General features: G+C 35.6%; 54 protein-coding genes (1 of these 54 running past the window's edge). 11 read left to right on the top strand and 43 right to left on the bottom strand.

Annotated features, from left to right (window positions below; genetic code table 11):
* The 6 genes in view from EZV73_RS02185 to EZV73_RS02160 are tightly spaced (at most 40 nt apart) and all read right to left on the bottom strand, a layout consistent with a single transcriptional unit that may run on beyond the window.
* On the bottom strand, positions 1 to 151 hold the beginning of the coding sequence (locus EZV73_RS02185; protein ID WP_240837879.1) for an amidohydrolase family protein. 980 nt of this gene lie to the left of the window's left edge; 151 of the gene's 1,131 nt are visible here — the first part of the coding sequence; it begins with the start codon at positions 149 to 151; its stop codon lies off the left edge, out of view.
* Positions 152 to 191: 40 nt separating this feature from the next.
* Positions 192 to 1,913 carry a peptide ABC transporter substrate-binding protein gene (locus tag EZV73_RS02180; RefSeq protein ID WP_240837877.1) on the bottom strand — a complete coding sequence of 574 codons (1,722 nt, stop codon included), beginning with the start codon at positions 1,911 to 1,913 and terminating at the stop codon, positions 192 to 194.
* Positions 1,914 to 1,944: 31 nt separating this feature from the next.
* Positions 1,945 to 2,895: an ABC transporter ATP-binding protein gene (locus EZV73_RS02175; RefSeq protein WP_240837875.1), complete on the bottom strand. Its 951-nt coding sequence runs from the start codon at positions 2,893 to 2,895 to the stop codon at positions 1,945 to 1,947.
* Positions 2,888 to 3,913: an ABC transporter ATP-binding protein gene (locus EZV73_RS02170; RefSeq protein WP_240837873.1), complete on the bottom strand. Its 1,026-nt coding sequence runs from the start codon at positions 3,911 to 3,913 to the stop codon at positions 2,888 to 2,890. Before EZV73_RS02170 ends, EZV73_RS02175 begins: the two co-directional genes overlap by 8 nt.
* 9 nt (positions 3,914 to 3,922) lie before the next feature.
* Positions 3,923 to 4,846 carry an ABC transporter permease gene (locus tag EZV73_RS02165; protein ID WP_240837871.1) on the bottom strand — a complete coding sequence of 308 codons (924 nt, stop codon included), beginning with the start codon at positions 4,844 to 4,846 and terminating at the stop codon, positions 3,923 to 3,925.
* A gap of 7 nt (positions 4,847 to 4,853) precedes the next feature.
* Complete coding sequence (locus EZV73_RS02160; protein WP_240837869.1) at positions 4,854 to 5,774, bottom strand: ABC transporter permease; 921 nt, start codon at positions 5,772 to 5,774, stop codon at positions 4,854 to 4,856.
* 115 nt (positions 5,775 to 5,889) lie between these two features.
* Between EZV73_RS02160 and EZV73_RS02155 the strand changes: the two genes are divergently transcribed.
* Positions 5,890 to 6,978, top strand: coding sequence for a phosphotransferase family protein (locus EZV73_RS02155; protein WP_240837867.1), 1,089 nt, complete (start codon positions 5,890 to 5,892; stop codon positions 6,976 to 6,978).
* On the opposite strand, the gene EZV73_RS02150 is transcribed toward EZV73_RS02155, so the two are convergent.
* A complete protein-coding gene (locus EZV73_RS02150; RefSeq protein ID WP_240837865.1) occupies positions 6,965 to 7,681 on the bottom strand; it encodes a ribulose-phosphate 3-epimerase in 717 nt (238 codons plus the stop codon). The two genes, EZV73_RS02155 and EZV73_RS02150, sit on opposite strands and share 14 nt — an antisense overlap.
* Positions 7,682 to 7,856: 175 nt before the next feature.
* On the opposite strand from EZV73_RS02150, the gene EZV73_RS02145 reads away from it, so the two are divergent.
* On the top strand, positions 7,857 to 9,383 hold the full coding sequence (locus EZV73_RS02145) for a helix-turn-helix domain-containing protein (protein WP_240837863.1): 1,527 nt from the start codon (positions 7,857 to 7,859) through the stop codon (positions 9,381 to 9,383).
* Here EZV73_RS02145 and EZV73_RS02140 read toward each other — a convergent pair.
* The 11 genes from EZV73_RS02140 to EZV73_RS02090 form a co-directional block, all read right to left on the bottom strand.
* Positions 9,380 to 13,096 (bottom strand): aminopeptidase, encoded by a 3,717-nt coding sequence (locus EZV73_RS02140; protein WP_240837861.1) that lies wholly within the window; start codon positions 13,094 to 13,096, stop codon positions 9,380 to 9,382. The genes EZV73_RS02145 and EZV73_RS02140 overlap by 4 nt on opposite strands.
* A 169-nt stretch (positions 13,097 to 13,265) precedes the next feature.
* Positions 13,266 to 14,711, bottom strand: coding sequence for a transposase (locus EZV73_RS02135; RefSeq protein ID WP_240837859.1), 1,446 nt, complete (start codon positions 14,709 to 14,711; stop codon positions 13,266 to 13,268).
* Positions 14,712 to 14,880: 169 nt separating this feature from the next.
* The gene (locus tag EZV73_RS02130; RefSeq protein ID WP_240837857.1) at positions 14,881 to 15,141 is read right to left on the bottom strand and encodes a type II toxin-antitoxin system Phd/YefM family antitoxin; all 261 of its coding nucleotides are present in this window, start codon (positions 15,139 to 15,141) and stop codon (positions 14,881 to 14,883) included.
* A 111-nt stretch (positions 15,142 to 15,252) separates the two neighbouring features.
* On the bottom strand, positions 15,253 to 15,903 hold the full coding sequence (locus EZV73_RS02125) for a hypothetical protein (protein WP_240837855.1): 651 nt from the start codon (positions 15,901 to 15,903) through the stop codon (positions 15,253 to 15,255).
* A gap of 125 nt (positions 15,904 to 16,028) precedes the next feature.
* Positions 16,029 to 17,177 carry an amidohydrolase gene (locus EZV73_RS02120; RefSeq protein WP_240837853.1) on the bottom strand — a complete coding sequence of 383 codons (1,149 nt, stop codon included), beginning with the start codon at positions 17,175 to 17,177 and terminating at the stop codon, positions 16,029 to 16,031.
* A complete protein-coding gene (locus EZV73_RS02115) occupies positions 17,170 to 18,180 on the bottom strand; it encodes an ABC transporter ATP-binding protein (protein ID WP_240837850.1) in 1,011 nt (336 codons plus the stop codon). The genes EZV73_RS02120 and EZV73_RS02115 overlap by 8 nt, the downstream gene beginning before the upstream one ends.
* Complete coding sequence (locus tag EZV73_RS02110; RefSeq protein WP_240837848.1) at positions 18,165 to 19,154, bottom strand: ABC transporter ATP-binding protein; 990 nt, start codon at positions 19,152 to 19,154, stop codon at positions 18,165 to 18,167. Before EZV73_RS02110 ends, EZV73_RS02115 begins: the two co-directional genes overlap by 16 nt.
* Positions 19,155 to 19,162: 8 nt before the next feature.
* On the bottom strand, positions 19,163 to 20,065 hold the full coding sequence (locus EZV73_RS02105; protein WP_240837846.1) for an ABC transporter permease: 903 nt from the start codon (positions 20,063 to 20,065) through the stop codon (positions 19,163 to 19,165).
* A 9-nt stretch (positions 20,066 to 20,074) separates the two neighbouring features.
* Positions 20,075 to 21,040 carry an ABC transporter permease gene (locus EZV73_RS02100; protein WP_240837844.1) on the bottom strand — a complete coding sequence of 322 codons (966 nt, stop codon included), beginning with the start codon at positions 21,038 to 21,040 and terminating at the stop codon, positions 20,075 to 20,077.
* A gap of 48 nt (positions 21,041 to 21,088) precedes the next feature.
* Positions 21,089 to 22,792 carry an ABC transporter substrate-binding protein gene (locus EZV73_RS02095; RefSeq protein WP_240837842.1) on the bottom strand — a complete coding sequence of 568 codons (1,704 nt, stop codon included), beginning with the start codon at positions 22,790 to 22,792 and terminating at the stop codon, positions 21,089 to 21,091.
* A gap of 154 nt (positions 22,793 to 22,946) precedes the next feature.
* Positions 22,947 to 24,950, bottom strand: coding sequence for a sigma-54-dependent Fis family transcriptional regulator (locus EZV73_RS02090; protein WP_240837841.1), 2,004 nt, complete (start codon positions 24,948 to 24,950; stop codon positions 22,947 to 22,949).
* 84 nt (positions 24,951 to 25,034) lie between these two features.
* On the opposite strand from EZV73_RS02090, the gene iadA reads away from it, so the two are divergent.
* The 3 genes from iadA (at position 25,035) to EZV73_RS02075 (ending at position 27,821) form a co-directional block, all read left to right on the top strand.
* The gene (gene iadA / locus EZV73_RS02085; RefSeq protein ID WP_240837840.1) at positions 25,035 to 26,174 is read left to right on the top strand and encodes a beta-aspartyl-peptidase; all 1,140 of its coding nucleotides are present in this window, start codon (positions 25,035 to 25,037) and stop codon (positions 26,172 to 26,174) included.
* On the top strand, positions 26,167 to 27,231 hold the full coding sequence (locus EZV73_RS02080; RefSeq protein WP_240837839.1) for a M42 family metallopeptidase: 1,065 nt from the start codon (positions 26,167 to 26,169) through the stop codon (positions 27,229 to 27,231). Before iadA ends, EZV73_RS02080 begins: the two co-directional genes overlap by 8 nt.
* A gap of 251 nt (positions 27,232 to 27,482) precedes the next feature.
* Positions 27,483 to 27,821, top strand: a complete 339-nt coding sequence (locus EZV73_RS02075) for a helix-turn-helix domain-containing protein (RefSeq protein ID WP_240837838.1) — start codon at positions 27,483 to 27,485, stop codon at positions 27,819 to 27,821.
* Positions 27,822 to 27,896: 75 nt separating this feature from the next.
* On the opposite strand, the gene EZV73_RS02070 is transcribed toward EZV73_RS02075, so the two are convergent.
* From EZV73_RS02070 to EZV73_RS02055, 4 genes are all read right to left on the bottom strand, one after another.
* Positions 27,897 to 28,814, bottom strand: coding sequence for a sensor domain-containing diguanylate cyclase (locus EZV73_RS02070; protein WP_240837837.1), 918 nt, complete (start codon positions 28,812 to 28,814; stop codon positions 27,897 to 27,899).
* A 107-nt stretch (positions 28,815 to 28,921) separates the two neighbouring features.
* Positions 28,922 to 29,653: a sugar isomerase domain-containing protein gene (locus EZV73_RS02065; protein WP_240837835.1), complete on the bottom strand. Its 732-nt coding sequence runs from the start codon at positions 29,651 to 29,653 to the stop codon at positions 28,922 to 28,924.
* 83 nt (positions 29,654 to 29,736) lie between these two features.
* Entirely contained in the window at positions 29,737 to 30,297 is a 561-nt protein-coding gene (locus EZV73_RS02060; protein ID WP_240837833.1) for a hypothetical protein, read from the bottom strand.
* 7 nt (positions 30,298 to 30,304) lie between these two features.
* Positions 30,305 to 30,664 carry a PadR family transcriptional regulator gene (locus tag EZV73_RS02055; RefSeq protein ID WP_240837831.1) on the bottom strand — a complete coding sequence of 120 codons (360 nt, stop codon included), beginning with the start codon at positions 30,662 to 30,664 and terminating at the stop codon, positions 30,305 to 30,307.
* A gap of 259 nt (positions 30,665 to 30,923) precedes the next feature.
* On the opposite strand from EZV73_RS02055, the gene EZV73_RS02050 reads away from it, so the two are divergent.
* Positions 30,924 to 31,247, top strand: a complete 324-nt coding sequence (locus tag EZV73_RS02050; RefSeq protein WP_240837829.1) for a nucleoside triphosphate pyrophosphohydrolase — start codon at positions 30,924 to 30,926, stop codon at positions 31,245 to 31,247.
* Positions 31,237 to 31,506, top strand: a complete 270-nt coding sequence (locus EZV73_RS02045; RefSeq protein WP_240837827.1) for a DUF3795 domain-containing protein — start codon at positions 31,237 to 31,239, stop codon at positions 31,504 to 31,506. Before EZV73_RS02050 ends, EZV73_RS02045 begins: the two co-directional genes overlap by 11 nt.
* A gap of 22 nt (positions 31,507 to 31,528) precedes the next feature.
* Here the strand turns inward: EZV73_RS02045 and EZV73_RS02040 are convergent, their stop codons facing one another.
* Positions 31,529 to 33,562 (bottom strand): hypothetical protein, encoded by a 2,034-nt coding sequence (locus EZV73_RS02040; RefSeq protein WP_240837825.1) that lies wholly within the window; start codon positions 33,560 to 33,562, stop codon positions 31,529 to 31,531.
* A 158-nt stretch (positions 33,563 to 33,720) separates the two neighbouring features.
* Between EZV73_RS02040 and EZV73_RS02035 the strand changes: the two genes are divergently transcribed.
* The 3 genes from EZV73_RS02035 (at position 33,721) to EZV73_RS02025 (ending at position 36,129) form a co-directional block, all read left to right on the top strand.
* Entirely contained in the window at positions 33,721 to 34,008 is a 288-nt protein-coding gene (locus EZV73_RS02035) for a hypothetical protein (protein WP_240837823.1), read from the top strand.
* A gap of 122 nt (positions 34,009 to 34,130) precedes the next feature.
* Positions 34,131 to 34,982: an amidohydrolase family protein gene (locus tag EZV73_RS02030; protein ID WP_240837821.1), complete on the top strand. Its 852-nt coding sequence runs from the start codon at positions 34,131 to 34,133 to the stop codon at positions 34,980 to 34,982.
* 10 nt (positions 34,983 to 34,992) lie between these two features.
* On the top strand, positions 34,993 to 36,129 hold the full coding sequence (locus tag EZV73_RS02025) for an aminopeptidase (protein WP_240837819.1): 1,137 nt from the start codon (positions 34,993 to 34,995) through the stop codon (positions 36,127 to 36,129).
* A gap of 43 nt (positions 36,130 to 36,172) precedes the next feature.
* Here EZV73_RS02025 and EZV73_RS02020 read toward each other — a convergent pair whose 3' ends face one another.
* From EZV73_RS02020 to EZV73_RS01925, 20 genes are all read right to left on the bottom strand, one after another.
* The gene (locus EZV73_RS02020) at positions 36,173 to 36,826 is read right to left on the bottom strand and encodes a GntR family transcriptional regulator (RefSeq protein WP_240837817.1); all 654 of its coding nucleotides are present in this window, start codon (positions 36,824 to 36,826) and stop codon (positions 36,173 to 36,175) included.
* An 80-nt stretch (positions 36,827 to 36,906) separates the two neighbouring features.
* The gene (locus EZV73_RS02015; protein ID WP_240837816.1) at positions 36,907 to 37,857 is read right to left on the bottom strand and encodes an ABC transporter ATP-binding protein; all 951 of its coding nucleotides are present in this window, start codon (positions 37,855 to 37,857) and stop codon (positions 36,907 to 36,909) included.
* Positions 37,858 to 37,866: 9 nt separating this feature from the next.
* The gene (locus tag EZV73_RS02010) at positions 37,867 to 38,829 is read right to left on the bottom strand and encodes an ABC transporter ATP-binding protein (RefSeq protein ID WP_240837814.1); all 963 of its coding nucleotides are present in this window, start codon (positions 38,827 to 38,829) and stop codon (positions 37,867 to 37,869) included.
* Positions 38,830 to 38,841: 12 nt separating this feature from the next.
* A complete protein-coding gene (locus tag EZV73_RS02005) occupies positions 38,842 to 39,708 on the bottom strand; it encodes an ABC transporter permease (RefSeq protein WP_240837812.1) in 867 nt (288 codons plus the stop codon).
* Between the two features lie 11 nt (positions 39,709 to 39,719).
* The gene (locus tag EZV73_RS02000) at positions 39,720 to 40,649 is read right to left on the bottom strand and encodes an ABC transporter permease (RefSeq protein WP_240837810.1); all 930 of its coding nucleotides are present in this window, start codon (positions 40,647 to 40,649) and stop codon (positions 39,720 to 39,722) included.
* Positions 40,650 to 40,704: 55 nt separating this feature from the next.
* A complete protein-coding gene (locus EZV73_RS01995; RefSeq protein WP_240837808.1) occupies positions 40,705 to 42,213 on the bottom strand; it encodes an ABC transporter substrate-binding protein in 1,509 nt (502 codons plus the stop codon).
* Positions 42,214 to 42,252: 39 nt separating this feature from the next.
* The gene (locus EZV73_RS01990) at positions 42,253 to 42,528 is read right to left on the bottom strand and encodes a ferredoxin family protein (protein WP_240837806.1); all 276 of its coding nucleotides are present in this window, start codon (positions 42,526 to 42,528) and stop codon (positions 42,253 to 42,255) included.
* On the bottom strand, positions 42,518 to 44,446 hold the full coding sequence (locus tag EZV73_RS01985) for an FAD-dependent oxidoreductase (protein ID WP_240837804.1): 1,929 nt from the start codon (positions 44,444 to 44,446) through the stop codon (positions 42,518 to 42,520). Before EZV73_RS01985 ends, EZV73_RS01990 begins: the two co-directional genes overlap by 11 nt.
* Before the next feature lie 144 nt (positions 44,447 to 44,590).
* Positions 44,591 to 45,214 (bottom strand): vWA domain-containing protein, encoded by a 624-nt coding sequence (locus EZV73_RS01980; protein WP_240837802.1) that lies wholly within the window; start codon positions 45,212 to 45,214, stop codon positions 44,591 to 44,593.
* Positions 45,215 to 45,292: 78 nt separating this feature from the next.
* A complete protein-coding gene (locus tag EZV73_RS28820) occupies positions 45,293 to 45,871 on the bottom strand; it encodes a hypothetical protein (protein ID WP_330636927.1) in 579 nt (192 codons plus the stop codon).
* A 234-nt stretch (positions 45,872 to 46,105) separates the two neighbouring features.
* Positions 46,106 to 46,864, bottom strand: a complete 759-nt coding sequence (locus tag EZV73_RS01970) for a hypothetical protein (protein WP_240837800.1) — start codon at positions 46,862 to 46,864, stop codon at positions 46,106 to 46,108.
* A 109-nt stretch (positions 46,865 to 46,973) separates the two neighbouring features.
* Entirely contained in the window at positions 46,974 to 48,110 is a 1,137-nt protein-coding gene (locus tag EZV73_RS01965) for a MerR family transcriptional regulator (protein ID WP_240837798.1), read from the bottom strand.
* A gap of 109 nt (positions 48,111 to 48,219) precedes the next feature.
* Entirely contained in the window at positions 48,220 to 49,326 is a 1,107-nt protein-coding gene (locus EZV73_RS01960) for a CaiB/BaiF CoA-transferase family protein (RefSeq protein WP_240837796.1), read from the bottom strand.
* Between the two features lie 8 nt (positions 49,327 to 49,334).
* Positions 49,335 to 50,762: a YfcC family protein gene (locus EZV73_RS01955; protein WP_240837794.1), complete on the bottom strand. Its 1,428-nt coding sequence runs from the start codon at positions 50,760 to 50,762 to the stop codon at positions 49,335 to 49,337.
* Positions 50,763 to 52,115 (bottom strand): M20/M25/M40 family metallo-hydrolase, encoded by a 1,353-nt coding sequence (locus EZV73_RS01950; RefSeq protein ID WP_240837793.1) that lies wholly within the window; start codon positions 52,113 to 52,115, stop codon positions 50,763 to 50,765.
* 72 nt (positions 52,116 to 52,187) lie between these two features.
* A complete protein-coding gene (locus EZV73_RS01945; protein WP_240837792.1) occupies positions 52,188 to 52,589 on the bottom strand; it encodes a HutP family protein in 402 nt (133 codons plus the stop codon).
* Positions 52,590 to 52,596: 7 nt separating this feature from the next.
* The gene (locus tag EZV73_RS01940; RefSeq protein WP_240837791.1) at positions 52,597 to 53,331 is read right to left on the bottom strand and encodes an IclR family transcriptional regulator; all 735 of its coding nucleotides are present in this window, start codon (positions 53,329 to 53,331) and stop codon (positions 52,597 to 52,599) included.
* A 198-nt stretch (positions 53,332 to 53,529) separates the two neighbouring features.
* Complete coding sequence (locus EZV73_RS01935; protein WP_240837790.1) at positions 53,530 to 54,789, bottom strand: M20 family metallopeptidase; 1,260 nt, start codon at positions 54,787 to 54,789, stop codon at positions 53,530 to 53,532.
* Between the two features lie 2 nt (positions 54,790 to 54,791).
* A complete protein-coding gene (locus tag EZV73_RS01930; RefSeq protein WP_240837789.1) occupies positions 54,792 to 55,730 on the bottom strand; it encodes a DUF1177 domain-containing protein in 939 nt (312 codons plus the stop codon).
* Between the two features lie 170 nt (positions 55,731 to 55,900).
* On the bottom strand, positions 55,901 to 56,998 hold the full coding sequence (locus EZV73_RS01925) for a PucR family transcriptional regulator (protein WP_240837788.1): 1,098 nt from the start codon (positions 56,996 to 56,998) through the stop codon (positions 55,901 to 55,903).
* 233 nt (positions 56,999 to 57,231) lie between these two features.
* Between EZV73_RS01925 and EZV73_RS01920 the strand changes: the two genes are divergently transcribed.
* Positions 57,232 to 57,480: an AbrB/MazE/SpoVT family DNA-binding domain-containing protein gene (locus EZV73_RS01920; protein WP_240838312.1), complete on the top strand. Its 249-nt coding sequence runs from the start codon at positions 57,232 to 57,234 to the stop codon at positions 57,478 to 57,480.
* The last annotated feature ends 191 nt before the right edge of the window (positions 57,481 to 57,671 follow it).

Here is a 57,671-nt window from a genome sequence, read left to right as displayed (position 1 = left end):
CGTCTATAAGTCCAGGAATAACATAAATATCATCTATATCTCTTTCATGACACTCATCTAGATATGTAATGATGCCATCTTCTATATGCATTTCAAAATTTTTAATAACTTTTTTGCCAGTATATAGCCACTTGCCTTTAATAATTTTCATCTCAAATCCTTTTAGAAGGACCAGATAACTGGTCCTTAGCTTAATTCTTTATTTGTACATACTTAAAGTCATATTGTAATGTTAATGGGAATGTCTTAAATCCTGCAACATCAGATTTGATTACAGAACTCGCCATACCAAACTGTTGAGGAATAAATACAAACTTCTCTAAAACATACTTTTCAATGTCCATAAGTGTTTGTATTCTTTCATCTCCAACCTGTACAAAGGCATTTTCCATCATCTCAGTATAGGTAGGATCATCCCACTTACCTTCATAATAGATAAAGTCAACCATATAAGCCGGATCTGGTGTTTGAGCAGTACGACCACCACCAACTACACAGTGGAAAGTACCATCCATTAACATAGGAATTAACATCTTAACTTGCATTGGAGTTACAGTAAGATTAAGGTCTAAATTCTTTAACCACATCTGTTGGATGGCTTGAGCATTTTTCTTAGCACCTGGGCTATCCACACATAATACTTCTAAGAACTCTTCCATTTCTTCTTTGGTTTTTCCTAACTCTGCTAAACCTTCATCTAATAAGGTTTTTGCTCTTTCAATGGCTTCTGGATCATTCCCCATATCCATGACGATATCACCAGCTTGTTCTCTAAAGTCTCCACCACTTAAACCTGTCATACCTGGAGGCATCAAACCATAAGCTGGCATATCACCAGATTGAAGCACATTTTCGACATAAGCGATTCTGTCAAATGTAAGTGATAAAGCTTCACGGATTTTGATGTTATTTAAAAACTCAATGTTAGGATTAAATTCGATAAAGCTCACTCTAACTTGACTTCTAACTCTAAATCCAGGATCTTCTTTGTACTTAGGAATATAGTCAGGACCAACTTCCATGTAATCTAGATCATCCACTTCAAACATAGATGCAATGGTATTACCATCCAAAATAATTGTTACATAAACTTCGTCTAAAGTTACATTTTCAGCATCCCAGTAATGGTCATTTTTCTTAAGTGTAATAGATGAATCATGTTCCCAAGATTCTATTGTAAACGGACCAGACGATACAATCTTATCTGGATTTGTACCATAGATATCTTTAAATGCCTGACCTGCTTCTTCTTGAATCGGTGCAAAACCTGGCATAACCATGTAATGAATAAAATAATCCATTGGTTGTTCTAATGTAAACTCAACAGTGTAATCATCTAACTTTTTAACACCAAGTTCATCCACACCGAGTTCACCAGAAACAACCTTTTCAGCATTTTTTATAACGTAATAATCAAATGCCTTTTCAGAACCAAACTCAGGATCTACCGCTCTTTTAAATGAGTAAACAACGTCATCTGCTGTTACATCTGTACCGTCTTGCCACTTAGCATCTTTTCTAAGCTTAACTGTATAAACGGTGTTGTCATCATTAGCCTCAAACGACTCACCTAAACCCGGTTCATATCCTGCTTCGTCAGTTGAAATTCTAAATAGTGGTTCATGCAGTGCATAAATCAAGCTCGTCGCTTTATCATCTCTAAACTGGAATGGATCTAGAATCTGAGGTTCTTGACCAATATTGATTCTAAAGATCTGGTCTTCTGCTAAATCACTTTCCTCGACAACTTCTGTCGCTTGTTCATCAGGTGCATCAACAACAGGTGTTGTTTCTTCAGTGCCTTCAGCCACCTCATTGCCACCTTCATTGGATGAAGATGTACATCCTACAAAGGCCATACTCATCACTAATGCGAAGATCAAAATCAATGATAAACTTTTCTTAAACTTCATGTTTCCCTCCTTAATATTTTAAAACATAGTTTTAACTAACATGATGACATGTAACATACCGGTCCTTTATAAACTTAAGTTCAGGTCTTTTTTGCATACAGATCTCAGTTGCCTTAGGACATCTGGATGAAAACTTACATCCTGGTGGCAAATCTATAGGACTTGGTATGTCGTCTTTTAAAATAATCTGTTCCCTAGATCGTTCTTGTTTTGGATTGACTATAGGTGCTGCAGAGAATAACGCTTGCGTATATGGATGTAATGGATTTGTTGATATCAAGTCATTATCTCCAAATTCCATGACAGACCCTAAATACATGACCATGATTCTATCTGAAATATAACGCACCATAGATAAGTCATGGGCAATAAACAAATAGGTTAAGCCTAGTTTCTTTTGAAGATCAATAAGTAAGTTCATAATTTGTGCCTGAATCGAAACATCAAGTGCACTGATAGGTTCATCACAAACAATGAACTCAGGATCCATGCTTAAAGCTCTTGCTATGCCTATTCTTTGTCTTTGACCACCTGAAAACTCATGCGGAAAGCGTTCTGCATGTTCCTCATTTAAGCCTACTAACTCCAGTAGTTCTTTTACCTTTTTAGTCCTGGTTTTCTTGTCGTATTTCTTTCTAATATCCCAGCCTTCTGCAATTAACTCAGTTACTGTCATTCGGGGATTTAAAGAAGCATATGGATCTTGAAATATCATCTGAATATGATCACACAAGCCTCTTCTTTCCTTCTTTTTAAGTTTGGTAATCTTTTTATCTTTAAAGACAATCTCACCGCCACTTGGTTGGTAAATACCCATAAGCGTTCTGCCAAGTGTCGACTTACCACATCCGGATTCGCCTACTAAACCAAGAGTTTCTCCTTTTTGTATATCAAAACTTACATCATCGACAGCCTTCAGATAATCTTTTCTTGTCAACTTAAAATGTTTGCTTAAATTTGTTACCTTTAACAGTTCAGCCATGTTTCACCTCCAATCCTGTAATGGGATTAACAACAGACATGGCATTTGGGTTTTGTAAGAAACATGAAACCTTATGACCATTTTTTAGTAATGTTGTTTCCGGATATTCCATATGGCATATTTTCATAGCATACTCACATCTATCTGCAAAGCCACAACCTTTCGGAGGTGAAAACAAGTCAGGTGGCGAGCCCATGATACTTGACAGCGGTTCTTTATGACTTTTTTCTAAATCGGGTACTGATTTTAGAAGCCCCCATGTATATGGATGTGCAGGTTTTTCGAATATATCATCTACATAGCCGTACTCAACGATTTTCCCTGCATACATAACAGCTATATTTTTAGCCATACCAGCCACCACACCTAAATCATGAGTAATCATAATAATGGTCGCATCAAACTCCTTTTGAATATCTTTCATCAAATCAAGAATTTGAGCTTGCGTAGTCACATCAAGAGCTGTTGTTGGTTCATCTGCAATTAAAATCTTAGGATTAACAGCCATAGCAAGTGCAATCATGGCACGTTGTCTCATGCCACCAGAAAACTCATGAGGATATTGATTGTATCTTTTTTCTGGATTCGGCAGTCTTACTTTTCTTAACATTTCTATAGAAGCCGTTTTGGCTTTGTCTTTGGGATAACCTGCTTTTATAAGCCCTTCTTGTATTTGTCTTCCTACCTTCATGGTTGGATTTAGACTGGTCATTGGGTCTTGAAATATCATCCGAATATCTTTAGCCCTTACCTGACTCATTTCTTTTTTTGACAACTTAGTCAAGTCCTTTCCGTCAAATAAAATTGACCCACTTTTCAAATATCCAGATGTCCCTATGGCATTTAAACCGACAATTGTCTTGGCAGTTACCGATTTACCAGAACCGGACTCACCAACAATGCCTAAGGTTTCTCCTTTTTCTATTTTGAAATCTACGCCTCTAACGGCTTGTACTTCTCCTCCATAAATCTTAAAAGAAAAAGCCAGATCAGAAACGTCTAATATTACATCTTTCATGAATACTCCTTAATCTCTCAGTCTAGGATCGAGTGCATCTCTTAAACCATCACCCATTAAGTTAAAACTTAACATGGTCAAAGATATCAACAAAGCTGGGAAGAACAACTGATAAGGATAAATAAATATCTTAGCAGCACCATCTGAAGCAAGTGTTCCCCATGATGCCATCGGCAGTGGTAAACCAAGACCTATATAGCTTAGAAAAGCTTCAGCAAATATGGCACCTGGTATAACGAAGGCCATATTGGCTATAATCGGACTCATAGCATTGGGAACCAAGTGACGTCTGATAATCCAAAAGTCTCCAGCTCCAAGCGTTTTAGAAGACATAACAAACTCCATTTCCTTAATTTGAAATACCTGTCCCCTAAACAGTCTAGCCATAGATATCCAGCCAGTTGCAGATATGGCGATGATGACAGGTAATACACCTGGTTTCATAACCAATATCAAGAGAATAACCCAAAGCATCTGAGGAATAGCTGCAATGATCTCACATATCCTCATCATCAGGTTGTCAAGCTTGCCACCTGAATAGCCCGCAATCCCTCCATAGATTATCCCAATTGTTGAGTTTAAAATGGCAATTACTACAGCGATGAACAAAGATACTCTAGCACCTTCCCAACATCTTACGAAAATATCTCTTCCCAAATCATCCGTACCAAAAAGATGGGTCATGGACGGTGGTTGATTTACACTTAAATAATCCTGCTCTTGATAGGTATATCTAGAGAATACTGGTACAAATATGGCCATGATTATGATGATACAAAGTAAGATAAATGCACCCATGGCTATCTTATTGGCTCTAAATCTTCTAAATGCATCTGCCCAGTATGATACAGATGGCCTTTTGAGACGTTCAGCTTGTTTATTAGAAGCCCGTTCCGGCTCGAACAAGCTTGTTTCATATACTTTCTTTTCCAAGAGTCACCTACTTTGCTAATCTAATTCTCGGATCTACCAATCCGTATATAATATCTACTAGGAAATACATCACTATTGTTATAAAAGCAAATATAATCGTTAGTCCCATGATCATGGTATAGTCGGAGTTCTGAATGGCAATAATTAAAGACTGACCTATACCTGGTACATTAAATATCTTTTCTATAACAAAATTACCAGTAATGGCACCTGCACACATAGGTCCTAAAGATGTGACAAGCGGCAATAATGAGTTTCTGAGTACATGTTTTCTAATGACTTCGTTTTTATAAAGTCCCTTACTTCTGGCTGTGTATATGTAGTCTTGATTCAAAACATCCAACATAGATGATCTTAATATCCTTGCATAAAAGGCAATGTTCATCATAGCGGCTGAAAAAATCGGTAGTATCATATACTCCAGACCACCCCAACCAGCAACCTTAAAGAGTGGTATTTTAACAGCAAATGCATACTGTAAGAGCGAAGCCATAACAAAACTTGGAATGGAAACGCCCAGTATGGCTAGTATAATAATCAAATAATCGAAGCCCTTTCCCCTATTTAATGCAGCAACAATCCCTAGTAAAATACCTATAGTACATCCTACAAAGATACCCCCAAATCCAATAACAGCCGATTTAGGTATTCCAGAAGTAACCTTATCTACAACAGATGTTCCTTTGTACTTCATTGAAATTCCAAAGTCTCCCTTTAGAATATTCTTTAGATAGATAAAATACTGTTCTAATATAGGTTTATTGAGTCCATACTTTTCTTCAAGATTATCCCTAATCTCTTGAGGTGTTTCTCTCGGTAATGAAAAAGGATCCCCTGGTATGGCATGCATTAAAAAGAAAGTCACTGTTGCGATAACAAATAAAGTAATGATCATGGATATAAAACGCCTGATCACAAAATCTCTCATATAATCCCCCTGTACTTCTCTTTTATTGTGTGAAACTTATTTTATTGACAAGCTTACTGGGTCAGTTTACACTTACACCAACAAATAACATCAAGCTGTAACCTAAGGAGGTCACATGATAACAATTGATAAAGTTGAAGAATTACTTGTTAAATCATCCATCGAAGTAAGTGATATAGAATTCATACCTGAAGGTTCTAACCACCAAGTATTCATCATTACAGCGCTTGGTAAAAAGATGATTTGTAAGTTCCCTATCATTCGTTCTACTGAGACTCATGGCAATCTCGATACCATGTTTGGTGGTGAGCTTTCGCTTGAAAGAGAAACCTATCTCTACCAGTTAAGCAAGTCACTTGGTGTACCTGCCCCTGAGTTTTATGCACATATATCTTTAGATGGCTATGATTTTATTCTCATTGAATTGATGAAAGGTATGCCACTTACCAAGTACATAGAAACTTCTAACTTCTCGAAAGTTCAATTCTTAGATGTTATGAAAAAGCTTGGTTCTGACTTTGCTAAAATACAAAGTATCAACTTTAATGCTTATGGCAATCTCATAGGCCATAACAAGATAACGCCTACGAACTTATTTAACTTTGCTGATCGTTTTATTGAAATCATCGATCGTCGTATAGAACGTGGTATAAATAAAGGTGCTTTTACATCTGAGGAAGTCGTCCTAGTAGAGGCATTCTTTCATAAAAGAATAAATGACTTTAAACCACTTTTAGAGCTTAAATCCAAACCAGCAACCCTTGTTTTTACGGACATGCATGCAGATAATTTTTTTGTTGATGAGACTGGCAAGCCCTCTGGCTACTTTGATTTAGAATCCAGTCAAGCAGCACCTGCTGAGCTAGAATTTTATGGTTTTAGGTTTTTCCTATTTAACTACTTTGATGAAGAAACCTTCCAAGATGCAGAAAAAGCTTTCTTTTCATCTTATAAAGCAGCTGGTGGTAAATACGCGCCTACTCATGAAAAGGACCATGAGCTGATTGATTTCTTATCAGCCTGTAGACTTCTTGAACTCACAGAATCTTATTGGGGCCATCGTGATGGCTTAAGAGACTTGTGGGCCTTTAAGATAAAGACACTTTTAATGAATTACATCTTTACACTTAAAGTTGACTACATAGGTCTTTCAGATATTTTCAGAGAAAAAACCAAACAACCAAGATCACCTAAACAAGATTAAACTTAGCAGCAGCGTCATCAAGCGCTGCTCTGCATTTTTCAACGCCTCTTGTAATACCTTCGGGATCTTTGAAAATAGCTGATGATAGAATAACAACATCTGGATTACATGCCAAAAGCGGCTCCATATTGTTATGACGAAGTCCACCATCAATGGCAAGTTCGCATGTTGGATTTTTCTCATCTATAAGCTTCCTGGCCCTTGTTACTAAATCTACAGCTGATTTTCTCCAGCCCCAATTATCTGCACCATCTGTTTCATCTACACCATGTACAACCACATGTAAACGATCAATGTCGTGAATGGATTCTTCAACAAATGAAAGCGGTGTGTAACAGCCTATAGTCAAGCCTATTTTCATGCCAAACTCTCGACAGTAGTTGATGATATAAGCAAGTGGTGCGCCTATAAAATGTTCAGCTGGCAAGACCAGCATATTGGTGCCTACTGCTGCTAACTTTTCAATAAACAATCGATCACAGGTGACAGTATAGATATGACATTCAATTGGTAAATCCGTTACAGGTCTTATGCCTTCAATAATTTGATGACCACCCATTAATTGCATATTTTTTAAATCATGCATATCTGCTGCATCGGAATGTATGTAATCAACACCTGCATCTACAGCTTCTTTAACAACTGCTGAGATATGACCATAATTCACATGTGCTAGACCTGCTGCTATTTTGATTTTTTTCATGTTTCCCTCCTTTTTTTATTATCAAAATCGTAGCATGAAAAGTTTTCTGAAAATTTTAGTGTTATTGCCACAAGTTACGGTAAAAAAATGTTACTAATCTCAGGCATTGAAATCACTTGTCTATAAAGTTTTTACCGCAAGATGTGTTATAATTTCTTATAAGAAGGAGCCAATTATGAAAGCTAGAATAATTAACTTAATGAGACTACTTGTTGAAACAAATGAAATTTTAACGATAAAAGAAATCGCCTCAAAACTAGAAGTATCCAATAAAACTATTAGAAATGATCTGTCTATATGCGAACCTTATCTAAAGGATTTAAATGTCTCTTTAGTCAAGAAATCGGGGGTCGGTGTTTTTATCCAGGCAGATGAAAAGGTCAGACTTGAAGCTTTAAATAAAATCAAGCGCCAGACTGTAGGCCTTATGGGATATGGTTCCATCCAAAGACAACTTTACATACTCAAAAAACTCTTATTTGGTAAGGTTAAGATTTCATTTTCATGGCTTGAAATGAACCTATATGTGAGCAAACCTTCTATTTATAAGGATATTCATGAAGTAGAAGATTGGTTAAGAGAAAGAGATATCTCCTTATGCAAAGACAACCTTGGCAGATATGTTATGGATGCAGGAGAAAAGAGAATAAGAAAAGCCATCTTCGATTGGCGTACACGGTGTATAAAAACACTTAATAAGGCCGACCAGGATGAAATGATTGGTGATACCTATCTAGATAGAGATTATGGTTACAAAAGAGCTAAGCAGGTTGCTAGAAAAATAGAAGAAGTCTTTAAAATCAGGTTTGTACCTGAGGATTTTAATGGTCTAATTATTAAATTATCCATCATCATAGAAAGAATGCAGGACGGTCATTATGTTACCTTATCTAGGGATACTTTAAAAAGACTGACACACCTTAGACTATATGGTGATATCGATATGATCAGTGAGTATATCAAGTCCAACTACCATATCAGGTTGACAGAGTCTGAAAAAGGTTACTTACTAGGTTTGATTGTATCCATGAACATATACGAAGGTGCCAACGATTGGAATGTAGATGAAGACAATGTCGACTTATGCTTAGAAATCACAGACCATATACTTCATCTGATACAAAGTGAAATCAAGGTTCTAGTCGATAGACCCGAGGTCATGAAAAGACGGGTTTTAAGCCATATTCAAACGCTTGTTAATCAAATCAATTATGGCCTATATTCCTATCACAGCATTGCTGAAAACATCAACAACAACTACAAGACCTTGTGCCATATCGTAGATCAGTTCAAACCAATATTCAAAGAGAAACTATCTTACGATTTAACACTCAGTGACACATGTGATTTTATGATTTTATTAGCTGAGTTCATAGAAGAATCTAAAAGACCTCTTGATGGCATCTTCTTATACAGTCACAAGTATGCAGATGCAAAATTATCCATTGAAACGCTTAAGAATAACTTCAAACAGGTCGTCATTCACAAGGCCATACCTGTAGATGCTTACAAGTATGATAAAATCAAAGCATACGATATTGTCTTTATTGATGAAAGTTATGATGAGATCTTAGTTAACCATAAAAAGGCCATCGTCTTACCACCACTCCTTTCCTTTGCTGACAAGATCACTTTGTTTGATAGAATCTGTCACTATTATGAGGAAAAGAACTTTTATCTTATTAAAATAACCGAGGATTAATCCTCGGTTAAATACTTATTTAAGTCTTCAGTACCTTCTAAAACAAAGATACCATCTTTTATTATATCAATATACTCATCTCCACTTACAACTCTTACATAAGCTATTTCCTCATAAGGTATGGTTATATCAGTATGAGTATTAAAGTATACAGATTCTCCTTCATGTCTTTTTTTTGTAATTTCATTATCCTTGGCAACCATTTCTAGTCCGCTTGTATGGTTACATACCTTCACGTCTTCACCATATGAAAAACATGTGTCACCTATTGCAAAATGCGGTCCCATCTTTTCAACGATTAGCCCTGGCAGTTTATCTATAATGCCAAAGTCCTTGCTGACCTTATAGGCATAGGTATTGGTTCCAATGGCAAACTCCCCCATTGGTAAAGACTTATGTGGATATAAAAGTGTCGACTCGATGTAGTTTCTGTTCTCATCTAAAGAGTTAAAATTACTACAAGCATAATCTGTTACCATGCCATCTTCAAACTGAAGTTTAAGATTTTCATATCTATAGGCTTCTCTAAAGGCTTCTGATACATGAAGAACACCACTTGTTCCTATTAATACAGGCGAAGTAAATACTTCTCCGACCGGAATATTCACATCTGCACCTGTGTTTTTAAAGACCGTCTCTCTTTTCAAATCAAAATCTCTTTTAATAGACACACGTATCTCAGTTTCATTTTGTCCTGCACCCTTGACTTCCACATAGTCTGCCTTGTTTAAGACACTGATCATGATATCTTGAATTGCTTCATGCTTTTCAGGCTCCATCGAATTGATGTTGATGATCTCACTTAAGATATCTTCAAATTCAGGACCAATGGATGCAGATGGAAAAGCAGCACCAGTATAAGACATTTCAGATTTAGGCATAACTCCTTGAGATGCTTTTCTTTCATAGTTTATTAAGTCCTTAGACAGACTCTTAGTAGATTCAGTCATTTTTAACTTTTCATCGGAAATCTTAGGCACATCTTCAACCAGACCAAACTGCAATAGACGGGCAAAACCACACACACCTTTCAAAGTCTTACTTTGGTCTGAAATCAAATCTTTCAGCTTTTGCTTCTTTTTAACAGCATAAGCTTGATTCAAATAAATTACCTGATCTTCTTTATGCTCAAGAGACATCTTCATATTGGGTTCATTTGGTATCACTCGAGTCACTTTAGGTATATAACCCAAGAGTCTTAAGTGACTTGATACATAGGTCATTAGAGGTTCCTGACCTAAGTGGAACTCAAGTTTAACTATTTTCCGTTCTCCCCTGTCTTTCCCAGATACCATAAAACCTTTATCAAAAGCCTTTGCGATGATTCTCCCTAACTTCTCAAGGCTTATTACATCTTTCTTTGCAAGTACTCGGTATGTAACTAAGTCTTCTTTTTTAACATAATAGCCATAGGCAAACAAAGTTTTTTCCTTTAAGTCAGGATGATTAAATATATCATCTAAAAATCTAGAAATGTATTCACCATATCTCAACTCGTCAATCATAGACAGTTTAAAGTCACAATATAGCCTCTTAATCTGACCAACTCTATTTTCATCAATACATTCTATGACTTGATGCATAAAAGACAAGTACTTGTTAAAAGACAGTTCTCTCTTTCTATATAGATCTAATATCATCTGCTTCATATCATATAATATTGCAGATAAGAGTAAGCCATCGTATCCATAATGTTTGTAAACATATTCAGGATTTAAAAGACTTTGATCATAGTCACTTAAGAACAAGGCATATAATTCATCTTGATGTTTCATTAAAGTATCTGTTTCTAACTCAAAATAATCCTTCTTCTTTAATCTGTTCTTCTGTACATACAAAGCTTGTAGAAAATCTTTAATGGCTTGTGAAAAACAACCATAGTCAAATCGTCTTTCTCTTAAGGGTTCATTTAACTTCTCGAGTTCTGGTAAGTTAAAGAGTCCCTTATGTATGAGTGATACTTCCTTTTCACCAATGACTTTAAGTTCATACAGTTCCTCATAAGGTATGGTCATGTCCACATGAAATCCTACATAGGCCTCTTCAATATTCTCATGTCTTAAAGCTGTTTTCTCATTTTCTTTGGCAACAATTTCTTTCTTATCCAGTAAGTTAAATACGGTTTGATCTTCACCAAAGGCATAACATGGATCTCCAATTGCGAAATGAGGGCCCATTTTTTCTACCAACAAGATGGGGAGTTCCTCTACAATACGGTGTTTCTTTAAGGTGTTATAGGCAAGTGTGTTGGTACCGACTGCAAATTCGCCCATAGGTACAACTTTAGAACCACCAAACAAGGTCTTTTCAATGTAATTCATGTTGTCTTCATTCTTATCAAAGTTAGAACACATATAATCTGTAACAAGACCATCATTAAAAACCAATCTCAAGTTTTCATAATGATAACCTTTAAGGAAAATGTTTTTAAAATGAAGTGTACCATTTGTACCAGTAAGTTTAGGCGTTGTAAAAACCTCTCCATGAGGAATGTTTAAGTCACCACCACAATTCATAAAGTTGGTCTGATGTGCTTTATCATTAAGCGGATTCATCTTAACCATAATATCTGTTTGATTGCCATTGTAGCCTATGCAGTGAATATAGTCGCCTTGGTCTAATACATCAATAATGGTCTGTTGATAAGCTTCATAAGTATCCGACTGCATGGTATTAATTTTTACAAAATCATCAAATATATCTTTGAAATTCCCTTTAATGGTTGGGTTAGGAAAGGTAATCTTACAGAAGGATATATCAGATGGTTTGATATACTCATCATCAATCAAGTGTTTCTGAAGCTTCATTGTTTTCCATAACTTTTCTTGAGACTCACTTAATTTAAGTGCTTCCTTCTTTTCAGTCGGTGCATCTTCTAATGCACCAAAGCTGCCAATGCCAACATAACCTGACACATCATATAATTTATCGCTATTTATTTCTGATAGAGCCTTATAGAATTTGAGATATTCTCTTAAATAAGCTTCATCTAGGTATAAGGCCATATCATACATATGATCATAATGGCACTGAGTCATTTTTTCATATGGTGTCACAGTGATGATCTTAGCCTCTATACCTCTAGACTTAAAGATCTCTTTAACTCTAAAGGCTATGGCTTCTTGTCCTTGAGTATACTGAAATCTTATGGTTTTTCTATCTCTTCTATCTCTGTTTTGACTGATAAAACCATGTAAAAATGCAGACACAATGGTTTCAGCAATTAAATCTAATTTTTCTGATGGATACGAATCAATAAACTGGCTCAGTTCCCTATCTGTTTCAGTAACGATTAGTCCATAATCATCAATAGTCCTAGTCTTCAAAGTTCTGTCATATATGTTTTGATCACACTTCATTTTAAACTCAAGCTTTAAGATTGGTTCTATAGAATCAAACTTCAACCTTTTGTATGACTCAAGGGTCATATCACCTTTTAGAAATTCCCTATATGATCCTGTCACATCTAAAACTTCATTGAGATTAGAGTGAGCATATGGTAGCAGCTTATACAAATCATATACAAATGAAGAGAGTATTTTGAAATCGACTTGATCATACAAGGATATATTCATGTAAGAGTCTTCATAATCAGACCAAATATCTTCTACATGTTTAACCTGACTGCCTACTTCTTTCTTTTTCTTTGTAATGCTTTCAAGTTCATCTATTAACTTGTGACAATAGTTTTTATAATCTTTTTTATCTATCATTTACGCCTCCTTGTCTCTAATGTCATTATAAACAATAGAAAAGGTCATAAAGAATGTCTTCTTACCGCTTTAAAGTGGCAAGCAAAAAGAACATCATGACTGATGTTCCATAAGTGTAACTTAACTATTTGAAGTTCTCATGATTAAAATCACGAGATTCCTTAGGAGATTAGCAAACTGCCCTTATCCTAATTGGCGCCTCCAAGACGCCTCTGTTCCATTCGCCGTTCACATTTGGAAATACTTTTCTTATGATATTAAATGCTGCATTAACATCTGCATTGATGATTATGCCAGTTTTCGTTCTATATAAGCCTCTTTTTATACGCTTACCTGAAAACCTATAGGTCTTCTTGTTACTCTCATCATAGACTGGTAGTTCATCACTATCCAAGAATGACGCTTGAGATGTATAACTCTCTTCAGTAACGATTAATTTGATGCCTGCATCACTTGCTTTGTAGTCAAGTACATCTATGAATTTTTTGAATGGGATTGTTGTAAAGTTTTGATTGTTTTTCTTTCCCATATTACAGGCTTGTTTAAATCCTTTGTTATAACCGATTGCAATCGTATCTATACCATGCATTATAGCATAATCTATAATATAACGACTGGATTTATGCAAAAAATCTTTTACCTTAGCATTTCTTTTTTCATCTAATCGATTCAACTGTTTTGAATGATACTGACCTTCATCTTTCTGTTTTCCATTTCTCAGAATGCTCATTAAATGGCCACGTTTCTTGTTATAGTATTGATTGATGCTTTTAAGTTCTTTGCCATTTACAATAACCGATCGCTGACCAACATTGTTTACAATAGTTGCAAAGTTGTTTACACCGATATCAATACCTAATATACGCTTACTTTCATGTGACAGCTCTTCTGATTCACCAAGATCCAGTACAATCTCAAGTATATAGTAACTTGAACCTGGTACAATACGCACTTCCTTTAATTTAAAATTTTCATAGTCAATGCATTTTGTGATATTAAATTGATAGTTTGTCTTTGGAAACTTCAAATATTTATCTTTTTTATGAGGATCCTTATCGTCTTTTATCACACAAACTTGATTGGACAAAACCACAACATATCTGCCATTTTTCTTTTTATATTTAGGTATCTTAGGTTCATCTTCTAATTCACCTTTTCTGTAGAGTTCCGTTAACTTGAAATAGCTCTTCCATGCTCTAATAACTTGTTTGATTGTATTCTGATTCGTATGAGCTGGTAGAGACCTATAATCTACTTGATCGATGTATTTGAAGTAAGCATCTAATAGATTGTAAGTAACAATCTTATTGTCTTTTGATAGCAAGTTAAACTGCACTGGTTTCTTAGCTTTTTTACCTTTCTTAACTTTTTTCTTGTAACCTTCATCAAGCTTCTTGTTAATCAAAGGGATTTTCTCATTAATGCCATTGATGACTTCATCTTCATTTTTATGACGCTTACTCTTACCGATTCCTGAAAATATTTGTCTGAAATAATAATCTGTTGTGTTAAAAAGATTCTTTGAGTTAAAACACATTTCATCACAATAATTATACATATCATGACCTGATTTTATCCTAATTTGTACTGTTCTGTAAGTACCTTTTTTACTCATTTATTCACCTCCTCTCTCTCTAATATTATACCATGTTTCAGGAGGAAGGAACAGGTGTTCGTATTCGATTTTAACAGTTTTGTTCCGTTTTTTTTGGATCAAAGTTATTTATACCAACTATTAAATCCGATTCATCTCATGTTTAAAAACACGAGTGTTCTCTGATTTTTTATAAAAAGTTCTCTCCATCTATAAGTTCATGTCTGGCATCTGAGCTATCTGTAATTTTAACAAACTCCTCATAAGTCATATAACTTTCGACTTCATAATTTCCTACTTCTTCACTAACAATAGAAACTTTCGGATCCATATGTTTGTCAATCTTAGCCACGCCTTTACCATTTTTAGTTACAATAATCTCCTGACCTTCTAACACCAGTTTAAAGTACTTGCCAAAGGCATTTTGTAATCTCGTCGTAGGAACTCTCATATGCCACCTCCTAAGCCTAGTGCATCACAACTTAGGTATTTTCTTAATTTTATACCTAATATTTATACATAACTTAGGAGGAATGATTATTTTCAAAAGGTCTATAAACACTTACCAGTTAAGAAGTCTTATTAAAGGAAACAAAATAACTATAAGGGCTATGACAATACTTTCTACTTTGACAATCCATAGAGTAATCTTTTTGGGGTCTCTTTTATTGTTTCTCTTAAAATAGCCAATTTGCCAATAATATTTAGGATTCACAAACATAGCAGCTGCAACGATTAAAAAAATAAGCTGAGTCAACAGTATTTTGAGTATGATCATTCTATCAACAACTGATATAATATCAAAGGCCTCTTTTAATATATAAGCCTTTTCATTAGTCTCTATCAAATCTTTCTTGTTTAACTCAAAAGGTGTAAAAAGGTTTACTAATTCACTACCTTCATGAAACTCATACATCATGTTTGAATTCACTTTCAGTTGATAGAAAACGCCATCATAAGACATAGACTTTGTAGATCTTTTATCACTATAGTCACCTTTGAAGACAAGCGCATTTCCTTCATCATCGAAGAAATGATACTCTTTACTTGTTTCATCAAAGCTGTCATACCTTATTTCATTATCAGATAACTTTATGGTTCTAACAAACATCTCCGAACTGAAACTAGATATCCCCGCCAAGACATACATAATCACCAAAACAATAAGAAAATGCTTCCGATTCATCCTTCTAGATTCACTACCTAAGCCCATATGACCACCTTTCTCTATTCATACTTTAATTTTACCCAATAATTTCCTAATAAATATCTGGTCATCTCCAAAGTGTTTTAAATATACATGAAAGTACAAAAAAACGTGAACAAAACTGTCCACGTCTATTTAGACTTAAAATAGTCATCAATATCTTCCCTTAGCTTTTGATCTTCTAAAATAGATAGGCCGGTCTCAGAAAGGACCTTTGCACCTATCAACATTCTTTCATGGGCAAATTCAGAACGAGAAGCTCTAGTAAAACCTTGGCTATGAGCCTTCGGCTTTTCCCCAAGCTCGTCCCATATGTTCAAATAGGAATGAATGGTCGGAAGTTTTAAACTAACATTACCTATATCTGAAGAACCGATTTTCATATCTGGTCTAGGATACTTCATCATAATACCGTACTTTTCCATATGACCTTTTAAAGTTTCAGCCATAGGCTTATTTGGAAAACGTTCCGTATAGGTTAGGCCTTCTTTTACAGTCGACTTGGTTCCAATCAAGTGATTGGTGGAATCAATAATATGATGAACATCTTTCATAATCACTTCAAGTTCTTTAGATGTTTTAGCCCTGACACTAAACTTACAGGCTGCAGAATTTGGTATGATATTGGATGCAATGCCTCCTTCTGTGATAATACCATTGATATTGTGTCCAATAGGCATCAAAGCTCTATGACGGTCTATGGCATTAAAGGTTTCTATAACAGCACTTAAAGCGTTGACCCCATCTTCAGGAGCAGACGAATGAGCAGCCTTACCATGATACATAATCTTGATGCCCCTCGTTGCCAGTCCACCTCTCATAATAAGGTTTTCAGTCGCCGGATGAATCATCATGGCATAATCGATAGGATCAAATACGCCCTTTTCAAGCATCATAACCTTACCGCCACCACCTTCTTCTGCTGGTGTACCTATTACATAAATGACACCAGATACTTGAGGATGGTTGGACAAGCCCACTGCTGCGCCTACAGACATGGTTGCAATCAGATTATGACCACAACCATGTCCAATCTCTGGGAGAGCATCGTACTCAGCTATGTAGGCTATATGAGGACCAACTTTTCCAGTATCATATTTCGCAACAAAGGCTGTTTCTAAATCTGCAACTGGCGTAACAACATTAAAGTTTTTTTCACTTAAGTAGTCACATAACCACTTACAGGCCTTATGTTCTTTAAAGGCTGTCTCCGGATGATCATGAAGTCTTAAGGATAAATCAATCAATTCTTCTGCATGATTATCTATATACTTAGTCATTGGCTTCACCAAACAAGTGACAAGCTACCAAATGGCCTGGCTCAACTTCAATACTAACTGGTCCTTTCAACTTGCAGACTTCTTTTCTACTGGTGCATCTTTCATAGAAGAAACAGCCATCAGGCAAGTTAATCGGACTTTGGATTTCACCTTCTAATCCCTTTGAATGGATTAGATTGTTACCTTCTAGTCTAGGCAGTGCATCAAATAGAGCTAAAGTATAAGGATGTTTTGGTCTAGAAAAAATATCTTCGGTTGTACCTGTTTCAACGATTTTTCCAAGATACATAACACCAATCTTATCACTGATATGTTTAACAACTGATAAGTCATGGGCAATGAACAAGTAAGAAAACTTGTACTCCTCTTTTAAATCCATAAGAAGATTTAAAATCTGAGCTTGAATGGATACATCCAGTGCAGATACAGGTTCATCTGCTACAATAAACTCAGGTTCTACCGCCAAGGCTCTTGCAATACCAATCCTCTGTCTTTGACCGCCAGAAAACTGATGAGGATATCTGTCTGCTTGTTCCGGTCTGATACCTACCTTTGTTAATATATCCAAACATTTAGTTCTAGCATGCTCTTTGCTACTTGCTTTTTTATGAAAGAGCATGGGTTCCATTAAAATATCAATAACTCTCTGTCTAGGATTCAAAGAAGCATAAGGGTCTTGGAAAATCATTTGTATACGACTTCTCTGCTTGACCATCTCTTCTCTTGATAAGTTGGATAGATTAAGACCATCAAACAAAACATCTCCCGAATGTGGATTTAAAAGTTTTATAATAGTCCTAGCAGTCGTAGATTTACCGCAGCCAGACTCGCCTACCAAGGAAAATACTTCACCCTTTTTAACATTAAAACTCACATCATTGACAGCATGTACAATCTTTTCTTCTAGATGAACCTTACCATTTTTAAACTTAATCTTATCCAGTATGGACTTGTTTAGATCAAACTGCTGGACAAGGTTTTTAACTTCTAAGATATTTGACATTTTTCACCTCCTACAGGATGATGACATGCAACATGATGTTTTTCACCTATGGCATTTGATATAGGTTCTTCTTCAAAACAAACCGCTTGTGCATGTTTGCATCTAGGAGCAAAATTACATCCTTTTGGCAACTTGAACATGTTAGGCACAATGCCCTCTATGGTTTCAAGTCTATCCTGGCTATGATCTAATTTAGGAATAGATCCAATCAGTCCTTCTGTATATGGGTGTACATGGTTGAACATGATGTCTTCTCTTGAACCTGTTTCAACAATTTTTCCACAATACATAACATTGATTTTATCTGCTACTTCTGAAACAACTGCCAAATCATGTGTGACTAAAATAAGTGCGCAATTATGTTCTTTTACTAGTTTCATCATTAACTTTAATATCTGAGCCTGAATGGTTACATCTAAAGCTGTTGTCGGTTCATCTGCTATTATAAGCTTTGGATTACAGGCAAGTGCTATGGCTATAACCACACGCTGTCTCATACCACCTGAAAATTGGTGGGGATAATTCTTTAATCTAGATTCAGGATTACTAATCCCAACATCCTTTAAGAGTTCAATACATCTTTCTTTTCTTTCTTGCTTAGATAAATGACTTTGATGAAGAATCAAAACTTCTTCCATCTGCTTACCAATGGTATATACAGGATTAAGTGATGTCATTGGATCTTGGAAGATCATCGCAATGTCTTTACCTCTTATGGTAGACATTTCTCTTTCACTTAAACTCACAATATCTGTACCATCAAAGATGATTTCACCTGCTTCTATTTTACCTGGCTCTTCTATGAGCTTGATCAATGAAAAACCTGTAACAGATTTTCCACCACCAGATTCACCAACAAGGCCTAATATTTCTCCAGCTTTTAGAGAAAAGCTGACATCATCTACAGCTTTGACCACGCCTTTAAATGTATGAAAGTAGGTCTTTAAGCCTTTAACTTCTAATATGTTTTTCATGCAACCTCCTACTTCAACTTTGGATTGAATTCATCTCTTAGGAAATCTCCCATGAGATTGATACCAAATACAATCATCATGATATAAAGACCTGGGAATATAGACACCCACCAAAGGCCACTGTACAATACAGAGAAACCATTGGAACATAACATACCAAGTGATGGTCTTGTAATAGGCACACCCATACCTAGAAAGGAAAGAGTTGCCTCTGTTAAGATAAAGCCACCCACCTGGATGGTTGATAAAACGATAATTGATGTTAATACATTAGGCAAAACATGTTTTACGATTACTCTGAAATTTGAAAGACCGATAACTTTAGTTGCCTCAATGTATTCATTTTGGATAACCGATAAAGTCGCCCCTCTTACAGTTCTTGCATACCTAACCCATCCAACCAACAAAAGGGCTATCAAAATATTTACAACCCCCTGACCGATGAGAGTCATAAGAAATAAGGCAATTAAAAGGGATGGAAATGAGAGTTGTACATCTGCAATTCTCATAATCAAAGAATCTACCTTGCCACCAAAGTAACCTGATAGAAGACCCATGGTTATACCAAAAGTAGACGCCATCAAGGTGCCAACGATACCAATAAAAAGAGATACCCGGCTACCATATACAATGGCACTCAGTATATCACGGCCCTGCTGGTCTGTACCTAGTATAAAAGGTGCTCTACCACCTTCTTCCCATACTGGGGGAAGATAAGCATCTTCTAATGCAAGGTCTGCAAGGTTATAGGGATTTTGCGGTACAAAGAGCGGACCCACAATGGCAATTAAAACAATGGAAATAATCAAAAATGATCCAATTTTTGCTGTCCAAGAATGTTTATAATTGTACCAGGTCTCAGATTCGAGCATTTTATTTATTCTGGTTTCTTTTAAAGCTACTTCACTCACTTCAACCTCCTACTGTAAATCTATTCTAGGATCAATCACTGTATAGAGCATGTCTACTAAGAAATTGATAACAACAAACATCATTGCCACAAACAATATATAAGCCGATATGATAGGTCTGTCCGCTGAGTTGATAGAGTCAATAATCAGCTTACCCATACCTGGCCATGCAAAGATGGTTTCAGTAATAGTTGTAAAGGCAATCAAGGATCCCAACTGCATACCGAAAATCGTAACCACTGGAATCAAGGTATTCTTTAGTGCATGACCAAATAAAACCTTATGGTTTTTGACCCCTTTTGCTCTGGCAAACTTAACATAATCCTGCTTCATATTCTCCTGCATACCAGCTCTTGTTAACCTCATAACAGAGGCAACAGACCCCATACCTAAGGTCAGTGCTGGTAAAATGATATGTCGCCATCCATCTAAAGTGGCAAGACTTGTTTCAATACCGAATATGGTGCCGACTTCACCCCTTCCGGATACAGGAAACCATCCTAACTTAAGACCAAAGACAAAGATCATAACCATACCTATCCAAAAGGATGGTAGAGATATGCCTGCAATGGAACACGTCATAATAAACTTACTGGACCGCCTCTTGGGATAAGCCCCTGCATAAACACCACAACCTACACCACCAATAATGGAAATAGTCATGGCTACCAGTACCATTTCAAGTGTAGCTGGAAATCTTTCAGCAATCATTTTTAGAGCTGACTGGTGGTACATATAAGAGAGTCCAAAATCACCTTTGACGGCATTTTTAATAAATCTAAAATATTGTACATAAAGGGGTTTATCTAAACCCAAGTATTTTCTTGCTATTTCAATCTCTTGTGGTGTTGCATTTTCCCTAACAATCAGATCCAGTGGATCACCCACTATAGAAGTTAGAAAAAAGACCAGAAGAGAGACAATAAATAAGACAATGAACAACTGTCCAAGTCTTTTAAAAACATACTTTAACATACTTCACCTCAAATTCTGAAGATAAAGAAAGGGAAAATTCCCCTTTCTTTAATCATTAAAAGTTACATCCCAAGCGTATACATACTTATTGTATCTAGGTGTGTATGTGATTCTGTCGTTTACAGCATAGATGTCTTTTTGGAAGTGAAGTGGAATGTATGAAATATCATCCGCAGCAATCTTCCAAGCTTCTTGCATCAAAGCATCTCTTTTGACTTCGTCAATTGTAGACATCGCCTCATCTACTAAAGCGTCAACTTCAGGATTGGTATAGAAACCTCTGTTTACACCACCAAAACCATCTTTAACTGGACCTTCTTGAGTCTTAGAATAAATCATATCCATACCCATTAATGTAGATTCGCCGCCGCTGTCAGCCCAACCAGTCATACAGAAGTGAGTATTGTCACCTTTTTTATTTGAAGCAGAAATATAACCAAAGAATACCGTCCTAGACATTAAGTTTAGATTGACTTTAATGCCTACTTTTTCTAAATAACCCGCTACAGCCGCTGCAATGTCACCATCATTGATGTATCTATCGTTAGGTGCATCTAGAGTAATCTCAAATCTATAACCGTCATCTTGTTTTGGATAACCAGCTTCATCCAATAAAGCTTCAGCTTTTTCAGGATCAAAAGACAGTCTTTTAACATCAGCATTGTAACCATTAAAACCAGCCGGAATATAAGATGCTGCTGGAATTGCAAAGCCATTCATAATCTGTTTGATAATGGTCTCTTCATCAATGGCTCTGTAAACAGCTTCACGCACACGAATATCTGTAAATGGGTTTGAACCATCTGGTGAAACCAAAGGTTTTTCAGCATCTAAAGATGGTGTGTCTGTCCAACCTGCTAAATTAAGATAGATAACTCGTAAAGACGGTGAATCTAAAATATCAATCTTGTCATTTGTTTCTATAATGACTGTATCTCTAACTGGAACGTCTGTAATCATATCTACAGCACCTGAGATAATATTTGCTGTTCTTGTACCTTCGTTTGTAATTGGCTTAAAAGTTACTTTTGTCGCTTCAGGCTTTTTACCCCAGTAGTCTTCAAATCTTTCAAATACGATTCTATCTTCACGTACATGTTCTACTAATTTGTAAGGACCTGTACCATTTGGTACTAAGGCAATTTCTTCATCTGATAATCCTGCACATGTTTCCTTATCCATGATTACCAAAGAGTTGATTTGAGATAGTAAAAGCACATTAGGTTGATTCATTGTCATTTCAAATGTGTAATCATCAAGAGCTCTCATACTCTCCATAGTCGATAACATACCATCAAATGCAGACATATCTGTTAATGCTCTTTCATATGTATAAAGTACATCGTTAACATCAAACTTGTTGCCATTATGGAATACGACGTCTTTTCTTAAGTGGAATGTCCAAACAGTTCCATCCTCGTTAGCCTCCCAAGATTCTGCTAAAACGCCCTCGTTTTGAATATCTGTGTTCTTTCTTACAAGCGGCTCAAACATATGATGGTTGATACCATTTGTAATGGTTTCATTCAAAGGATATGGATCCAGTGAATAAGCATCACCTGAAAGACCGATAGTTAATTCTCTGTTCTTGTCTGTTTCCGTTGGTGTCTCTGTAGCACTTTCCGTTTCTGATTCTTGTTCGCTGCCAGTACCTGCGATATCATTCATCGATACTTCATTGTTTGATGAACAGGCTACCATAGAAAATAACATGGCAAATACTAAAAACATAAGAAAAATTCTTTTTAACATTGTCCCCTCCTATTAATGTTAATTACATCCGTTGCCATGTATATTGCAAGTATGATGCCAAGAAAAAAACAATCATTTGACTCCTAGAAAACATTTTCACCACCATAAAAAAAGCTATTAGGTTGTTTTATATTGAATAAAACAACCTAATAGCTTATATCTTAATGCTATTTAATATCTTTTTACCAAGAAGCGTAATTTCTGATCCACCTCTAGTATTGTTGACTTTTATTAAGTTTAAATCATTTAAAGTTTTTAAGTTTGTTCTGACCTTGGCTTCTGTCATATCAAAGTCAATTAATCCATTTAAAATCTTCTTTCTACCACACTTAGGATTTAGATCAACCAACTCCAATATCTTTCTTTCAAGCTTGGTTAATGACCTTACTTCTTCATCCTCTACCTTAAACATGTATTTAGGAAGATCGTTCATACCTATCTTATGAGCCCCCTTCATGGCAACCAAATAGGTCACTAGATTTAGAATTTCTCTGACATTACCGGTCCAAGGATATGAAGAAAAGAAGCTTATGACATCATCTGAACACATATGCTTTAAATCCATGTCTCTGTCATTGAGCTGTTTTCTTAAGAAATAGTTCATAATAAACTCAATGTCAGAAGGTCTTTTTCTAACAGGAATTGTATCAATGGGTATAACACAGATTCTGTAGAACAAGTCTTCTCTAAACTCATTATTTTTGACCATGGTAATCAAGTCTTTGTTAGTTGCAGCAATAACTCTAACATCTATTGGAATCCTCTTAGAATCACCGATCCGTCTGATTTCTTGTTCTTGTAAAACTCTTAGAAGTCTTACTTGAAAACTCATTGGTGCATCTCCGATTTCATCAAAGAAAATGGTCCCCTTGTGTGCCTTTTCAAAGAGTCCCTTGCTGCCGCCTTTGATAGCACCTGTAAAGGCACCATCTACATAACCAAAGAGTTCACTTTCTAGTAGGTTGGCCTGCATGCCTGCAAAGTTAACCGGAACAAAGGGTTGGTGTCTTCTTGAAGATGCATTATGAATGGCTTGAGCAAGTATCTCCTTACCTGTCCCCGACTCACCTTGTATTAAGATTGTAGACTCATTAAGTGCCAGACGCTTTGATTTTTCTATCATTTGAAGGGTATTTTCATCCCTAGTCAAATAGTCTTCAAAGTTATACTTTTCCTTGGTCTTTTTAAAGTCCTTGTTTTTTCTTATTATGATTTCTAAGTCATTGATATCAGATGTATAAGAGGAATAGATTAAAATGGCCTTATGGTTGGACAAATGCATTTCAGTAGCATTCAAGAGTACTTCTAGACCTTCTTTATTCTTAAATACCAAAGGCTCATAAAGTAAGTTGTCAACCGTTCTCTGAACCCCCGACTGAATCAAAAGCCAGGCTATTTCTTCACCAATAATCCCCTTATCCTTTAGGTTTAACATCTTCAAGAAGTTTTCACTGACTGTCTTTACTGTACCTAAATGATCTACCAAACACATGCCATCTTTAGAATGGTTAAACATAGATCTAACCAATTGCTCATTGTCATAAATAGACTGCAAATGATGGTGATTACTCTTTAATAGATGAATGTAGTTTGACATATACGATGATGACACAGGATTGATGACTTCCGGCGGCAAGTAAAAAACATTACAAATCTCTATGATGGCTGAAATACTAGGTATTCTGGTACCTATATCTATTTTTACTCTTACATGATCAGGCACATAATGGAGTTCACCAATTGCAAGCGCAGTGTGAATGTCTTCCCTAACAGGTGCACCAGGATAAAACGGCACAAGATTTAAGGAGTTGATGCGAAGCTCTTCTAAGCGAGCGACAGCGTCATATGCCCCTTCTTTATCATCATTGACCACGTAAACTGTCGTACCAGGCTTGATACGGGTCAAATGATACAAATGTCTATAATCCAACTCTCTTTTAGAGACAAGACAGGTCTTGCCCGTTAGCTTTGCCCCCATCTTGTTCTTTACCTTCTCTCCTGATAAAATCAGAACTTCACTGGTATCAAAGTCAGGCTGATAATCGGTATATATATAGCCGTCTATGTCTATATAATCAGATAATATCTCTTTAAAATAAGTTACAAGTGTTGTCAATGTTTGTTGCTTAGTTGCAATAACAGATAACTTTCTTTTCATAGAACCCCTCCTATTTAGACTTATGGTAATCTAAAAAAACTAAGTTGGCAAGTAAATTGCTTTAGATAGTACAGGAGGTTTTTCATGATCAAATTAATTAAGAATATAAAAGTCTATGATCCAGAAGATATTGGGATAAAAGATATCTTGATAACAGATGGTGTCATCTATAAAGTTGAAGAAAATATTGAAGCAGCAGATTATGTTGAAGTTATAGATGGTTCTGGCCTTATTGCAACACCAGGTTTTATTGATCAACATGTCCATCTAATTGGTGGCGGTGGTGAAGGTGGTTTTACAACAAGGGTACCTGAAATCCAGCTGACAGATCTAACACGTGGGGGGATCACAACTGTTGTCGGTTTATTAGGAACAGATGTCTATACAAGAAGTGTAGAAAATCTTTTGGCAAAGACAAAATCACTCAACGAAGAAGGCATTACCGCTTACTGTCTAACAGGTGGCTATAAGTATCCATCTATCACACTTACTGAATCTGTAGAGAAAGATCTCACCTTTATCAAGGAAGTTATCGGTTTGAAACTGGCCATATCAGATCATAGATCATCTCAGGTTACCTATGAGGAACTTAAAAGACTGGCTTCACAAGTAAGGCTCTCTTCTATGATGTCTGGTAAAAAAGGCTATATCCATCTGCACCTTGGTCGAGACGATGAAAGCATTGATCTTTTGTTTAAGCTTATAGAAAACACATCTCTACCGATAGCCATGTTCAGACCAACACATGTCCACAAGATCATTGATGATGCTATTAAGTTTGCAAAGCTCGGTGGTATGATCGATTTTACAGTAAGCTTAAGAGAATCAAGCATTAATGAGCTCTTAGAAGCCATAAGGTCATGTCCAAAAGATTCAATTACAATCTCATCAGATGGCAATGGTTCCATGCCCAAATGGAACGAAAAAAATGAGATGATTGGCATGGGGGTTTCTTCTACTCTAAATATTTTAAGACTGGTTAAACATCTGATTAATGATCAACACCATCCACCACAAGATATACTGAGACTCTGTACCATCAATACAGCAAAATCCATTGGACACTATCCTAGAAAAGGATGTATCAAAGAGCACTCTGATGCAGACATCAATATATTCACTGAGGACTTCACCTTAAAACATGTTATGGCTAAAGGCAAGTGGATGATTAAAGATCATGAAATAGTAAAATACGGTACTTTTGAGAGGAGTAATCATGAATGATTTACAATTAATAAAATCGCTATCAAACGCTTATGGGGCACCAGGTTACGAGGACAATATACTAGAACTTGTTAAAGAGACCTGTAAGGACTTAGACATAGAAAATGACAGTCTTATGAATACCTATATCAGAAAAGATAAAAAGGAAAAGCCTTTTACAATTATGTTAGATGCCCATATGGATGAAGTCGGCTTTATGGTACAAAGCATTACTAAAAAGGGACTGATAAAGTTTATACCACTAGGTGGTTGGGTGACTCATAATATCCCTGCACACTTGGTCATGATAAGAGATAATGATAACAAGTATGTCAAAGGGGTTGTTACATCAAAACCACCTCACTTTATGACAGCAGATGAAAAAGAAAAGAAAATATCAATCGACCAATTGACCATTGACGTTGGTGCTTCGTCAAGAGAAGAAGTTATAGATATCTATAAGATTTCTCTAGGTGCCCCTATAGTGCCCTTCGTAGATTTTGACTACAATGAGAAAACAAAAGTCATGATGGGTAAGGCATTTGACAATCGATTGGGCTGTGCTGCAGTTATTAAAACAATTCAAGCTTACACTGAAAATGATAAGATTCAAGTTGTCGGTGCTCTAGCTGTTCAAGAAGAAGTCGGGACAAGAGGTGCGCAAGTAACTTCTAATACAGTAAAGCCTGACTTAGCCATTGTTTTTGAAGGCACACCTGCAGATGATGTTTATTTAGATGATACTGCTCAAGGTGCACTCGGAAAAGGTCCTCAAATCAGGTTTAGAGACAATTCTTATGTGGCTCATCACAGGTTCATTGAATATGCACATAAAATTGCAAAAGAATATAAGATTCCCTATCAAGATGCTGTTAGGGTTTCAGGCGGTACCAATGCAGGCAAGATTCATTTATCCAATCAAGGTGTCCCAACACTGGTACTCGGTGTTCCATCAAGATACATCCATACACATCATTCTTATGCAAGCCTAGAAGACTTTAAAAATACTGTAAAACTTGCAGTTGAAATTATTCATCATTTAAATGATGATACAATAAAACACATTCTTAGAAGATAAAACACAATAGCCTAAAAATCATTCACTCCAGACTAATTGCTGATTACAATTTGTCTGGAGTTTTTTATACCTAGAATTAATAAAGTTTTACGCTTAAATAGGCAAAATTGAACATAGACCTTATAAGGGGTATAATTATTATATCCAAAACCTATCTTTCAAGAAAACAACTATAAGAAATAAAGTGAACAGTTCAGCAATATCCTTAAATTATACTCTTCTACATAACTTCACTAGAAAAGGTGGTAAAGATGAACATAAAAAAACAGGCAATCGAATCGGGAAAAGCTATCGACATGCTACAAAAAAAATTAGAACATGAACAGGGCAAGGAAGAGTTTGTAAAAAATTATCATGAAGCTGAGCTTAACAGAAAGCTAATGCAATCTCTCTCTCAGACAAGAAAGGAGCAGAACATTACCCAATCACAACTGGCGAAAGCTCTAAGAACAACTCAAAAACAAATTAGCAAGTATGAGACTTTAGAACAATCTCCAAGCATTACTAAACTCATGGCACTATGCAATGAAATTGACATTGAAATTATATTAAGAAAAAGAGACTCTGATAAGATAATATTTCATACTTAAAAACACCAGTCACTTCAACTGGTGTTTCTTTACAGGTAATCACCCGTATATTCAGATCGGGCTATCAGTTTTCAACTATTCATTATCATAGACTCCGTATATACGATAGCCATTTCCACCATTTCTCTTAACATCATAAGCTGCCTTATCTGATAATTTCATAAGGACTTCTTGTTCCGAACCATGTCCTGGATAAACAGCAACACCTATGCTAGCACTTATTTCTACACAGTAGTCGTCTGACTCGATAGGTCTTTTAATATCATCAAGTATCCTCTTTGCAATATTATCCATAGAGTGGATACTAATGTCTGCAAGAATCATCATGAACTCATCACCACCAAGCCTTGCTACTGTATCAATCTTTCTCTTGGCATTACTTTGTAGACGTTTTGCTATTTCAATTAAGACTTCATCACCTACATGATGGCCATAAGAGTCATTGACATCTTTAAACTTATCCAAATCAATTGTAATAATAGCCATTTCAATAGCTTCTCTTTTACAAAACTCCACACATAGATCAAATCTTTCATTTAATGTTCTTCTATTTAGCAGTTGCGTCAAAGGATCACATGTGGCTAGATACCTAAGTTCTTCTTCTAGCCTCTTGTTTTCACTGATATCTTCTATAAGACCCCAAACAACTTCTCGGCCATCTACTTCAGTCAACTTAAATCCAGAGATCTTTATCGGAAATCTAGAACCGTCTTTTCTTATGTACTCCTTATAGTTTGGCCCAAACTTACCTGTTTTATTGATTTCTTCAATCTGTTCCAACTCTTGTTGTTCATATTCTCTTGGCGTGATATCCCAAAAGCTAAGCTTTAGGAATTCTTCTCGAGTATATCCCGTTGATTGAAGAAGCGAAGGATTAACCTCAACAAACGCTCCAGTTTCATGTATGACCATAGCCATACCGATTGGCGAGTTTTCAAACAGTATTCTAAATTTTTCTTCTGCCCTGTTAAGCTTCTTATCTAGTGTCCCCATAATAATCCTCCTAACAGATTTATACCCTTAAAGCAAGTAGTTTAATAATAAAAGTATAAATCTTGCAAATCAAAAAACAACCACAGTAACATGGTTGTTCATAGGATTTACAGACAAGTGATTCTTGACTGATATTTTTCTATATACTTATTGTTGATGTTATCTCCTGATTCAGTATTAGAGCTTACCCATATAGGTGGTTCTATATCAGACTTAATCAGATTTTCTACCACTTGTGCCATGACAGCCTGTAATATGGTACAGCCTATAACTGAAGATGTTGGTCCAAAATTAACATCTATGCCCTCCAATGACAGGGCTGCATCACCAAAGTCTACACATGTATCTAATACAAGGTCAGCACATTCATAGAGTTTCTTGCCACTTGTATGCCTTGACTCTACTTGACTTGAAAACTTCAAGGATGTAATGGCTATAACCTTAAGGCCTAGCTTCTTGGCTTCTAATGCCATTTCAATAGGAACAGCATTTCTACCGGAAGTTGATCCAATAATAATTGTATCACCCTCATGCACAGGTTCATTTAGAAGTATTTCTTTTGCAAATCCACTTTGTCTCTCTGCTAGAGTACTCATTTGATCCTTAGGTTCTAAAGCAAGTTCAGGTGTCAAAATTGCATTTACAGGCACCATGCCGCCAGCCCTATAAAAGAGTTCCATGGCAAACATCTGAGAATGTCCTGATCCAAAGACATGCAGGATACCATCATTTACAAATGTTTCAGTAATAAAGTCTGCAGCTTTTAATATTGAAGTCTCTTGTGTTTCTTCTACTTCATTAAGTAAGTTATGAATCTTATGGAAATAGTTCTTATACATCAAATCCTCCAAAGTACCGTCTACTTTATCATTACTATCTATCTAGATTACTTTAGTCACTAAAGCATGTATTAACGCATATACTAAAGAAATGGTATGATTTTTATTAATCCACCAAGAGCTTTGTAGACGCCAATTGAAATACCTCCAAAGGCGATTAAGCCAATGGCAATACCACCAAATGCAATCAAGCCACCTGCTATACCTCCTAATGCCACAAGTCCTATACTTACACCACCTAGAGATACCAAACCGAAACTAACACCACCGATACTGATTAAACCAATACTGACATCTCCAATTGCAATGATTCCTTTAGCAACAGCAGTCCCGTATCTGCCACCTGTTTTAATGTGAATCAAGGGCATACCATTAAACTTTTGTTCACTGACATACTCAAATGATCTCGCAGATCTTGTTAAACCAACTGTCACACCATGATAGTCATTAGACATATCAAGGTTATCCATAAAATCATTGGCCATTTCCTTTGGACTGCCTTTTCGCATCACGATTTCCTCATAGGTGATCTCATCAGAATCATCTTCCATGGATGAAATAAGATCCTCATAAATACGTCTTTTGCTTTTCTTATCAGCATGTATATACCTGACTACTTCTTTAAAATATTTCTCTTTATTCATGACCTGCCTACCTTTCATCATTTCTATGGATGACTTTATTCAAGCCAGTAAAAATATTAAAAAAACTCTCTTTGGACTGAGCATATATATCAAGTCCCTCTGGTGTAATTTTATAGTATTTACGAGGTTTAGCACGTTGCTGGTCACCAGCCTTCCAGTAGCTCTCAATGAGTCCCTGATCCTCTAATCGATAAAGTATGGGATACAAGGTACCTTCTTTTAAAACAAAGACATTATTACTATGATATTCAATTTGAGACATAATCTCATACCCATACATATCTTCATGCTCGAGTAAGCTTAATGTTGCAATCTCAAGCAGGCCTTTCTTTAACTGCTGCTCAATTTTATTCACTTTTTTCTTCATTAAACCACCTCACACTTTAGTTATGTATTTTATTTTGTTATACAATATACTTAGTATTACCAAGTATAGTATATCACCCTGTCTTTTAATGTCAATGCGATATAAAACTTCTGGACACCATTAAGATATATACGCCAAGACAAATAATTCGAAACTTGATTCTATACTCCTCTAAGTAAAACAAAACAACACAAACAAATGTTTGGTTTTCTATTTATCGAAGTCCTTAAACATGATAGAATAGTTGGTGGAGGTAATCATGAAAAACAAGACAAAACACAACAAGCTAGTTAGAGACAAAATACCTGCTATCATCGAAAAAAGTGGTAGAAAATCAAAAACTTATATAGCAGATACAAATGAATACAAAAACAGATTACTTGATAAGCTTCTCGAGGAAGTACACGAGTTTAAAGAAGAACCTAATATAGAAGAACTTGCTGATATAATGGAAGTCATTGAAACAATTAAGTCGGCTTATGATTTTAATAATGATGAAATAAACGAAGTCAGATCTGCAAAGGCTGAAAATAGAGGGGCTTTCAAAAATAAAATCATACTGGAGTATGTCTATGAAGACTAATGTAGAAGAGCTTATAGGAAAGTGTGGTTTTTATTGTGGCTCTTGTCCTGATTATATTAATGGCTCTTGCAGTGGATGTCGAACAGCTCATAAAACTGGAGACTGTTTTACCTTTGATTGTGTTGATAAGAAAAAATTAGACTACTGTGGTAGATGCTCAGACTTTCCATGCAAAGGCATTATGACAAGAGAAAAAGCCACTGTCCTGGATAAAAAGTGGCTTGAGTGGAAGCATAAAGACAAAGTTAAAAGGGCTTAAGAGCCCTTTTATAGTACAATTTTTACTGAAGTTCTTTAATAACATGTACCTTGTTAGTAACAACATTATTTTGCCACCACTCATCGATCATGACCCCCTCTGGTAGAACATCATTTATATGACCCAACAAAGAATCATAAGTTACCTTGGTTCCATTATCAAGCCAGTCGTCTAAAACAAGCTTTAAAACGTCATCAAGACTTTTTTCATTGTTACTCAATCTTTGAATTTCTTCATCCAACAAGTAGGAAATGACAGCTCCCTTGTAATAAACTCTGCTTTGAGTCTTTGATTCATGTTCTAAGATACCTACATCGTTATTAGAATTAACATCTCTTCTATAATCATTATAAAAACCTCTCATATAACGAAGGCCATCTTCTCCAACTTCTTCTAAAAGCTTATAACAGTAATACTCATTAAAGCCTTCAACCCATAGCCCCCTGTTTTCATGCATATCCTGTTCGATACCCATTTCCCAACCTTGCCATCTATGGTAAATTTGATGTACAAGCATTTCGCCATATCCCCATACACTTGCATACCCTTGAGCCGTATCATATTCACCAGCATAAATTCTTTCTTCACTATCAATTACCATCAAGGTATAAGAATCATTCGATACCGACTGTCCCCATAAATCAACCATCTCCTGATAGATAGCTTGAAATACATCGGTAAACTTATCTGATATGCCCTTCTCAACAATAGACGTAATTGGTGTATTATCTACAATTTTATCAGTTACATTAAAAGCACTTTCCTTAAATGCATAATAATTTAGAGCAGAAACATTCTCGATATCACTATCGTTCACATACAAGTGTTCAAAGTCAGAGTTTGCAAGACCACATCTAGAATCCCAACCTTCTTTAAGCCTGAATGAAACCTTTACATTATCTGTGTTACCATATGAACGGTCAATTAAGATAAGCGTTTGCTCACCAGAAGTCATATAGTAATCATTAGTGTATATCCCTTCAACACCATGGTTTTCAGTCGTCATATGATAGCCAAGCTCAACTGTGTACTTAAAGGCAAAAGCACCATCCAGTGGCTTGATCTTAACTACATGATTTTCCTGGTCCAAGCTGAACAGACTGCCTTCTATTGCTGATCCATTTGAAAAACGATCATTCAACTTTTGAATATGATAGTTTCTTACTTCAAATCTAAGTGTGTCTTCAATGTCTGAATGACCTAAAACATAAATATCTGCATTTGGCGCTTGTGTATGTTTTAAGTCTATAATGTATTGTGTTTGAACCTTTTCAAAGTCATTAAACGTATAAAAGTAAAGCGTGTCCAATACAGTTTTAGTTTCACTATCCACTATAGTCAGTCTATAAGCTGTATCATCTTTTAGATCATTCAATTCTAGTTTGCCGGACTGATCTACTTTCCCATTCAATGTGTTACTAGCACCTTCAAGTTTATATGCCACATCAAATTTTTCACTTTCATCGTGTTCTATACTTAGATCAAAACTTGCAGATTCTGATGTGATTCTCCTTGGAAATACACTAACAGATGGCTTATAGATTGGATCTTCTATTATAATGCTTAAGCCATTTGCCGTAGAAAAAGAAGTTTGCCAGCCAAACTCTTCAACTGCAAAACGCCATGTGATTGGAAAATACGTAATGTTTTTAAATAGTAAAAGCGGATACTGTTCACTATTGTTGTCAATGACATTTCCATTGACCTCTACTTCAAAAGGTACTAGCATGGCCTTATGTTTAGAACCAAGCCTATTTGAAGCACCTAAAAAGTTTTGCTCTAATATACCTAGCTCATCTTTAGAATTAAGTTTCAAACCACTCTCTGAATCAAAACTCAGTTCTAGTGCAGTGCCATCTAAGTAATCTGATGTCATTGGGAAATAGGTAATGTCATCATAAACTATAACAGGATACTGACTTTCTGCGGTATCAATTACTACGTCATTCACAGATACATCAAACTCTGGTATCACTACTGTCACAGAAGAATCTTCTGCAAATGTCACCATACTAAATGACAAAATAATTATTAAAAAAAGTACTTTAAATCTCACACAAACCTCCAACCTATTATTATCAACCTGTCTTAATTCTACCATATGGATTTTTCTGTGTCATGTCAATGTATTTGTATACTGTATACTTTGCATTATGCACTTGTCAATGTTTTTCTTGACTGATATACTCGATTTAGAGATAGAAAGGAGCCAATATGTATCCTATAAAGAAACTTATCCTAAAGAACATTAATGTTATTACAATGAAGGATGAAAACATTCTATACAATATGGACATCCATATTGATGCTGGTGTAATTACTTCTATAGAGGAAACAACTCAAGAGAATAAATCTAGGGATTATATCGACTGTTCAGATAAGTACCTGATTCCTGGTCTATACGATTGTCACGTTCACCTTGAAAGAGCTACAGATATCGATTTATACTTGGCATACGGTGTAACAAGTGTCATCAATATGATGGGGAAAAGAGCCATTTAAGGCTTAAAGAAGACATCGTAGACGGTAAAAGAAATCATTTAAACATCTACTCTACTGGACCAATTATCGATGGTAAGCCAGATTACTTTGATTTAACTAAAGTAGACGAAGGCATTATTCGAGTGGATACAGATATAGATGCAAGAAAAGCTGTATTATATACCAAAGAAGCAGGATTTGATTTTGTAAAGGTTTATAATCATATAACCCCTCTCGTTTACCAGACTATGGTCGACGAAGCAAAATTACAGAACATTCTTTTAATTGGACACCTACCTGACTGTGCCAATAAAGATTATCAAAATGGCGATGAGCTATGTGAAATCAGGCAAGAGACAATAGAGCATATTAGCTTTTTAACAGATTTAAATTTTGATAGATTTGTAAATGCGAATATTCATTTAGACCCAACATTAAACGTAGAGCATACCTTTTTTAGAAATGGACTTAATGACAATGATTTCAAAGAGATATTATCAAGAATTAATCCAATTACGATTGAAAAATGGACAAAATCTAAAGAAGAACATATGGCCATGTATAAGAATAAACCAAAAGAAAAAGCAGCTATTAGAAATGGCTTTGATTATTATAGAAAGATGATTACTATGTTCAAAGAAAGAGATGGTAAATTTCTCGCAGGTACAGATAGCGGTATTGATTTCTTAATACCAGGTTATTCACTTCATAAGGAATTAGAACATCTTGTTGAGTGCGGTTTAACTCCCTACGAAGCTCTAAAGGCTGCAACATCAGAACCCGCTCAGTTTCTATCCAATAAAAAGTCTGGTACAGTCGAAATAGGAAAACATGCTGACCTAGTGATTTTGAACTCAAATCCGCTTATTAACATAATGCATACACAAGATATTTTTGCTGTTATCAATCAAAGAACTTTTTTTGATAAGACCAGTATTTCTGAGCTAATTAACAGCCAATATAATAAAACATTAGAGGAGTTAGAATACTTATAGGAGGTTTTTTATGAAAGACATTAGATATACAAAGCTTGCAAATCAAATGGTCAATTACTCAATTGATGTAAAAAAAGGTGAAAATGTACTCATAGAGTTTACTGGCTATAATGACTACTTTGCAAGAGAACTTATCCGTGCAGTTTACAAGGCTGGAGCAAATCCATTTTTTCTTCAGACTAGTGGTCTAGTACAAAGTGCATGGCTTGAACATGCTGACCAGAAAAGTATTGAGTTACAGGCAAAATGGGATAAAAGCAGACTAGAAGATATGGATGCTTATATTGCTATAAGAATATCTGATAACATTTACGAAATGGCAAATATCTCTCCGGATCAAATGGACCTCTTCTTCTCCCATTACGAGAATCCTGTTCATATGAAAACAAGAGTCCTAAAAACAAAGTGGTTGGTGACTCGTTTCCCAAATGACTCACTTGCACAGTTAGCCAATATGTCTACAGAGGATTTTGAAGACTTTTATTTTAACTGTTGCTGTCTCGACTATAAAAAGTTCAGTTCTTATATGGACCCTCTTGTTGATCTTATGGCTAAAACGAAAAAAGTTAAAATTAAAGGTGAAAACGTTGATTTATCTTTTAGTATTGAAGGCATTGATATTGCAAAATGTGATGGTATTCACAATCTGCCGGACGGTGAGGTATTCACAGCCCCTATACCAGACAGCGTCAATGGATACATCCAGTACAATACGCCAAGTCCATATGCAGGTCAGGTTTTTGATGATGTAAAACTTGAGTTCGAAAATGGAAAAATCGTCAGTGCTACATTAGGTGGCAATTATAGCGAAGAAATTGAATCGATCTTTAATACAGATCCTGGTGCTAGATATATTGGTGAGTTTGCACTTGGATTAAACCCTTTTATCACTAACACTCTCCAAGATATACTATTTGATGAAAAGGTGTCAGGCTCTTTTCATTTTACACCAGGCAATGGATGTCCAGATGCTGATAATGGTAACAGAAGCGCAATTCACTGGGATTTGGTATATCTAACTAGCGAGGAGCATGGCGGATGCGAAATTTATTTTGACGACATGCTCATACAAAAAAATGGTATCTTTCTACTCGGTGATTTAAAAGCCCTTAATCCCGATAACCTAAAAACAAAATTACAGTTGTAAAAAAAGTAGCACCAAAATCCTCAATAGATTTTGGTGCTTTATCTTACGTCTCGTTATATAATTTAAGAACAAACTGCTTAGAGTTCTCAAAATTTTCCCTAATAAGATTCATGGCTGAGGCCATATCTTTATTCACAAAACTTTCATAAATCTTTTCATGATTGTTTAGTGTTAATTGTCTATTTTCATCCTCATTTTCAAATATGTTTGATAAGATGGTAAACTGGCTACGTAACTGATTTGCCATATATGTCAGCCTTTTATTAGCTGCATACTTATAAACTAAAATATGAAAATCATCAGAAGAATCATTGAAAGCTTGAGGATCACCTTTTAATAAACTTCTTGTTTCCTCTACATTCTCTTTTATTTCATTAAGCATTTCATCATACATGGTTGTGTTCATTGCATACTTCACAGCCAAACAATCTAACTCGCAATAAAGATTATATATCTCATGAATATCCTCTTCAGTAAATGTTACTACTTGCGCACCTTTATTGGAGTAATAGGTAACCAAGCCGTCTTGATACAGTCTATTCATGGCTTCTCTTAGAGGGCTTGAACTGATATTATACTTTTTCTGAAGTTCAGTAAACAGTAGTCTTGTACCACTGGTTATCTCCTGATTGATAATCTCTTCTCTAAGAATTTCATATATCTGATCTGTGATTGTTTTTTTGATTATTTTTTTCATACATATCTCCCATGTATAGATATTCTAACATTAAACATAAAAGATTAAAACCGTTCTATGTCAATAAAACGGTCATCATACTATTTAATCCTGTTACATGCTACATAGTGTTCATGTGCCACTGGCTTAAGTATTTGCTTTTCACGTCGACAGTCTTCCATCTCATTTTTGCATCTAGGTGCAAACCTGCAGCCAATAGAAGGGTTAATGGGTGATGTCACTTCTCCAGATAGAATTTCACGTTTCTTCCCTCTTAAACTTAAATCTACATGTGGTATGGCGCTAAGTAAGGCTTTTGTATAGGAATGCCTTGGATTTGAAAACAACTCCTCTGAAGAAGATCTCTCGACACATTGACCTAAGTACATGACAGCGATCTCATCACTAATATGTTTTACAACAGACAAGTCATGTGTTATAAACATATAAGTTAAATCATACTCATCCTGTAAATCCATAAGTAAGTTGAGTATTTGAGCTTGTATGCTTACATCAAGTGCGCTTACTGGTTCATCACACACTATAAACTCAGGATTAACTGCTAATGCCCTAGCGATACCAATTCTCTGTCTTCTTCCCCCATCGAGCTCATGTGGATAGGCATTCATTAATCTCTTACTTAAACCAACCGTGTCCATTAACTCAGTTACTCTCTTTTCAATATTATGAGATCCCTTAATAAGTTTGTTAACCCTTATAGGATCTGCAATGATATCACTCACTGACATTCTAGGATTAATAGATGCAAAAGGATCTTGAAATATAATTTGCATTTTCATACGCAAAGCACGCATTTCCGCTTTATTGAGTTTCAAAATATCCTTGCCATCATATAAAATCTGTCCATCTGTAGCTTCTAGTAATCTAAGTATCACTCTTCCCAAAGTCGACTTTCCACATCCTGATTCTCCAACTATTCCGAGGGTAGTTCCTTTCTTTATAGCTATATTAACATCATCTACAGCATGCAAGTTGCCATGAGGTGTTTTGAAATATTTTTTTAGTCCTTTTGTTTCTAGCAATGTGCTCATGCAACCTCCTTAGTCGAATAGATGACATTTAATACTATGTGTGCCTTTTTGAACATTTTCAGGTATCCTTTTTTGACATACACCCATTGCCTGAGGACATCTAGGATGAAATTTACAACCGCTAGGTAAATCTGTAGGATCAGGCATCAGTCCATCAATGGGATTTAAACGTCTAGCATTTGAAGATATATCTGGTATAGATTCGAAAAGTCCTTTTGTGTATGGATGATGTCTTTCATTTTCAAAAACATCATATATAGTTCCAAACTCAATTATTTCTCCGGCGTACATAATAGCAACCTTATCACATATTTGTGATACAACACCTAAATCATGTGTGATAAGCAGCATGGATGTACTGAGTTTATGTTTCAAATCCTCCATCATATCTAATACCTGTGCTTGTATAGTAACATCTAAGGCAGTAGTCGGTTCATCTGCAATTAATAATTTGGGATCACAAGCCAGTGCCATTGCTATAATCACTCTCTGTTTCATGCCACCGGAAAACTGATGAGGAAAGTCATTCTTTCGTAAAGCACATATACCTACTAATTCAAGTAACTCATCTACTCGATCATCTATAGATTTATCATCAATTTTTTTGTGTAACTCCAATACTTCAGCAATTTGCTCCCCTACTGTAAGGACCGGATTTAAAGAAGTCATTGGATCTTGAAAAATCATTGAGATTTGTCCTCCACGAATTTTTCTCATTTCTGCTTCTGACAAACTAGTAATCGTACTTGATTCGAACTGAATGTTACCATTTAGCACTTTACCAATTCGATCAGGCAATAAGCCCATGATGCTTAGAGCTGTTGTTGTTTTTCCTGCCCCTGTTTCTCCCACTAAACCAAGCGTTTCTCCTTTGTTTATGGAAAGACTCAAACCATTAACAGCGTGTACGACTTCATCGTCTAAGTCATAGATGACATCTAAATTTCTTATATCTAATAATTGTTCTGACATATATCCTCCACCTTAATTCTTAAGTCTTGGGTCTAAAGCATCTCTTAAACCATCTCCTAATAAGTTTAAAGATAAGACTGTGAACATAATAGCAACACCTGGGAAGAAAACTAAATAAGGTGAATACCTGATGTATTCTTTACCCTCAGACAACATGGCTCCCCATTCTGGCACAGGTGGCATTATACCAAGCCCTAAGAAACTTAATGATGCTGCAGCAATTATTGTTGAAGCAACACCCAAAGTTGCTTGAACTATCAAAGGTCCTACTGTATTAGGCGTTATGTGTTTGATGATGATTCTATAGTCTCTTGAACCGTAAGCCATAGCCGCCTCAATAAACTCTGCATCTTTAATAGTTAATACTGAAGATCTTATTAGTCTTGCATACCCTGGTATACCTGCAATACTTAATGCAATCATCAAGTTAATCATTCCGGGTCCAAGTGCCGAGACTACTGCAATAGCAAGTAAAATTGGTGGTACTGCCATCAAAATATCCATACATCTCATAAAGACATTGTCGATTAAGCCACCATAATAACCTGCAATTGCCCCAATAAAACTGCCAATAAATAAAGACAACACGGTTACCAAAATACCAATAGTAAGTGAAATCCTTCCACCATAAATGATTCTATACATAATATCACGTCCAAAAGAATCAGTACCAAAAGGATGTTCTTTTGAAGGCCCTTCAAGCTTTATTTTAACATCCTGTTGTATAATATCTTCATTATAATCTATGTACAGATCAGCTGTTAAAATTACAATCGCCATAGATAATAAAATAAAAAGACCAAACATAGCTACTCTGTTTCTCTTTAATCTAATAAATATTTCCTGCCACTGTGATCTGCTTTTTCTCTTTTGCCTCATTAAGTTCCCCCTTATGATTTGTATTGTGCGCTGATTCTAGGATCAATAAATCCATAAGATATATCAATAATCAAGTTAATCAAACTAAAGGCAATGGCAAGTAAGATTACTGCACCTAAAACTACTGGAACATCCTTCATTCTTATTGCACCTACTAAAAGCATACCAACACCGGACATAGAAAATACTGATTCGATTAGAACAGTACCACCAAGTAAATAACCAAAATTAATACCTATAGCAGTAACTACTGGAATCATAGCATTTCTTAAAGAGTGTTTTAAAATGATTCGAACTTCATCAGCACCTTTAGCCTTTGCAGTTCTGATATAATCTTGACGTATAACTTCAAGCATGGTTGATCGAGTCATACGAATGATTACTGCTATTGAACCGGCTGCTAAGGTAATGGAAGGTAATATGAAATGAGCCAAGGTCTCAGAACCTGTTGCTGGTAGAATACCTATGCCAAGTGAGACTATTAAGATTAACATTAACCCTAACCAAAATGACGGCATAGAAGTTAAAAAGAGTGCAATTACAACACTTAAGGTATCCGCAAGTGTATATTGCTTAACTGCAGATATAATCCCAATTGGAATTGCAACAAATATGGTAATGATCATTGAGAAAAAAGCCAATTTCAATGTTGTAGGAAATCGAGATGCTATCTCTTCAATGACTGGTAATGTCGATCTATAAGACTTGCCTAAATCTCCACGAATAGCAGCTTTCATATAATTCACATATCTAACCATAAAAGGATCGTTTAATCCTAGTTCTTCATTTAATTTTTCTATTTCTACGGTCGATGCCTTTTCTCCTAATATCAGTCTTGCAGGATCACCTGGTGTTAGTGAAATGATGGAAAAAACCAAAAAAGATATACCAACTACTACAGGTATCAACATCAAAAGTCTTCTTAATATATACTTATACACGTCTTCCTCCTAAAATGCAGTTATCGCTTTAGAAGCGATAACCACATGTTCTTTATCATTTCCAACTGTAGTCATATATGTAGTACATAGTCAAAGGATGAATCTTTACACCTTGCAAGTCACTGTTACATGCTACATTATTCATCCACCAGTAAAGCGGTATAATAGGAACATCTTCATCAAGTACCGCAAATACATCATTGAATATAGCCTCTTTATCCTCAACTGTAGCTACAATTTTTTGTTGATCCAGTAGGTCATTGACAGCTTCATTATTGTACCTTGAGTAATTAGACGTACCAATGAAATCACTATGGAATAACTGATAAATACCGTCAGCATCAGGTGTCGAATAACCCCATGCTAAGGTCAACATATCGAAATCTCCAATAGAAATTGTATCTACAAATGTTCCCCACTCCAGTATTTTAATCTCTGCTTCAATACCAATCTCTGATAGATTTGCCTGAACCACTTGAGCAGTTTTAGAACGGTGTCCCTCTAATGTTAATAAGGTGCATGTAAATCCATCTGGATACGCTGACTCTTTGAGGATCGCTTTTGCCTTTTCAACATCATAATTGTATACTTTTACCGAATCAGGATAACCTACCATATTTTCTGAAACAACACAGTCTGCAATTTGGCCTACACCATCACGAGCTGCTAAAATAATGGATTCTTTGTCAATTGCATAGGCAACTGCTTGTCTTACTTTAACATCACTCATCGGTCCACTTTCTGTGTTTAAACCTAAGTAATCATAGATTGAAGACGGTCCTTCATAAAAGGCTAAGTCCTCACTTTTTTCAATGGTTTGTCTGTCAATTGATGCAATATCTAGATAAGCATCAATTTCACCTTTTTCTAAGGCTACAACAGCTGTAGACTTATCAGCAATTACTTTCCATGTTACTTTTTTTATAGCTGCTTCACCTAAGAAATAATCAGGGAAAGCTTCTGCTGTAATCGAAGAACCCGGTTGCCACTCTGAAAACTTAAATGGACCTGTACCGATTGGTTTTCTACCATACTCGTCTCCCATTTCCTCCACAGCTTTTTTATTGGCGATGCAGCCACTAGCTTCTGCAAGCAGGTTGAGTATAGATGAATAAGGATACTTTAAATAAAGCTTGACTGTATAATCATCCACTTTTTCTACACTTTCAACACTCGAGTACATTTCTGATGAATGTGGCGATACCAAAGCTCTATTCATACTGAAAACAACGTCTTCAGAAGTCAAAAGATCGCCATTGTGAAACTTAACATTCTCTCTTATATGGAAGGTATAAACCATACCATCTTCTGAAACATCCCAAGACTCCGCGACCCCCCCATTATAAACTTCACCTTCCGGAGTTGTTCTTACAAGTGGGTCAAATAGGTTTAAAACAATTCTATTCGAATTACCACCACCTACCTCTTGTGGATCTAACACCATGGCATCACCAGGCGTTCCAATAATGAGATTTTCTTTTTTTACTTCCTCTCCCGCCCCTGAACCAGAACATCCTGTAATCAGTAGAGCCATTACTAGTAATAAAACAAATAATTTTTTCACTTTCCCCCTCCTTAGTTTAATATTTAAAATTATTACATACTACTTATTCATCAACTTCTTTTTATCAACCCATGAAACTTGATTCATCAGAGGATGTCTTAGATCAATGGCACCATCAGATGGACATACCATCACACAACAACCACAGTACCAACATTCCTCAGGATACTGCACGACAGGTGTAGATGTCTCTTCTGTTTTAGGTAAAAAAACATCTACTTGGCAAACATTTACACACCTATTACAACCTAAGCATTTTTCAGCATCAAAAGTAATTGGATTGAAATTTGCTGGATATTCTGATTTATATGTCATTTTTCCCCTCCAAATAATCTGAATTAAACTTCTCGTAGTTCGCCTTTAAATCACCATAATAATCAAGTGGAACATTTCTTGATTCAACAAAACCATTAGCCTCCTTAATAAGAATGAATGCTTTTTCAACTTCTTGTTCTGGATAATCTATTCTGTTGAAATCAAGTTTCTGCGAGCTCGACTTTCTTTCTAAACAAGCATGAATTATTAACTTTGATACAGTTAAGATATTCAGAACTTCATGCATCCTCATCAATTCATGTGGATTTCTAGCATAACCTTGTTTATAAGCTTTTTCTTCTAACTCATCAAGACATATGAGGCCCTGTTTTAAAATATTGCCATGCTTTTGATCGCCACAATAGTTTCGCATGATTTTCGATATAGAAGCATTAATTTCCTTCCACTCTAATACAGCATCTTTTTCTTCTAAAAATCCGAATAGTCTGACTTCTTCAGTTCTAACTTGATCTTCTTTATAGGATTCTAAAACCATTGTTGAAGCATACTCAGCAGCGTGCCTACCAGCATAAGATCCCGTTGAAGCAGCGTGTCCATAGCAATTTGATGCAAACAAGGCATCCCCTGCAACAAACAAACCATCCTGTGAAGACATCAGTTTCCAGTCGTTATAGAATCCTCCTGGTAATCCAAACAACTGTCTTTCGTTTGAAGAGAAGTTAGAAGATTTCCAGCCTGCTCCGTAACACTGCAAGACATGTTCTTTAGGATCAAAGCCTCTGTCAGTATAGTTCTTTAAAATAGGCACCCTTGTTTTACCTTCTTCACCTACCATCATGCCCCATATAACATTTCTTTCATGATCTGGCATTTCAGTCAAATCTGCATAAAATGGCGGTACATACCCCATTTCAATTAAAGTATCAAATGGCACAGTCTCTGGACCATCATAAGCATATTTGGCCTCATCTATATTGCCGCCCTTTAAGAAAAAAGGCTGATCATATGCTGGTACAGTCCTATCATAAAAATCTTTCAACTCATTACCATCTCTATCTAAGTAAGGAATTTCTTTTCCTCTAGAGTCAATGAGTGTTGCAGGATACCAAGTATTATGGTTGTTTCCAGCTCCGTAAGGTGGAAAACTTTGGCCAGCTGCCGAAAACTCCGCTCTTACTGATTTTTCCATCATGTTAAACTCTGCACCCGAACGCCATCCCATTGCATGACCATCACCTATGCATTGTAAAGGTCTAAACTCACTTAAACCTGGATGTGCTTCTGAGAAAAGCCACACTCTAGCAGGTCTAGACATACACATAATTGTCGCTTTTGCCTCAAAGACCATAAACTTACCCGTTCTATTGTTAAACCCCGTAGCCCCAATAATTTTGTCTCCCTGTTTACCATTTAAAGTAAGTAATGATGTTACCATAACTCTATCAACAACTTGTACACCTAATCTCTTTAACTCATTGTACATAGCAGGTTTAAAGGTTGTTCCCCATATACGAATGGTCATTTTATTTTCATAGTCATACGCATATAAGAGTTTTGTCTTTTCGTCTCTAAACTTCGCCCCTAAAAACTCATCATCATTATCTCTGATTTTGCCTCCCATCTTTTCAATTTCTAGGAGTGTATCATAACCTTCTCTACATTCTATATAATGTGAAATACCATTGTTATATCCATCTTCATTATCTATCATGGCTTTCACTAAGTCTTCAGGCTTAACTTTTGATCCAGGATTGGTTGCTGCCGATTCCCAGTGGTCACACCCTGAGCCACCTGCACCACTTCTTTCAGTAGCCCCCTTTTCAATCAACATTACCTTTTGTCCAGACTTTGCTGCTGAAATTGCAGCCATACATCCTGCAATGCCTCCTCCTACAACTAAAACATCCGTTTTATATATTTCTTTTTCTCCAAGTTCATTTTTATAAGGCCAATTCATAACCAGTCTACCTCCTCTTTATTCGAGATTATCACTAAATCCAAAACTCATCAAGTGCATTTTGCATTGTATACAATATACTTTGCATTTTCGCATGCTAAAAAGAAAAAATGACTACTGTAATGTTCACAGTAGTCACATGTTTTAACTTCTTTTGATATAGTCTTCATCAATTTCTCTTTTCCAGCTTTCATCAATTGCCTTATCATGTCTGATATCTGAAACGACAGCACTAATAGCCGAGAAGTTTAACTCAGTACCAGCTTGGTCTGCATGATAGTTAACCGCTTTTTCTTTAGAGATACCGTATGAATCAGCCACCTCTATGGCATCTATATTGGCCCCTAGAAAAACAAACTCCCAACCAAAAGCCTCCTTTTGTCTTTCGATCATTCTCTTAACCTCTCGTTGAGAATAATGTTTACTGGCATTTTCATAGCCATCAGTTATGATGACAAACAAGACTTTATCATCTTTGTTCTTTTGTTTTCTAATCATACTTTCAATCGATTTTCCCATGGCATCTAATAAGGCCGTCGTACCTCTTACAAAATAATCTTCACTGGTAAGAAGCTTTGCTTTGTCAATGGCTATGCCATCATGTAATACCTCATACCTGTCATCAAACAAGACGGTTGTGACATATACATGACCTTCTTCTTTCTTTTGCTTAGTAAGCATAGCATTGAAGCCACCTATGGTATCACTTTCTAATCCTGCCATTGAACCTGATCTGTCTAGGATAAATATAACTTGTGTTTTCTTCATAAAAATAACCTCCAATCACTTTCTGTAATTAAAGGTTATCATGCATAGTTCTTCTAATGGTCGCCTGATAAGTGACATTTAAGACAAGGTCTTTTCCGTAAACTTAAACAAGGCTTCGTTGATAAGAAATATATCATACTCCTCTTCTAAAAGGAAGTACTCTATAATCAAATCAAACTTACTAGATCTTGACAAAGCATACCCAGCCTTCATCAGAAGATCTTTTGTTTGATCTAAGCTAAGCTCTAATGCTATTGCAAACGATAATACTGTATCTTTTTTAGGTTGATAGTCCACATTGCTTCTAATCTTAGAAAAATGTCTTCTATCAATGTTGGCTTTTCTATAAACTTCAGAATCTTTTAAACCAGCTTCATCAATAAGTCTAAAGAGCATTTCCTGGAAAGTGTCTTCTTTTTCAAGAATCAGATCAGTAAGAGATCTCTTTTTACTGATTCGGGCTTCAGCAGCAATACTCTCCATGAGATAATCGCTAACTTCTTCTTTAAGATTCATTTTTAAATAAAACTCATCTGGTAAAAGATTAGTTTCAAGATAATTTTTTATGGCTAGTTCTAAGTCTAAGGGCATTAAAACTCCTGACTTGTTATCATTATTCAACTTCTTATTAACACTGCCGGTAAGTTTTAATGACATCCAAATAGCTCCTCTTCTACATATATAATTAATCGAAACTAAACCTTATGGTTCTATTATCAGCATCCATATGACACAAACAAACAAAAGTATCGCCTTTCTAAAAGTATTAGCAATTCATAGATGCTCCTTTATCAACTATTATTGCACCTAATCAGACAAAAGTAAATCTATCTTATACCAAATGGATTTAAATACGAAGCTTCTGCTACCCCTTATATCATATCCAATGACTTACTTTTCTATAGGAGTTACAAATTGAATACCAGGGTAAAACTGATTAACCACTTGTATGTTTGTTGCATAATAGCCTAAGCTAGCTATATGGTTCATAAAGCCACTAATAATTTCTGTTACTTGGCCTACCTCATACTTAACTTCAAAGTTTGCTTTTCCAATAGGTTCACTGGCTTCTGGTGAAATTTCTCTTTGTAAGGCTTCTAATAATGTCTCTTCTTTCGTCATAGCATTTTTAATAAACTTCATTTGAAAATAACCATATCTAGAAGCATCCGAAACAATGTCACCATAATTATCATTTAGAAAGGTTCTATCATCTTGGCCTTCAGGTACAGGTGATTCAAAATATTCAAGTGCAAGATCAATAAAAACTTCAAACTCATCTATAAAATCTGGCTCTATTTCTCTCCAATAAGCAACAGCAATATCATTAACCCCTTGTTCCTTGTCATACTTTGTTGTATCTACACCGTAATTGCCTTGGACAGTATGAGAAACCTCATGTATTAGGTTGTACTTTAAGAAAAATATTTCATAGAAAGCCTTACCGTCCTCAATACTTCCTCCTACAATATCTCCAAAGAATGACTGAGTACTTTCATCTATTAAATCCCATTCACTATAAACAAGATAATAACCTAAAGCTTCTTCCTGAGGCTTATCACTTTCTTTTACTTCTTGTGTCATACTACAGCTTGTAAATGTTCCTAAAACCAATGTTAAACTCATCATAATCATTAAAATTCTTTTCATAACTTCTCCTTTTTCTAACGTGTATATCCATAATAATTGCCTGCATAATGTACACGTCAAGTAGGAAATATCATAAAAAAATATGAAAAAAGCGTACTGAGTACACGCTTTACTTATTAAATTCAACAAGCCTAATTTTTATTATTTTATCTAGATCTTTATCAAGAACAACAGCTGATGAAATGTCTTTACTATGTATTGTTCTTCTATCAAATAATTGATCATAAACTTTATAATAGGATTCATTCGTAGGATAATAGCCATAATCTAAATAAAGTCCAGATTCACTGCTAGTAAATATATGCTGAATATTTGAAATCAACCAAGATTCTTTCATATGAATCAAATCACTTGCATAGCCACCGAAATCAACAAAATACTTGCAAGTGTTCTCTAAAGGATAATCTTTGGTAAAATGTACAAAGATACACCTGTCAGCAAAGTCTTTTTTAATTATGTATTCACGAACTTCTTTTAGCCTTTTAAGATTATAGTTAGAAAAAATGTAATAACCGTCATTTAACAAATATTTATCTAAGTCCGTAGTCACTATCTCTATTGCAGCATTAAAGAAAAATATCCCTAAGGAATGATCCCACTTCATAAGTCTATCAGACATATGCTTACCAGCCTTCTTTAACTCAACATAATAGTCGTTTTTTATATTTGCATCTAATCTCATTTTTACACTTAACAAATTATCGGGATTAAAGTCTTCGCTGTAAATAATGCCTTCCTGAACAGTCAGTTTGCTACATGTACATTTTAGATAACCAGATACAAGATAAGCATGTTTGATATTGGCATTTTCGACTTCATATTTTTCATGACATTTTGAACATACTAATTTATCTAGAAACCCAACTTGAACACCATGGGATACGGAATGTACTATTTCACTTTCTATTTGAGAAAGCTCTTCTTCTATCTCAGCCTTCTTTTCTATTAAGATTTTAATCTCTTCTTCAAAATCATTAAGCTTGTTCTTTAGTAACGTTCCTATATTATCCCTATATGCCTCATCTTCTGTTTGTCTATATCTCTTATAAAGTAGAAGTTTAGATATTTCTTCAATAGAAAATCCATAAGATCTATATTTTAGTATAAAGGTCATGTCTTTTACACATGTTTCATCATAATCTGGATAGGTGCCATCTTTAACAGGCACTATCATATGTCTATCTACATAAAACCTTACTTGACTCTTCTTTACACCAAATTTCTTAGAAAATTCACCAATCTTCAATACAATCACCTCATAAGTATTGTATACCTTAATACTGATTATATAAAAGCAAATCAAAAACATTAATATAAATATAAGAAAAGATCGAGAAGTTCTCGATCTTACCTGCTTATACATTATTATGTTCGCCTAAACTTGGTGCTGGTGACCAGTTATCTTTCATATTATTAAACTTTATTGGTGTACCAACTATTAAAGTGTCATCACCAATTGTCTTAAACATGTCACGATCTTTTAAATGATTTAACTCAGTTACCTCTTTAATATTAAGTATCTTACTTACAGGAATACCTCGCCCAGAAAGTATGTCTACCCAGTAATCTGATGATTTATACTTTAGCTTAGACTCTATGATGTCCTTTAGCTCTTCTCGCCTTATTATTCTGTCAGCATTTGTTTTGTAATCATTGTCTAAAGCCAGATTCTCTAATGCTAGACATTGACATAAGCTTGAAAAAAGTCTGTCATTACCACAGGCAATCATAACTGAGCCATCATTGGTCTTAAAATCACCAAATGGTGCAATAGAAGGATGATCATTACCAAGTGGTACTGGAGCTATATCACTTGCCTTAAACCTTGCGAAGGCACTTTCAAGTAATGCAACCGTACTGTCTAACATGGCTACATCAATTCTTTCACCAAATCCAGTAATCTGTCGCCTATACAAGGCCATCATGATACCTAGAGCTGTAAACATACCTGTAGAAATATCTGAAATAGATGTCCCTACCTTTGTATAATCATCTGATGACTTACCTGTAATGCTCATAAGACCACTAGACGCCTGAATAATAGCATCATAAGCAGGTCTGTTTGAAAGTTCACCAAACTGTCCATAACCAGACGCGGAAGCATAGATGAGTTTTGGAAATTTATCTTTTAGACTATCATAATCTAACCCCAGTCTTTTCATCACACCAGGTCTAAAGTTTTCAACTAAAACATCAGCATCTTCTAACAAGTCCATGACTTTTTCCAAAGCCTCATTAGACTTAAGGTCCAATGTAACACTCTTTTTATTTCTGTTGATACTTGAGAAATATGCAGACTTGCCTTCAACAAAAGGCGCGAAACTTCTTGAGTCATCTCCACCATCTAGTCTTTCAATTTTTATGACTTCTGCACCATGATCTGCTAACAGCATGGTTGCATAGGGGCCTGCCAAGACCCTTGAAAAATCAATTATTTTAACACCTTCTAATACACCCTTCATACTCACCTCTAAATTGGACCTAAATTAATAATTGTTGCGATTGTCACTGATGCCATACCTATAACCATCCACATAAGAAGTAAAGGCCACATCCACTTTGCCCACTTCTCATATGATATTTTAGCGATAGCAAGAGATGCCATTAAAGTACCATTTGTTGGAGAGATTAAGTTTGTGAAACCATCTCCATAATGGAAGGCAAGTACAGCTGTCTGTCTTGAAATGCCAAGTAAATCTGCCAGTGGTGCCATAATAGGCATAGTTGCCGCTGCTTGACCGGATCCTGATGGAATGATTACGTTTAAAAGTAGTTGGAAAACGTACATACCATTAGCAGCTACTACTGGTGGTAATGTCTTTAAACCTTCTGAAGCATGGTAGATGATTGTATCAATGATCATACCATCTTGTAAAACAACTAGAATTGCTCTTGCCACACCAACAATCAATGCACCAAATACTAAATCTTTGGCACCTTCAATAAAAGACTTGGCAATGTCATCAGCAGACATCTTGCCTATGATACCTGAAATAATACCTATACCTAAGAAAATAGCTACGATTTCGCTAAAATACCAACCAAACTTCATAACGCCAAATACCATTAAAGATAATCCAGCAACAATAACTAATCCAATTGCGTTGTGTCTTGGTAAATACTCAATATCTGAATGTGCATCGTCTATTTCTCGTGTTTGATCTAAATCATATACCAAACTTGCTTTTGGATCTTTTTGAATTTTCTTTGCGTATCTCAAGATATACACAATAGATACGGCTAAAATAAGTACATAAAAGACAATTCTGTAAGCCAATCCAGAGAAGAGCGGTACTTCTGCGATACCTTGTGCAACACCTACTGTAAATGGATTTAAAAGACCTGTTGTAAAACCAATTCTTGCACCCACACTGATAACTACAAGACCAATCATCGAATCAAGTCCAAGTCTCATAAATAGTGAGATGGCAATTGGAATAAAGAGTATAGCTTCTTCGGATATACCAAATGTACCCCCTGCTACAGAGAATATAATGGTAATGATCACAATTAAGAGCATTGGATTTTTCTTTTTCTGACTGACCACTCGATTTAAACTGGCATTGATAAAACCTGTTTCATTGATGATACCAAAGGCACCTGCAATGAAAAAGATAAAGAATATAATGCCTGATGCTGCCTTTGATCCAGCATAAAAGGATACAAAGAAATCCATGATGCCTGTAGGCGATCTATCAACTGTATGATAGGAACCTTCAACTATGATGGTCTTTCCAGTTACTTCATCTGTCATTCTGTCAAACTCACCCGCAGGTATGATATAAGTTAAGACTGAACATATTAAGACCATAGCAAACAACAAAACAAATGTATGCGGTATCTTTTTCTTTTTAATCTCTGGTTTCTTAGATATTTTTTCCTTTCTAACTTCCGACATTTAAGCCTCCCTTTTCATATTCTCAATAATACTGTACGCTGTTTGTATGCCTGCTTTAAAACAGGAAATCTTAAGATTTTCATCCGGACCATGATTGCCTTGATCTGCATTGGCAAATGGTAGACTTACCGTAGGTTTTTTTAAAGTATTGGTCCACATAGCATTTGGTAAGCTGCCCCCGATACTTGGTAAAACATAAGGTTTACCAAGACCTGACTTTTCTACTGCACCAATAATTTTTTGACACCATTCATTCTCCGGATCTGACTTTGATGGATACATAGGTTGATCAAGCATGGAGATTTCCACATGATCATTGACTTCTCCTATATACGACTTAATGGCTTCATAAGCCTTTAGTGGATCTTGATTGGCTACAAGTCTTACATCCACTCTGGCCTTTGCATGACCTGGTACTATACACTTAATGCCATGACCCATGTAACCGCCTTCAATGCCAATGACAGAAATAACCGGTTTAAAGAAGAGGTTTGTAAAGTAGGTTTCCTTATCAGATTCCACCCACCTTGCTTCAAAGGTATCCTTTAAAAGGTTAGAATCAAAGTCTAAATCATCTATTAACTGTCTTTCAAGCTCGCTTGGTTTTACAACCCCCTCCATGAAACCAGGAATATGCAAACCATTGTCTTTTACCAAACCACTTAAAACAGAACACAACTCATTGACAGAATTCTTAATGACACCTCCCTTATTGCCTGAGTGATGATCTTTCTTTGCAGTTCTTAATGATAAGCCTATAGACATACATCCTCTATTACCAAAACAGACGGTTGGTCTGCCGCTTTCATGTTTTGATGCATCAGACACAATAACAACATCTACATCTTCAAACCATGATAGGTTCTTATTAACCATATCTTCAATACCTGGACTGCCCACTTCTTCTTCACCATCTAAAAATAGTTTGTAGTTAACAGGCAGTACATCATTAAATTCATTAAACAAGTCAATGGCCAGAAGATGTGATAAAAACTGCCCCTTATTGTCTCCTGCACCTCTACCGTAGAGTCTGCCTTTAGATTCCGTTAGATCATAAGGATGGTAAGTCCAGTCTGAAATAGGTTCAACTGGCTGGACATCATAATGCCCATAAATCATGACAGTTGGCGCATGATCATAATCACTTTTCATTTCAGCCAAAACATAGTCGGAACCCTTTTCTTGAGTAACCACCTGAACTTCCCATTTTCTTTTAGACAAGTAGTCTACTAAATAGTCTCTACACTGACCTACAGCCTCTTGATCTGACGCCACGCTTGGAAATGCAACCAGGTCTTTAAGCGTCTTAATATAATCAGATTCTCTTTCTGATATAACCTTTGAAATGTCCATTTTCCCTCCATTAACACATAAAAAAAGAGCATCACAAAACATTGTGTACTCTTATACTCTATTACTATCCTATTAAGATTTTAAGGCAGTACCCATACCAATAAAGGGTTTGGATACTTGCTTATAAAGCCGCTTGTTACAATAAACAGATACAACTAGGTGGTTGTTTTTGCCTAAAGCAGCTACTTTGACTTTCATATCACTGTTGATAAACTTAATCCCTTTCATAGCATCTTCTAATGCATGAACAAGGAGTTCAATTTCATATGGACATTCAGCAATCAAACTGGAATGTACACCTGCTTTTATTGAGTGATACAAGATTTTTTCTTCCAAACTTGTCCCAAGTCCACTTATCAATGTTACAAAACAGTCGTAGCCTTTACTCTTATACTCTTCTTTCATCATATCTTCTTCTACACGACTGTCTGACATCAACAACTTCAAGCAATAATTTTCATTTCTGTTAATCATCATAACCTCAACTTAAAATGCTTGATAATTTTGAAGCATATCGCTTCATAATCTCGATTGTTATTTCTGTATCCTCATCCTTCATATAATGCTCTAATCCAACTAAAGACACCGAAGCAATTACTTCCTGCTTATTATTAAAGATAGGTACAGCATATCCTTTTGTACCCTTAATGTTTTCACCTCTAGAAATTGAGTAACCTCTTTGTCGAATAGATTCATATACAGCATCTAATGCTTCTGGATCCATTGGTAGTTCATCAGATTCTTTAAGGTAAATTTTAGAGAAATTCTCTGTTAAAGACGCCTTATCAAATAAGTAAGCACCTATACTTTTACCATAAGAACCAGCATTAAACGGATACTTGGTACCTTCTTGATAAAACTTCACAACAGAATATTGATCCACTTCATACAAACTGACGATGTCTAAGCCATTAACGACCGCAAGTCCTGCATTAAGCTGTGTTTCTCTGCCTAGGTCCTCTAGTTGTTTTCTAATCATTTGCTCCTGATCGTATTTTGATTTAAATGACATGCCTATTCTATAGGTTTCTAAACCAATACTGTAGGTGTGAGCTTTAGATCCAGTAGAAACCATATCCAAATCTTGTAATGATTTTATTATCCTATGGACAGTCGCACGGTTTAAGTCTAGTGCCTCACTTATTTCCATAGCAGTCGCTTCATTTGTGGATAAGTAATCCAAAACTTCATGAGCTCTTTTAAGTACCTGTATCATACACCCCTCCTGTTCACATTATGAACACGCAATCATAATATGAACTTATTGCTATTATAGATTATATAATCAGAATTGTCAAACAAAGAAATTATATGTTACCCTAAACAAACATTTACAAGTTAACAGAAAACTCTTTCAAAGAAAAAAGAGTACATAAGATTTTATGCACTCAACTTTTGCAATATTTAATTAGTTTCATTCACTTAAACCTAGTAAATCAAACAAGACACCAACATATACTTGGGTAGACTTGATGATGTCATCAAGATCTACATCCTCATTGTATGAGTGTATACCTTCTAAATTAGCAGGACCGAATTGTATGGTTGGGATATTCTCATATCTATAATATCTTGCATCGCTGGTAGCCCATTGATAAGCAGGTGTTACTTCAGCCCCCCAGATGTATTCAGCGTTCGACTTAACAGACTTCACAAGACTGGTTGTATCATCGGTATAATTAGCTTCACAGTTATACTCAAAAGTAAGCTTTACACCTTGTAAATTTAAAGAGTCAACGATTTGTCTGGTTCTTTTTTCTACATCACTGCAAGTAAGGCCGATTGGTAATCGACAGTTGATATCTGTCACACAATAATCAGGCACCATGTTATCTTTAATGCCACCATTAATAAGACCGATGTTTACTGCTACATGGTCAATGACATTCTCAGAACCCTCTACCTTTAAAGATTCTCTTGCAATTTTTTTTGAGTCCTCTAGTACATGAAGCTGTTCTTTTTTATAGATCCCCTTCATGTCTCTTAACTTATGTAGACTTGGCAGTATCGTCATCATCTTTTCAATGGCATTCTCACCTACATAGTTGCCTATGCTGCCATGAGCCGATACACCATATGTTTCCACTCTAATGTTAAGTGAGCCCTTTTGTCCAACTTCTATGTTATTTTCTGGTGTTGGTTCTGCAATGATACAGGCTTTGGCATTCTTTCCGTAACCTTTACTCATCAACCACTTAGAACCGTACTGTCCACCACTTTCTTCATCTGTCACAACATGAAGCTCAAGCTTTCCATTTACCTTAAGTCCGCTCTCCTTGATGATTTTCATTGCATAAATCAAGCCTGCAAGACCTGCTTTCATGTCAGATGTACCACGACCTCTGAGTTTATCGTCAACAATATCACCAGAAAAAGGATCAAATCCCCATTTATTAATATCACCTACAGGTACAACATCAGCATGACCATTGAGTATAACTAGATTATCCTCATCATGACCAATACTTGCGATGATATTTGGAAAGTCCTTTTCACAGTAGGCAATTTCAACATCGATATTCGATGCTTTAAGATAACCTAATATGTACTCAACAACAGCATCCATCATACCAGATGGGTTTTCGCTTGGTATGCGTATCAAACTGCTGGCTAAATCCAGAAGCTCTAATTGATTTTCTTCAATCATGTATATGTATTTTTCTTTTAAACTCATTACTATCTCCCTTGTTCCCCTTTTGTTTGGAATCTTGACATATCACCATAGAGCGCCTTTATAAGATCAAACTCCTCACTGTCATAGAAGTGACATTTTCCCTGTCCAAAATCTTTAGCCACTTCAAGCATAAATCTTGCTGCACCTTCAACATCCATTAAATTCGTGGCACCTGTAGCGCATCCCGGAACAACAGCTTGAGTCGTAATTGCAACTCCTACAACAGGTGATTTTGTAGCTGTGTTTGGTTGTAAAATACTATTTATATGATAAAGACCGTTGCCATACGGGGTTATATCTTGCTGAGATAAAGGAAAAACATATGGCAACTTACCTGTGGTCCTCATCATCACGTCTAGTAAGTCATCACTGACTTTTAATATATAACCTTCTTTGACAGTATTTGAAATAGCAAAACCATTGTTATTGATGATTCTGTTACCTTTGGTTGTATCAACAGATAAAATAGCGTCCATTTCATCTAAGACTTCAAGCCTATTCATGGTATCCATATCTACATAAGAGCCCATAAATCTAACAGGATGATGATCTATGCTTGGTGCATCTGGACAAATATGTGTTGTCACAATGACATCACCTCTCAGACGATCACCATTTTTATACATAGTAATCAACTTTGATGCAACAGATAGAGCTGCTAAAGCCCCATCACCATCAGAGACAAAGCCGGTCACTTCCGGTCTTGCGCCAAGGCCACCCAATCTACCTAGAAGGCCAATCGTAGGTGCATCACCACCAGTTTGTTTGCCGTGGCTTCCAGGAATAATCACTTCTATAAAATCAGTTGAGCCACCATTAGCTGCAACGCTTTCTACCTGTATTTCAATTTGATCTGTACATCCTAGAAACTCTTTAACCTCAAAGCCAGATGCATTTGGCTTATCTAAAAGTTCATACATTTCCATTACCTGTTTTAGCATGACATCCTCCATCAAATATGTTATATATAAATAATTATAAAACATGATGAAAGACATAACACCCAATAATGTTTGTTCACAAACTAAATTGACACCATCATTTTGTACAAAATACAAAGAAAAATCATTGACTTTAGCTATCAAAAAAACCTTAGACAGCCATCTAAGGTTTAAACTAGGTCTTCTAACCACAGTATTCTAAGCGCTAGTGAAAGTTGATCCATGCAGTCATTGTTGACATTGTCTATAATGGTTTCTATCTTTTTCAATCTGTATCTTACCGTGTTCTTATGTACAAACATCAAATCCGCTGTCTTTTGAACATCACAGCTGTTTTTTAAGTAAACAGAGAAAGTCTCCAGGATACTGCTTTTATACATATCATCATAGTCTTTAACCAAAGCAACTACATCTCTTGATGATTGAATGACAGAAGCATCTTTAGACATATGTATGAGCATTTTATATATCCCTATTTCATCATAAGATCTTATTTTTTCATTCATGATATGCTTAAGAATCTGACAGACTTGCTTACTTTGATAAACAAGGTCTTTGAAGTTTTTTAAAGATGTAGATGCTTGACTGATGCCTATATGACTATTACCAATAAAAATCTCCGAAAACAATGTCTTTAACTTAGAACTAGACAAAGGGTCATCACTATTTTTGATGATGATGTAATTGTCCTCATACTCAAAACATTCCATATCAGTTGGTAGAGAACAGTCACTCAATGGTGCTTCATCCATATCTACATATGCTATGTAGTAATATTTTCTAAAGGATGGGTTAAGCCTCTTAAGGTGTTTTTCTATAACATCTGGCTCTTCTAAATTCATGATACGGTGAAAGGCAACCGATTTATCACTTAATCGCTTGTTTTCAAGTATAAGTTTATAGGCCTTTTCTAGAATGTCTGCATAAGTGACCTCTGGGCTTACCCCTATAATAGGAAAATTGTTTCTATCTGCTAAATCTGCAATTCTATCTGATATTTCATCAAATGCACTTAAGGCCATAATAAGTCCTGGACAATCTGTATCAATTAGAATTTCTATATGGTCATACAAGGCATCTTGTCCTTGATCTTTCAAATCATAAAACGAGGTCAGATACATTTCACCTCTTCTATCATGTGTCTTTTTTAAGATGTACTCGTATATGTTAATGGATGAAACGATGTTTCTTAGTCCATCTTTGCCTGCTAGGATTTTAGCCTTATTTAGGGCCTTTATCTTTAATATGTCACCTACTGTTACAAACATCTAAACCTCTCAAATATCATGTATAAATCCTTCAACTACACCTTACTACAATCCAAGTGTTTTTTCACTATTTAAAGACCAAATCATATAGTATTTTAATCATTTATTTTCTACACTTTTAAAGAAGAAAAACAGATACTCACCAAAATATTCCATGTATATCTTTACCATTATGTCATTTAGTGGTAAAATGAGAAATGTAAGTAATCAAACTACTAAATGGAGGAAAAGTGATGCGGTCAACTGGGATTGTAAGAAAAGTAGATGAACTCGGAAGAGTTGTTATTCCAATCGAATTAAGAAGAACATTGATGATCGACGTAAAAGACGCTTTGGAGATTTATACTGAAGCAGACACAATCGTACTGAAGAAGTACGAGCCTGCATGTATCTTTTGTGGTCAAGCAAGAGATGTTAGAGACGTCAGAGGAAAGAATGTGTGCCCTGCATGCATTGACGACATAAAAGAAATGAAAAGATAAAAGCATGGCGCATAGAAATATGCGCCATTTTTCTGTGTAAGAGGGGTTTGTCAAGTAAAGTGTGTAAATTTATTTAATTTAGATCAGTGATCATTTATTGACCACTGATTTTTTCATTTGTTTATTTAAAATCAAACAGTTAAAATATGGAAATGTATAATTGGGGAGAACCCATGGAATATCATTTAAAT

The organism is Acidaminobacter sp. JC074 (genome assembly GCF_022496765.1).
In the GTDB taxonomy this organism is placed as follows: Bacteria; Bacillota; Clostridia; order Peptostreptococcales; family Acidaminobacteraceae; genus JABXKX01.
The sequence above is the reverse complement of the archived record's forward strand: the minus strand, read 5'-3'. Positions and strand labels throughout refer to the sequence as shown.

Bases quoted from the DNA above. Each gene is read 5' to 3' on its own strand.
- EZV73_RS02180 (WP_240837877.1), bottom strand. From the start codon at position 1,913: ATGAAGTTTAAGAAAAGTTTATCATTGATTTTGATCTTCGCATTAGTG.
- EZV73_RS02175 (WP_240837875.1), bottom strand. From the start codon at position 2,895: ATGGCTGAACTGTTAAAGGTAACAAATTTAAGCAAACATTTTAAGTTG.
- EZV73_RS02170 (WP_240837873.1), bottom strand. From the start codon at position 3,913: ATGAAAGATGTAATATTAGACGTTTCTGATCTGGCTTTTTCTTTTAAG.
- EZV73_RS02160 (WP_240837869.1), bottom strand. From the start codon at position 5,774: ATGAGAGATTTTGTGATCAGGCGTTTTATATCCATGATCATTACTTTA.
- EZV73_RS02155 (WP_240837867.1), top strand. From the start codon at position 5,890: ATGATAACAATTGATAAAGTTGAAGAATTACTTGTTAAATCATCCATC.
- EZV73_RS02150 (WP_240837865.1), bottom strand. From the start codon at position 7,681: ATGAAAAAAATCAAAATAGCAGCAGGTCTAGCACATGTGAATTATGGT.
- EZV73_RS02145 (WP_240837863.1), top strand. From the start codon at position 7,857: ATGAAAGCTAGAATAATTAACTTAATGAGACTACTTGTTGAAACAAAT.
- EZV73_RS02140 (WP_240837861.1), bottom strand. From the start codon at position 13,096: ATGATAGATAAAAAAGATTATAAAAACTATTGTCACAAGTTAATAGAT.
- EZV73_RS02135 (WP_240837859.1), bottom strand. From the start codon at position 14,711: ATGAGTAAAAAAGGTACTTACAGAACAGTACAAATTAGGATAAAATCA.
- EZV73_RS02130 (WP_240837857.1), bottom strand. From the start codon at position 15,141: ATGAGAGTTCCTACGACGAGATTACAAAATGCCTTTGGCAAGTACTTT.
- EZV73_RS02125 (WP_240837855.1), bottom strand. From the start codon at position 15,903: ATGGGCTTAGGTAGTGAATCTAGAAGGATGAATCGGAAGCATTTTCTT.
- EZV73_RS02120 (WP_240837853.1), bottom strand. From the start codon at position 17,177: ATGACTAAGTATATAGATAATCATGCAGAAGAATTGATTGATTTATCC.
- EZV73_RS02115 (WP_240837850.1), bottom strand. From the start codon at position 18,180: ATGTCAAATATCTTAGAAGTTAAAAACCTTGTCCAGCAGTTTGATCTA.
- EZV73_RS02110 (WP_240837848.1), bottom strand. From the start codon at position 19,154: ATGAAAAACATATTAGAAGTTAAAGGCTTAAAGACCTACTTTCATACA.
- EZV73_RS02100 (WP_240837844.1), bottom strand. From the start codon at position 21,040: ATGTTAAAGTATGTTTTTAAAAGACTTGGACAGTTGTTCATTGTCTTA.
- EZV73_RS02095 (WP_240837842.1), bottom strand. From the start codon at position 22,792: ATGTTAAAAAGAATTTTTCTTATGTTTTTAGTATTTGCCATGTTATTT.
- EZV73_RS02090 (WP_240837841.1), bottom strand. From the start codon at position 24,950: ATGAAAAGAAAGTTATCTGTTATTGCAACTAAGCAACAAACATTGACA.
- iadA (WP_240837840.1), top strand. From the start codon at position 25,035: ATGATCAAATTAATTAAGAATATAAAAGTCTATGATCCAGAAGATATT.
- EZV73_RS02080 (WP_240837839.1), top strand. From the start codon at position 26,167: ATGAATGATTTACAATTAATAAAATCGCTATCAAACGCTTATGGGGCA.
- EZV73_RS02075 (WP_240837838.1), top strand. From the start codon at position 27,483: ATGAACATAAAAAAACAGGCAATCGAATCGGGAAAAGCTATCGACATG.
- EZV73_RS02070 (WP_240837837.1), bottom strand. From the start codon at position 28,814: ATGGGGACACTAGATAAGAAGCTTAACAGGGCAGAAGAAAAATTTAGA.
- EZV73_RS02065 (WP_240837835.1), bottom strand. From the start codon at position 29,653: ATGTATAAGAACTATTTCCATAAGATTCATAACTTACTTAATGAAGTA.
- EZV73_RS02060 (WP_240837833.1), bottom strand. From the start codon at position 30,297: ATGAATAAAGAGAAATATTTTAAAGAAGTAGTCAGGTATATACATGCT.
- EZV73_RS02055 (WP_240837831.1), bottom strand. From the start codon at position 30,664: ATGAAGAAAAAAGTGAATAAAATTGAGCAGCAGTTAAAGAAAGGCCTG.
- EZV73_RS02050 (WP_240837829.1), top strand. From the start codon at position 30,924: ATGAAAAACAAGACAAAACACAACAAGCTAGTTAGAGACAAAATACCT.
- EZV73_RS02045 (WP_240837827.1), top strand. From the start codon at position 31,237: ATGAAGACTAATGTAGAAGAGCTTATAGGAAAGTGTGGTTTTTATTGT.
- EZV73_RS02035 (WP_240837823.1), top strand. From the start codon at position 33,721: ATGTATCCTATAAAGAAACTTATCCTAAAGAACATTAATGTTATTACA.
- EZV73_RS02025 (WP_240837819.1), top strand. From the start codon at position 34,993: ATGAAAGACATTAGATATACAAAGCTTGCAAATCAAATGGTCAATTAC.
- EZV73_RS02020 (WP_240837817.1), bottom strand. From the start codon at position 36,826: ATGAAAAAAATAATCAAAAAAACAATCACAGATCAGATATATGAAATT.
- EZV73_RS02015 (WP_240837816.1), bottom strand. From the start codon at position 37,857: ATGAGCACATTGCTAGAAACAAAAGGACTAAAAAAATATTTCAAAACA.
- EZV73_RS02010 (WP_240837814.1), bottom strand. From the start codon at position 38,829: ATGTCAGAACAATTATTAGATATAAGAAATTTAGATGTCATCTATGAC.
- EZV73_RS02005 (WP_240837812.1), bottom strand. From the start codon at position 39,708: ATGAGGCAAAAGAGAAAAAGCAGATCACAGTGGCAGGAAATATTTATT.
- EZV73_RS01990 (WP_240837806.1), bottom strand. From the start codon at position 42,528: ATGACATATAAATCAGAATATCCAGCAAATTTCAATCCAATTACTTTT.
- EZV73_RS01985 (WP_240837804.1), bottom strand. From the start codon at position 44,446: ATGAATTGGCCTTATAAAAATGAACTTGGAGAAAAAGAAATATATAAA.
- EZV73_RS01980 (WP_240837802.1), bottom strand. From the start codon at position 45,214: ATGAAGAAAACACAAGTTATATTTATCCTAGACAGATCAGGTTCAATG.
- EZV73_RS28820 (WP_330636927.1), bottom strand. From the start codon at position 45,871: ATGTCATTAAAACTTACCGGCAGTGTTAATAAGAAGTTGAATAATGAT.
- EZV73_RS01970 (WP_240837800.1), bottom strand. From the start codon at position 46,864: ATGAAAAGAATTTTAATGATTATGATGAGTTTAACATTGGTTTTAGGA.
- EZV73_RS01960 (WP_240837796.1), bottom strand. From the start codon at position 49,326: ATGAAGGGTGTATTAGAAGGTGTTAAAATAATTGATTTTTCAAGGGTC.
- EZV73_RS01955 (WP_240837794.1), bottom strand. From the start codon at position 50,762: ATGTCGGAAGTTAGAAAGGAAAAAATATCTAAGAAACCAGAGATTAAA.
- EZV73_RS01950 (WP_240837793.1), bottom strand. From the start codon at position 52,115: ATGGACATTTCAAAGGTTATATCAGAAAGAGAATCTGATTATATTAAG.
- EZV73_RS01945 (WP_240837792.1), bottom strand. From the start codon at position 52,589: ATGATTAACAGAAATGAAAATTATTGCTTGAAGTTGTTGATGTCAGAC.
- EZV73_RS01940 (WP_240837791.1), bottom strand. From the start codon at position 53,331: ATGATACAGGTACTTAAAAGAGCTCATGAAGTTTTGGATTACTTATCC.
- EZV73_RS01935 (WP_240837790.1), bottom strand. From the start codon at position 54,789: ATGAGTTTAAAAGAAAAATACATATACATGATTGAAGAAAATCAATTA.
- EZV73_RS01930 (WP_240837789.1), bottom strand. From the start codon at position 55,730: ATGCTAAAACAGGTAATGGAAATGTATGAACTTTTAGATAAGCCAAAT.
- EZV73_RS01925 (WP_240837788.1), bottom strand. From the start codon at position 56,998: ATGTTTGTAACAGTAGGTGACATATTAAAGATAAAGGCCCTAAATAAG.
- EZV73_RS01920 (WP_240838312.1), top strand. From the start codon at position 57,232: ATGCGGTCAACTGGGATTGTAAGAAAAGTAGATGAACTCGGAAGAGTT.